The 51,101-nt window shown below is 26.1% G+C and carries 47 protein-coding genes, 2 pseudogenes and 1 riboswitch; of the genes and pseudogenes, 12 read left to right on the top strand and 37 right to left on the bottom strand.

All coding sequences use genetic code 11. The annotated features are described in order from the left end of the window. Window positions 1-50: 50 nt before the first annotated feature. From HMPREF0216_RS06575 to HMPREF0216_RS06535, 9 genes are all read right to left on the bottom strand, one after another. Window positions 51-290: a hypothetical protein gene (locus HMPREF0216_RS06575; RefSeq protein ID WP_005212751.1), complete on the bottom strand. Its 240-nt coding sequence runs from the start codon at window positions 288-290 to the stop codon at window positions 51-53. Between the two features lie 474 nt (window positions 291-764). After that, window positions 765-1,091 (bottom strand): hypothetical protein, encoded by a 327-nt coding sequence (locus HMPREF0216_RS06570; protein WP_005212747.1) that lies wholly within the window; start codon window positions 1,089-1,091, stop codon window positions 765-767. A 168-nt stretch (window positions 1,092-1,259) separates the two neighbouring features. Beyond that, window positions 1,260-2,012: a hypothetical protein gene (locus HMPREF0216_RS06565; protein WP_005212745.1), complete on the bottom strand. Its 753-nt coding sequence runs from the start codon at window positions 2,010-2,012 to the stop codon at window positions 1,260-1,262. Window positions 2,013-2,068: 56 nt separating this feature from the next. Then, on the bottom strand, window positions 2,069-2,383 hold the full coding sequence (locus tag HMPREF0216_RS06560) for a rhodanese-like domain-containing protein (RefSeq protein WP_040419197.1): 315 nt from the start codon (window positions 2,381-2,383) through the stop codon (window positions 2,069-2,071). A 131-nt stretch (window positions 2,384-2,514) separates the two neighbouring features. Continuing rightward, window positions 2,515-3,870: an MATE family efflux transporter gene (locus HMPREF0216_RS06555; protein ID WP_040419216.1), complete on the bottom strand. Its 1,356-nt coding sequence runs from the start codon at window positions 3,868-3,870 to the stop codon at window positions 2,515-2,517. A 198-nt stretch (window positions 3,871-4,068) separates the two neighbouring features. Then, window positions 4,069-5,502 (bottom strand): aminotransferase-like domain-containing protein, encoded by a 1,434-nt coding sequence (locus tag HMPREF0216_RS06550; RefSeq protein WP_394371328.1) that lies wholly within the window; start codon window positions 5,500-5,502, stop codon window positions 4,069-4,071. Between the two features lie 15 nt (window positions 5,503-5,517). Beyond that, a complete protein-coding gene (locus HMPREF0216_RS06545) occupies window positions 5,518-6,417 on the bottom strand; it encodes a D-alanine--D-alanine ligase (protein WP_005212739.1) in 900 nt (299 codons plus the stop codon). Window positions 6,418-6,525: 108 nt separating this feature from the next. Then, a complete protein-coding gene (locus tag HMPREF0216_RS06540; RefSeq protein WP_005212737.1) occupies window positions 6,526-7,692 on the bottom strand; it encodes a hypothetical protein in 1,167 nt (388 codons plus the stop codon). 377 nt (window positions 7,693-8,069) lie between these two features. Continuing rightward, window positions 8,070-8,300: a hypothetical protein gene (locus HMPREF0216_RS06535; protein ID WP_005212735.1), complete on the bottom strand. Its 231-nt coding sequence runs from the start codon at window positions 8,298-8,300 to the stop codon at window positions 8,070-8,072. Between the two features lie 296 nt (window positions 8,301-8,596). Here HMPREF0216_RS06535 and HMPREF0216_RS06530 point away from each other — a divergent pair, with 296 nt between their 5' ends. Both HMPREF0216_RS06530 and HMPREF0216_RS06525 read left to right on the top strand, forming a co-directional pair. After that, a complete protein-coding gene (locus HMPREF0216_RS06530) occupies window positions 8,597-9,343 on the top strand; it encodes an FAD-binding oxidoreductase (RefSeq protein WP_040419193.1) in 747 nt (248 codons plus the stop codon). 425 nt (window positions 9,344-9,768) lie between these two features. After that, a pseudogene (locus HMPREF0216_RS06525) lies at window positions 9,769-11,056 on the top strand (dicarboxylate/amino acid:cation symporter). Between the two features lie 196 nt (window positions 11,057-11,252). Here HMPREF0216_RS06525 and HMPREF0216_RS06520 read toward each other — a convergent pair. Continuing rightward, a complete protein-coding gene (locus HMPREF0216_RS06520; protein ID WP_005212729.1) occupies window positions 11,253-11,636 on the bottom strand; it encodes a VOC family protein in 384 nt (127 codons plus the stop codon). Between the two features lie 259 nt (window positions 11,637-11,895). Here HMPREF0216_RS06520 and HMPREF0216_RS17315 point away from each other — a divergent pair, with 259 nt between their 5' ends. After that, window positions 11,896-12,048 (top strand): hypothetical protein, encoded by a 153-nt coding sequence (locus HMPREF0216_RS17315; protein ID WP_005212727.1) that lies wholly within the window; start codon window positions 11,896-11,898, stop codon window positions 12,046-12,048. Window positions 12,049-12,179: 131 nt separating this feature from the next. On the opposite strand, the gene HMPREF0216_RS17060 is transcribed toward HMPREF0216_RS17315, so the two are convergent. The 3 genes from HMPREF0216_RS17060 to HMPREF0216_RS06510 all read right to left on the bottom strand — a co-directional run bounded on the left by HMPREF0216_RS17060 (window position 12,180) and on the right by HMPREF0216_RS06510 (window position 14,382). After that, window positions 12,180-12,335 carry a hypothetical protein gene (locus tag HMPREF0216_RS17060; RefSeq protein WP_005212726.1) on the bottom strand — a complete coding sequence of 52 codons (156 nt, stop codon included), beginning with the start codon at window positions 12,333-12,335 and terminating at the stop codon, window positions 12,180-12,182. A 95-nt stretch (window positions 12,336-12,430) separates the two neighbouring features. After that, entirely contained in the window at window positions 12,431-13,567 is a 1,137-nt protein-coding gene (locus HMPREF0216_RS06515; protein ID WP_005212724.1) for an NAD/NADP octopine/nopaline dehydrogenase family protein, read from the bottom strand. A gap of 131 nt (window positions 13,568-13,698) precedes the next feature. Further along, window positions 13,699-14,382, bottom strand: coding sequence for a YjjG family noncanonical pyrimidine nucleotidase (locus tag HMPREF0216_RS06510; RefSeq protein ID WP_005212722.1), 684 nt, complete (start codon window positions 14,380-14,382; stop codon window positions 13,699-13,701). Window positions 14,383-14,615: 233 nt separating this feature from the next. On the opposite strand from HMPREF0216_RS06510, the gene HMPREF0216_RS06505 reads away from it, so the two are divergent. Both HMPREF0216_RS06505 and HMPREF0216_RS06500 read left to right on the top strand, forming a co-directional pair. Further along, window positions 14,616-15,530, top strand: coding sequence for an ABC transporter ATP-binding protein (locus tag HMPREF0216_RS06505; RefSeq protein ID WP_005212719.1), 915 nt, complete (start codon window positions 14,616-14,618; stop codon window positions 15,528-15,530). Then, window positions 15,530-16,804 carry an ABC transporter permease gene (locus HMPREF0216_RS06500; protein WP_005212717.1) on the top strand — a complete coding sequence of 425 codons (1,275 nt, stop codon included), beginning with the start codon at window positions 15,530-15,532 and terminating at the stop codon, window positions 16,802-16,804. The genes HMPREF0216_RS06505 and HMPREF0216_RS06500 overlap by 1 nt, the downstream gene beginning before the upstream one ends. A 108-nt stretch (window positions 16,805-16,912) precedes the next feature. On the opposite strand, the gene HMPREF0216_RS06495 is transcribed toward HMPREF0216_RS06500, so the two are convergent. From HMPREF0216_RS06495 to HMPREF0216_RS06480, 4 genes are all read right to left on the bottom strand, one after another. Continuing rightward, entirely contained in the window at window positions 16,913-17,380 is a 468-nt protein-coding gene (locus HMPREF0216_RS06495) for a methylated-DNA--[protein]-cysteine S-methyltransferase (protein ID WP_005212715.1), read from the bottom strand. Between the two features lie 214 nt (window positions 17,381-17,594). After that, a complete protein-coding gene (locus HMPREF0216_RS06490) occupies window positions 17,595-20,339 on the bottom strand; it encodes a YhgE/Pip domain-containing protein (protein ID WP_005212712.1) in 2,745 nt (914 codons plus the stop codon). After that, complete coding sequence (locus HMPREF0216_RS06485; RefSeq protein WP_005212710.1) at window positions 20,332-22,419, bottom strand: efflux RND transporter permease subunit; 2,088 nt, start codon at window positions 22,417-22,419, stop codon at window positions 20,332-20,334. The genes HMPREF0216_RS06490 and HMPREF0216_RS06485 overlap by 8 nt, the downstream gene beginning before the upstream one ends. 343 nt (window positions 22,420-22,762) lie before the next feature. Next, window positions 22,763-23,542, bottom strand: a complete 780-nt coding sequence (locus HMPREF0216_RS06480; protein ID WP_040419191.1) for an endonuclease/exonuclease/phosphatase family protein — start codon at window positions 23,540-23,542, stop codon at window positions 22,763-22,765. 345 nt (window positions 23,543-23,887) lie between these two features. On the opposite strand from HMPREF0216_RS06480, the gene HMPREF0216_RS06475 reads away from it, so the two are divergent. Beyond that, a complete protein-coding gene (locus HMPREF0216_RS06475; RefSeq protein WP_005212706.1) occupies window positions 23,888-24,580 on the top strand; it encodes a tetratricopeptide repeat protein in 693 nt (230 codons plus the stop codon). Between the two features lie 79 nt (window positions 24,581-24,659). Here HMPREF0216_RS06475 and HMPREF0216_RS06470 read toward each other — a convergent pair whose 3' ends face one another. From HMPREF0216_RS06470 to HMPREF0216_RS06455, 4 genes are all read right to left on the bottom strand, one after another. Beyond that, window positions 24,660-24,815 (bottom strand): zinc-ribbon domain-containing protein, encoded by a 156-nt coding sequence (locus HMPREF0216_RS06470; protein WP_005212705.1) that lies wholly within the window; start codon window positions 24,813-24,815, stop codon window positions 24,660-24,662. A 145-nt stretch (window positions 24,816-24,960) separates the two neighbouring features. Beyond that, a complete protein-coding gene (locus HMPREF0216_RS06465) occupies window positions 24,961-26,139 on the bottom strand; it encodes an AI-2E family transporter (RefSeq protein ID WP_005212704.1) in 1,179 nt (392 codons plus the stop codon). A 95-nt stretch (window positions 26,140-26,234) separates the two neighbouring features. Next, the gene (locus HMPREF0216_RS06460) at window positions 26,235-26,918 is read right to left on the bottom strand and encodes an SGNH/GDSL hydrolase family protein (RefSeq protein ID WP_005212703.1); all 684 of its coding nucleotides are present in this window, start codon (window positions 26,916-26,918) and stop codon (window positions 26,235-26,237) included. A 140-nt stretch (window positions 26,919-27,058) separates the two neighbouring features. Further along, on the bottom strand, window positions 27,059-28,378 hold the full coding sequence (locus HMPREF0216_RS06455; RefSeq protein ID WP_005212702.1) for an APC family permease: 1,320 nt from the start codon (window positions 28,376-28,378) through the stop codon (window positions 27,059-27,061). A 76-nt stretch (window positions 28,379-28,454) separates the two neighbouring features. Further along, a riboswitch (Lysine riboswitch) is annotated at window positions 28,455-28,629 on the bottom strand. Between the two features lie 291 nt (window positions 28,630-28,920). On the opposite strand from HMPREF0216_RS06455, the gene HMPREF0216_RS06450 reads away from it, so the two are divergent. After that, window positions 28,921-30,432 carry a hypothetical protein gene (locus HMPREF0216_RS06450; protein WP_005212700.1) on the top strand — a complete coding sequence of 504 codons (1,512 nt, stop codon included), beginning with the start codon at window positions 28,921-28,923 and terminating at the stop codon, window positions 30,430-30,432. 208 nt (window positions 30,433-30,640) lie between these two features. Here the strand turns inward: HMPREF0216_RS06450 and HMPREF0216_RS06445 are convergent, their stop codons facing one another. Beyond that, window positions 30,641-31,516, bottom strand: coding sequence for a radical SAM/SPASM domain-containing protein (locus HMPREF0216_RS06445; protein WP_040419186.1), 876 nt, complete (start codon window positions 31,514-31,516; stop codon window positions 30,641-30,643). 246 nt (window positions 31,517-31,762) lie between these two features. Here HMPREF0216_RS06445 and HMPREF0216_RS06440 point away from each other — a divergent pair, with 246 nt between their 5' ends. Beyond that, a complete protein-coding gene (locus HMPREF0216_RS06440) occupies window positions 31,763-32,416 on the top strand; it encodes a hypothetical protein (protein WP_005212698.1) in 654 nt (217 codons plus the stop codon). Between the two features lie 158 nt (window positions 32,417-32,574). On the opposite strand, the gene HMPREF0216_RS06435 is transcribed toward HMPREF0216_RS06440, so the two are convergent. Then, a complete protein-coding gene (locus HMPREF0216_RS06435; RefSeq protein WP_040419183.1) occupies window positions 32,575-33,105 on the bottom strand; it encodes a thioredoxin family protein in 531 nt (176 codons plus the stop codon). A gap of 317 nt (window positions 33,106-33,422) precedes the next feature. On the opposite strand from HMPREF0216_RS06435, the gene gloA reads away from it, so the two are divergent. Next, window positions 33,423-33,803, top strand: coding sequence for a lactoylglutathione lyase (gloA, locus tag HMPREF0216_RS06430; RefSeq protein WP_005212696.1), 381 nt, complete (start codon window positions 33,423-33,425; stop codon window positions 33,801-33,803). Between the two features lie 44 nt (window positions 33,804-33,847). On the opposite strand, the gene HMPREF0216_RS06425 is transcribed toward gloA, so the two are convergent. The 9 genes and pseudogenes from HMPREF0216_RS06425 to HMPREF0216_RS06390 form a co-directional block, all read right to left on the bottom strand. Then, entirely contained in the window at window positions 33,848-36,217 is a 2,370-nt protein-coding gene (locus tag HMPREF0216_RS06425; RefSeq protein WP_005212695.1) for a sensor histidine kinase, read from the bottom strand. A 66-nt stretch (window positions 36,218-36,283) separates the two neighbouring features. Beyond that, entirely contained in the window at window positions 36,284-37,048 is a 765-nt protein-coding gene (locus tag HMPREF0216_RS17655) for a ligand-binding sensor domain-containing protein (protein WP_005212694.1), read from the bottom strand. A gap of 131 nt (window positions 37,049-37,179) precedes the next feature. Next, a complete protein-coding gene (locus HMPREF0216_RS06420; protein ID WP_040419180.1) occupies window positions 37,180-37,401 on the bottom strand; it encodes a hypothetical protein in 222 nt (73 codons plus the stop codon). Window positions 37,402-37,426: 25 nt separating this feature from the next. Continuing rightward, window positions 37,427-38,256, bottom strand: a pseudogene (locus HMPREF0216_RS06415) (AAC(3) family N-acetyltransferase). A gap of 251 nt (window positions 38,257-38,507) precedes the next feature. Further along, window positions 38,508-39,131, bottom strand: a complete 624-nt coding sequence (locus tag HMPREF0216_RS06410) for a cyclase family protein (protein ID WP_005212687.1) — start codon at window positions 39,129-39,131, stop codon at window positions 38,508-38,510. 121 nt (window positions 39,132-39,252) lie between these two features. Beyond that, entirely contained in the window at window positions 39,253-39,690 is a 438-nt protein-coding gene (gene dut / locus HMPREF0216_RS06405; RefSeq protein ID WP_005212685.1) for a dUTP diphosphatase, read from the bottom strand. A gap of 167 nt (window positions 39,691-39,857) precedes the next feature. Beyond that, window positions 39,858-40,457, bottom strand: a complete 600-nt coding sequence (locus HMPREF0216_RS16270) for a hypothetical protein (protein ID WP_005212682.1) — start codon at window positions 40,455-40,457, stop codon at window positions 39,858-39,860. Window positions 40,458-40,527: 70 nt separating this feature from the next. Further along, window positions 40,528-42,336, bottom strand: coding sequence for a bifunctional diguanylate cyclase/phosphodiesterase (locus HMPREF0216_RS06395; protein ID WP_005212681.1), 1,809 nt, complete (start codon window positions 42,334-42,336; stop codon window positions 40,528-40,530). 196 nt (window positions 42,337-42,532) lie between these two features. Beyond that, window positions 42,533-43,837, bottom strand: coding sequence for a uracil-xanthine permease family protein (locus HMPREF0216_RS06390; protein WP_005212680.1), 1,305 nt, complete (start codon window positions 43,835-43,837; stop codon window positions 42,533-42,535). A gap of 410 nt (window positions 43,838-44,247) precedes the next feature. Between HMPREF0216_RS06390 and HMPREF0216_RS06385 the strand changes: the two genes are divergently transcribed. Further along, window positions 44,248-44,970: a polysaccharide deacetylase family protein gene (locus HMPREF0216_RS06385; RefSeq protein WP_040419177.1), complete on the top strand. Its 723-nt coding sequence runs from the start codon at window positions 44,248-44,250 to the stop codon at window positions 44,968-44,970. A gap of 200 nt (window positions 44,971-45,170) precedes the next feature. Here the strand turns inward: HMPREF0216_RS06385 and HMPREF0216_RS06380 are convergent, their stop codons facing one another. From HMPREF0216_RS06380 to HMPREF0216_RS06360, 5 genes are all read right to left on the bottom strand, one after another. Next, the gene (locus HMPREF0216_RS06380; RefSeq protein WP_005212678.1) at window positions 45,171-46,508 is read right to left on the bottom strand and encodes an MATE family efflux transporter; all 1,338 of its coding nucleotides are present in this window, start codon (window positions 46,506-46,508) and stop codon (window positions 45,171-45,173) included. Window positions 46,509-46,887: 379 nt separating this feature from the next. After that, on the bottom strand, window positions 46,888-47,076 hold the full coding sequence (locus HMPREF0216_RS06375) for a DUF4250 domain-containing protein (protein ID WP_005212676.1): 189 nt from the start codon (window positions 47,074-47,076) through the stop codon (window positions 46,888-46,890). Between the two features lie 484 nt (window positions 47,077-47,560). Then, entirely contained in the window at window positions 47,561-48,433 is an 873-nt protein-coding gene (locus HMPREF0216_RS06370) for a tRNA 2-thiocytidine biosynthesis TtcA family protein (RefSeq protein ID WP_005212675.1), read from the bottom strand. A 185-nt stretch (window positions 48,434-48,618) separates the two neighbouring features. Further along, on the bottom strand, window positions 48,619-49,284 hold the full coding sequence (locus tag HMPREF0216_RS06365) for a hypothetical protein (RefSeq protein WP_005212674.1): 666 nt from the start codon (window positions 49,282-49,284) through the stop codon (window positions 48,619-48,621). A gap of 89 nt (window positions 49,285-49,373) precedes the next feature. After that, window positions 49,374-49,994, bottom strand: a complete 621-nt coding sequence (locus tag HMPREF0216_RS06360; protein ID WP_005212672.1) for a BRCT domain-containing protein — start codon at window positions 49,992-49,994, stop codon at window positions 49,374-49,376. 191 nt (window positions 49,995-50,185) lie between these two features. Between HMPREF0216_RS06360 and HMPREF0216_RS06355 the strand changes: the two genes are divergently transcribed. Together HMPREF0216_RS06355 and HMPREF0216_RS06350 are read left to right on the top strand one after the other, a co-directional pair. After that, entirely contained in the window at window positions 50,186-50,497 is a 312-nt protein-coding gene (locus tag HMPREF0216_RS06355; RefSeq protein WP_005212657.1) for a hypothetical protein, read from the top strand. A 199-nt stretch (window positions 50,498-50,696) separates the two neighbouring features. Next, window positions 50,697-51,020 carry a YmaF family protein gene (locus HMPREF0216_RS06350; RefSeq protein WP_040419203.1) on the top strand — a complete coding sequence of 108 codons (324 nt, stop codon included), beginning with the start codon at window positions 50,697-50,699 and terminating at the stop codon, window positions 51,018-51,020. Window positions 51,021-51,101 lie beyond the last annotated feature (81 nt).

Raw genomic sequence — 51,101 nt, 5'->3', positions numbered from 1 at the left:
CTACTGACACTTTGTCAGCAGTCTGAAAAAACTTAACCATAGGTTAAGTTTTATATTCCGTAATGAATTATATGCTTATTTTCCTTTATTGCACCATCAATTTTCTTAATTAATTCATCCAATTCATTAGATTTAAATTGTTTGTTTGCACTAATAATAATTTTTTTAAATTCTTTTAATGACCTTGGAGGTATGATTGTAGTTCCACAATAATCTAATCCTAATGCTGGATGTTTTTTTACATGAAAATACGTTTTTAAATTACCTAGTTCTTCTAAGTATCCTTTCATTACCTCATCTATTAATTCATCACTAATGGATATACAATTATACTTTTCTGGTTCATAATCACTATACCATTTGTTTTCTTCAAAATAATCTATTACTCCAAAGTCATGATTTGCTACTATCTATTCCTCCTTTAAATTCCATTCTAATTAATAGTACGTACTTCTAAAATAATACTATTATTATATATTTATTCTTACATTTAATTTTTATTAAATTCAAACTTCTATCTTCAAATTGATTAATTACAAGTTTTTTTACAAACTTTATATCAGTAAATTTCATTCCTAGAAACTATATTTACAATACACACAATAAAATATCTTTTTATATTTATGTCAAATTATTAATTTTTCACCTATCTTGCAATGTACAATAGATTGCCTAAATTTTATCTCTCTATCTTCTATTATAAATAGTTAAAACAAAAAAAGAATAACAGAAATTTAAATTGAGTAAATTTCTGTTATTCTTTTTTATTTTTTACTACAACAATTACATTCAAAACAATCTTGTAATAAATCACTTACAGCATTAGTTAATTGACAATTTGTGTTCATTAAATAACTGTTCATTGCTTGATTATTCCACCAATACATAAACAATACTATAAATATTAAATTCATATATTGCGATGTATAACACTGAAATAAGTTTAGAAGTTCACAATAGTAAAATGTATCGTCAACATCACTAACATTCCCAGTATCGCTTGTATTGTTACAGCAATATTCATTCAAATCATCTTCATCTAAGTTTCTAATAATATCATCTAAACTACATGATGTATTCCAATTACTCATTTTCTTATTCCTTATACAATAACTGTTATATTCCCATGATATGACATTTTTCTTTTTTTCGTTACATTTCCTTAAAAATAGATAGAGACTATTAAATCAACTGTTAATAGTCTCTATTTTTAAAGCTACTTTATTTCAATCTTAAAAGTATCTTCATTACCATCATTATTATTTTTTATTGCTTTTACCTGAATTCGAACTTGAACTTTTAGTTTTACTAGAACTTATTGATTTCTCAATTATAGTATAAAATATAGCATCTTCTATAGGAATATCTGAACTATCTATAATTTCAATAGTAGTATCATCAGTTAAACTAAAATGTTTACCATCAATTATATAATCCACATTTTTATTATTATCTAAAATATTATAATCCTTATTAAAAAATAGATTTTCCTCTATTCCCTTCCCTAACTTATTATAGTTTTCATCATAAAAATATAATATATGCTTTAACTTCCAAAAATCCTGCAACTTTTCTTCACCAATATATCCTGTTGTATTACCATTAGAATCCTCTACTTTACCTAATCTATTAATAGATATATTAAATAATTTTTCCTGTGTAAATCCTAATCTTTTTATTTGACTTTCCTCTTTAATAACAGCTCCATTAACATCCTTTAATTTTAAAGTGTCCCCAAAAACAGGAAATAACTTCCCTGTAACTTCTCCTATTAAAACTCCATCACTCAATATATAGTAATGCTTTCTAAATGAAAATAACCTTTTCTTCATTGTAATTTTCTTTGAATTATACAAAATTTCTTCTAATGTCTGTTCATAAGGATTAACTTTATCAGTAAATTCAGTTCTTAAAATTTTATTTTGTTGTATCCTACTTCCTAAAAAAACTAATAAAATTACTACTCCAACCATTATAATTATATTTCTAATAATCTTTTTTGCTTTTGTCATTGTATCCCCCTATGTCAAAGACAACTATTATATTTTAAAGACTTTTTACTTATCTTTTATTCTAGTTCACCATCAAACCCCAATATACCTTGCCCTAAATTATATAAATTACTAAATCCTTCTTCACTTAACATCTCGCAAGCAAGTGCACTTTTATGTCCTGCTTTACAATATACAAGTATAGGATCATCTTGATGCTCTTTTAAATCTTCAATTTCCCATTCTAATTCTTCAACAGGAATATTTATAGCATTATGTATTTTCCCTGTTTTATACTCACTAAACCTTCTTACATCTATAATTAATAGTTCTTTATTTTCCTTTATTAATTTTTTTGCTTGTTCACTATTTATACTTTTATATGAATTCATCATTCTACCTCTTTCTTCAATTTTCATTTGTATTAATTATAAATAAATCTCCCATTTAAGGTCAATTTATATTTTTTAATATATAAAAATACTTCAATATGTTTTTAATTCACATTGAAGTATTTATATATTTATGCTTCTGCTTTTTTAATATTTAACTCTTCTTTATCTTCATATACTAAGTGCTTCATTCTCTTAAAATAAGTAAATCCTAGTGGAATAACTGCTGCAAACCATGCCACTGGATCAGCTAAACATATTCCTGTAAACTCTAAATATCTTGGTAAAGTAAATGCAACTATAGCTCTAGCCACAAGTTCATATACTCCTGCCATCATTGGTACAAATGATTCGCCCATACCTTGAAGAGCATTTCGATAAATAAATATTAATCCAAGTGGTATAAAGAAAATCGCTGATATATTAAGTACCTCTTGAGCATATTTTAGTATTTCTGCATCTGGGTTACTTATAAACATCATAACAAAATATTTCCCTAGAAATATTAATACTGCCCCTGCGATAATACTTGTTATTATTGAAATCTTAGTACATGCTTTAACGCCATCTTTTATACGCTTATAATTTTTAGCTCCTAAGTTTTGTCCACAATAAGTAGCCATAGCAACACCAAATGTAATTGCTGGTTGCATTACAAGTTGAAGTGCCTTTGAAGCTGCTGTATACGCTGCAATAACTGTTGATCCAAATACATTTAATGCAGCTTGAACTGTCATAATTCCAATTGCAGTTATTGAAAATTGAAGTGCCATAGGAATTCCTACTTTTAAATGTTTATGATAATATCTCTTTTTAACTTTAAAATCTTCTTTTCTAAGTCTCAATATAGTAAATTTCTTATATGTATATATAAAACATAATATTGCGGAAACGCCTTGTGATATAATCGTTGCATATGCCGCTCCAGCTACGCCCATTTTAAAGTTAATTATAAATACTAGATCTAACACTATATTTAATACTGATGAAACAATTAAAAAGTATAGAGGTGTCTTACTATCACCTAAAGATCTTAATATACTTGCAATCATGTTATAAGCAACTGTAGCAATACATCCTGCATAAATAATTATGATATATGTAGTAGCATCTTTCATAATATTTTCAGGAGTATTCATTAATCTTAATAATGGCTTAGCTGAAATTACACTTACCAAAGTAACTACAATTACAGAAATAGCTGTTAATATGATAGCGCTTCCTACAGCTTTTTTAAGTCCCTTTTCATCCTTTGCTCCAAATCTTTGGGAAACTAAAACTGCAAATCCACTAGTTAAACCTGTTACAAATCCATTAACTAAAAACACCATTGATCCTGTAGAACCAACAGCTGCAAGTGCTTCTACTCCTACAAACCTACCAACTATTATTGTATCAACCATGCTATAAAATTGTTGAAATATGTTACCTATTAATAATGGTATTGAGAACATTAAAATTAATTTAACTGGATTACCTTTAGTCATATCATTAGTTTTATCATGTCCCACTATTTTTTCTACCCCCTATTTTCATTTCTCAATTTAATACAATATCATTTTTTAATTAATATTGCAAAGGAAATTAAATATTAATTTTAAAATAAAAAAGGGCTACATTTAAAACATAATGAGCCCCTAATATTCAAATTAAAAATTTTTAAAATAACCTTATTTTTAAATTACCTAATTTTTTAATTCTTCCCCTATTATTTTAATTCCTTTTTCTATTTCCTTTAATGATAATCTAGATAACCCTAATCTTAATGTATAATCTCCAGCATTATCCATAGAAAAAACATCTCCTGGAGTAAATATTACTCCTTTTTTATAGCATCGATTTAATAGTTCTCTTCCAGTTATTCCCTCTATTCCAATATAAATATGAAGCCCACCTTCTCCCCAAATAAATTTAGGATTAACATATTTATTTATACACTTTAATGCAAACTCATATCTTTCTTTATATGATTTTCTTACTTTTTTAATTTGTTTTTCAAAAGCACCTGAACGTAAATATTCATAAAGTATACCTTGATCTAAAAAAGAGGTGTGAATATTTTTACATCTCTTTACACTTTCTAATATATTTATAACTTCTTTATCTGCAAGCAACCATCCTACTCTTATTCCCGGAAATAATATTTTAGAAAAACTTCCTATATAAACAACACCGCTTCCACCTTTATCTAATGCTGCAATAGGACTAACGTGAGTACTATTGTATAAAAGTTCTTCATTGAACCCATCTTCTATTATAGGTACATTATATTTCTTAAATAAATTGTACACTTCAAAGCGTTTTTCACCTTTAAGCACAATTCCAGTTGGATTATGGTATGATGGTATTAAATATCCAAATTTAATCTTATTATCTTTAAGCTTTTCTTCAAGTTCAAGAATATCTATACCATCTTCATTCATTTTAACTCCAACAACTTCAATTCCATGCACCTTCATGATTTTAATCGAAGTATTATGAGTTGGATTTTCACAAATAATCTTATCTCCTGGACTTGTATATGCTTCACATAACATTTCAAGCCCTTCAGTAAATCCATTAGTTATAATTATATCTTTACCTTCTATATCAACACCTTTGCTTTTCATATACTCTAAAAGATATTCCATAAGAGGTTTATATCCTTTTGCATAACCATAATTCAAAAGCTTATGTCCTTCTATAGAAATTCTATTTAAAAATGCTTTTTTAAACTCTTCCATATCAAATAATTCCCCATCTGGAGATATACTTTTAAAAGATATTAAATTTTTTTCCCATGGTATCTCACTTTTAACTATATCAAGCTCCAATGCCAATTTACCATAATTATTTACCTTGTCATTCCAAGAAATCTGCCAGCCCTCTTCAGTTTTTGACTTACTAGGAGATATAAATGTTCCCTTGCCTTTAACAGTATATACTACTCCTTCATCTTCAAGATTTTCATAAGCTGTTATTATAGAATTACGACTTACACCTAATATTCTAGAAAGTTCTCTTGTTGCAGGTAGCTTTCCATTAGCCACAACCATATTATTATTTATCATATTTTTTATATAATTTTCAATTTGTAAATAGATAGGTTCATCTTCATTAAAATCTATACTAGAAAATATCAACCTTTTCAACTCCTAAACTAATGAATATTCAATTATTTTATCTAACAATTCACTAAAACTTAATCCCCTTGCATTTGCACTTTTAGGAATTAAACTTGATTTTGTCATTCCTGGAAGTGTATTTACTTCAAGCATATAAGGAATATTATTACTTACTATCATATCAACTCGTGCATAGCTCTTGCAACCTAAAACATTCCAAACATTTTTAGAAATTTCATCTACCTTCTTTTGAAGCTCTGCCTCTAAAAATATTATTTCTTCACTGGCTCCACTTTCATTATATTTAGAAGTATAATCAAAAAACTCTCCCTTATTTGCTTTTATAACTACCGTTGGAAAAACCTCACCATTTAAAATAAAAGAAGTTATCTCATAACCACTAATATACTTTTCTATAATTATTTCTTTATCATATTTTAACCCTTCTCTTACAGAATTCTCTACTTCTTCTTTATTTTTCACCAAAAATGTTGCAACACTAGAACCCCCATTATTAGGTTTTATAAATACTGGATATTTAAACTCATTTATCTTTTCATAATTAATGTCATCTATTGATTTCACTGTGAACCATGGAGCTGTAGGAACTCTTATAGTACTTACTATTCTTTTTGTTAGCGCTTTATTCATACAAATTGCACTACATAGCACACCACACCCACTATAAGGAATACCCATTGTTTCTAAAACTCCTTGTATAGTTCCATCCTCTCCAAACCTACCATGCAATGCTAAAAATGCAAAATCTATTTCCTTTACTTTTTCTATTACTTCGTCTTTTGAGTTTATTATTATAGGAATTATATCTTCATAATTTTCTTTATTTAAATTTTTTATTACCTGTTCTCCTGACTTTAAGCTTATTTCTCTTTCAGTTGATACCCCACCCATTATTACTCCTATTCTCATAAAAATCCACTCCTCTTTTTTACTATTTATTTTTATTGTATGGATTTAAATGAAAATAAAAAAGCACCACACCTTAAGTATTTTCTCAAGGTTGTGGTCTTATAATTATTATTTATTTAATTTTATCTTATAGAATTTTTCTATTCCCCCAATAAGTGAATTTTGAGTATATACTATAACTTCTTTTTCATCTTTTCCTATAACAACTGTTGGGGGTTCACCTATATACTCCTCTTCAATGTTTAATTCACATAATGTTAAAGGCTTTTCTATTCCCATACCATTAATTTTAGCTACTTTTATATATGCCATTTTATTAGTATATTCACAATAATAAATCTTATCTTTACTTGGAAATAAGCCTATATAACTAATATTAAGTGAATCTTCTTCTTCAGACTCATAAGATATATATTCAAATAACTGACTTTTTTCTTCAGTATTAACATTATATATATCAACACTAGTTCCTTCTCCTAAAGCTCCTAATAATATAACTCTTTCTTCATCTATTGGTAAAACAAACCCAAAATCACCTATTTCTCTTTCTTTTTCTATACTACCGTTATCCAAATTAGCAATTAATAAGGTTGTTGGTAATGTCGCACTATCTATATTTGGTAAAGCTGATAATATAGCCTTATCTCCTAATAAATTTATTCCGCTAATAGCCTTATATTCTTCTGGAACTTCTATACTACCTTCAGTTTCATTAGTAAGATTGTGCCATATAATATTTGTAACCACTCCTTCATCATTAATAACTTGTTCAAATAGTATATTTTCTGCTAAGGTATATTTATTACTTCCATTTCCTATAAGTGTACGCTCAATTTCATATCCTTCTTCACTAAGATAATTTCTTATTATAACTTTATCTTCATTTTCACTTATACTTTCTACATAAAACTGAATACTTGAATTTCCTAAATCCTCATATCTTTTGCTAATTAAATATTCAAGGTTAGCAGTATTTTCTTCTACATTAACTAAACCATAAAGAGCTAGATTTTTATCTATATTAGGTTCTATTTGTTCTACTACTAAATCTCCATTTTCATCTATTTTTAATGAATATTGATTATCAACTAAAGCAGTTTCAAAAACAATTTCTGTTGTTTCTTCAATTTTTAAATCACTTTTACTACTTACATTTTCTTTTGATATTACTAAGTTTTTATTTTCTTCAATAACGCTTGTACTACATCCTACCATTGTTACTGATACACTAATAAATACCGCACTTATTAATGCAATGATTTTTTTTCTATTCATTTTTTCATCCCCTCGTCATAAATACCCTGCTTAATTTATTTTTACCATTTGCACTTTATTTTTGTCATAATTATTTATAGTTTTTTATACATTATCTTAATTAACTTATAATCTAATGTATAATTTTACAATAAGTACATATTTATAGTATATTATTATTTCATAGTAATAATCAATACGTTTACTTATATTAAATTAATAATTCACATTTACTTCAGATATAAAATAAATTTTATTATACTTTATTAAAATAATACTACTACAAAATAAAACGTCTAATAAGAATAATAAAATCTCATTAGACATTTTTTGCTTATTAAAATTTGAAAATAATCACTACCTTATTCTCTTAATAAACCATTTTATTTTTTACCTAATTACTTATTATCAGTATCTCCATCCTCCCCTACTACATCAGATAGATCAATATAAGAATTATTTTCAATAATATTGAATTCATCCTCAACAAATTCATCATTTGAAAAATCATCATCTATTTTAAAGTTTTCTAAATCTCTACTTATATTAATTTCATCGTTATTGATTCTATTGCTTGATAAATTTTCATAATTTTTTAGTTCTAACTTATCCAATATATCTTTACTCATAATATTCCTCCTAAACTTAAAATATTTAAAGTTATTAATATTTATTATTCCTTTAGCATTTATATTTAATCACTAATTTAAAATAAAAAATTTTATTTACTATCTTAAATGTAAATTAAAAACTTGATATATTATCTCTATAATCGAAATATATTTTATTATACTTTATATAATATTAATGATAGCTACTATACGTAAATAATTTTGGAAATCTCTTCATATAAATATTGACTTTCTTTTATTATTAGTAGATAATTATTATTAGTTAATAAACAAATAGTTTTATGGAGGTTTTTATGAATAATAATTTAAATAATTCTTGGAAAGGTTTTAGAGAGTTAGTACTAGTAGATAAAGTAGACGTATGTCCTAGTATAATTTCTTTTTATTTTAAAGCAAAAGATGGAGGCAAGCTTGTAAAGCATAAAGCTGGTCAATTTTTACCTTTTAAAATTAAAACAGATGATCCAAAATATAAAGATGTAATTAGAACCTATAGTCTATCAATGTTTCCTAATGAAGATATTTATAGAATAAGTGTTAAAAAAGTTGATGGTGGCTTAATTAGTACTTACTTACACGAAAATCTTAATATCGGAGACTCTATCGAAGCAATGATCCCTACAGGGTTATTTACTATTAATAATAAAAATAATGATATAGTTTTAATTTCAGGTGGTATAGGTATTACACCTTTATTATCAATGCTTTATGAAGAATCGTCTATAAGAAATAATATTCACTTTATTCAAGCTGTACAAAATTCTAGCCTACATCCATTTAAAGAGGATATAGAATCTATTGCTAAAATTAGAGGAGTTGAAAATACTGTTTTTTATTCTAATCCTTTAGATACTGATAAGGAAGGCATTGACTATAACTTTACTGGTTATGTAAATAAAGATTTCTTTGAAAAAAATATCAATTTAAACTCAGATTTTTATCTTTGTGGACCACCTCCATTTATGAAAGCTCTTGAAAATACTTTACTTGAACTAGGTGTAGATAAAAGTAAAATTAATTATGAATTATTTAGTAACTAGCTTTTCTTTCTCATATAAAAAATAATAACAAATAAATTCATTTATAAACACAAACGGCAAATAAAGATAATTATAATATTATTTTACTTTTATTTGCCGTTTTGCATTTCTTTATACGCCTTCAAAGATCATGTCTTATTTTTATTCATTAAAATATTCTCATATAGTAATTTCTATTAATAATTATATTTCTTTATATTTTCAAATTTAACTTTTATAAAAATGAAAGTTTTTTTATTTTTTATTCATAATAATTCTTTTTATTTTTTTACTTTTAAAACGCTTTCACTCTTCTCCTTTGAAAATAAGCACTTCCATTAGATAGCCCTATTGTATTTTTTTATATACTATGGTAAAATATAAAATTAAATGCAAGTTTTATTTTTTTTAATGCATTTTTCAAACAATAAAAAGGGGGCATTATTATGAAAAAAAAATTAGGTTTAACAACAAAAATCTTTATTGGATTACTACTTGGGGCAATTTGTGGTATTATCCTTTATAGATTTGTTCCATCTGGATTCTTTAGAGATGATTTCTTAATTAATGGTGTATTTAAAGTTATAGGTAAAGGTTTCTTACGAGCTATGCAAATGCTTGTTGTTCCATTAGTATTTTGTTCACTTGTTTGCGGTAGTATGGCAATTGGTGATACGAAAAAACTGGGTAGGGTTGGAGTTAAAACAATGATTTTTTATCTTATAACTACAGCTATAGCCATAACTTTAGCAATTCTAATTGGTAAAATTATAAATCCTGGAATCGGCCTAGATATGAGTAGTATTCAAATTGCAGAAACTACAGTAAGTGAGTCTAAAGCATTAAGCGATGTGCTTTTAGATATAATTCCAACCAATCCAATATCTGCTTTAGCAAATGGAAATATGCTTCAAATAATTGTTTTTGCTATATTAATTGGAGTAATTTTAGCAATGCTTAAAGAAAAGGGAACTGTTGTTGCTACATTTCTTTAGTCAATTTAATGAAATTAAGATGAAAACGACAATGATAGTTATGAAGGTAGCTCCAATTGGTGTATTTTGCTTAATAGCAACTACATTTTCAACTATAGGTTGGAGTGCTTTTACTCCAATGCTTAAATACATTTTTGCAGTAATGTTAGCATTAGTAATTCAATGTTTAGTAACATATATGGCAATGCTTAAAGGATTTACTAACCTTAGTCCAATAAAATTCTTAAAGAAGTTTATACCAGTTATGAGCTTTGCATTTTCAACTGCATCATCAAATGCAACAATCCCATTAAGTATAGAAACTCTTGATGATGAAATTGGTGTTTCAGAAAAAATATCATCTTTTACAATTCCATTAGGAGCAACAATAAATATGGATGGTACTGCAATAATGCAAGGAGTAGCTGTTGTATTTATTTCACAAGCCTTTGGAATAGAACTTGGGTTAAATGCTTATCTTACAGTTATATTAACAGCAACATTGGCGTCTATTGGAACTGCTGGGGTTCCTGGTGTTGGACTTATAACATTATCTATGGTTCTTAACTCTGTAGGATTACCAATTGAAGGTATTGGTATAATTATGGGTATTGATAGAATACTTGATATGACTAGAACTGCAGTAAATGTTACAGGCGATGCTATTTGTACTACTATCGTTGCAAAGCAAGAAGGCGAATTTGACGAAAAAGTTTTCTACTCTGATGAAAGCATAATAGATAACGTAGTTTCATCATAATTAAAAATATTACAGAACTTATCTTAAAATATATAGTTCTAAAAATAAAAACTACTTTTATAATAAAATTAAATACGATATAGTAGAAAATATAAATACCCAATATGAATAATTAATTCTTATTGGGTATTATTTATTTGAAAACTCAAAAATAATTTCTTAATTCTAGATTTTATACTTCATTTTCAATATTTTATTAGTATTTATCTTCTCTAACTAAATATTTATTTCCATCCATATCTTTAAATGAAAACATACTTCCATACGGCATTTTCATTATATCTTCAACTTCAACTTTATTTTCTTGCATCTCCTTATAGGTTGATTCTATATCACTAGTGCTCAGTATTACGTTAGGGTGATCTACACTAGCATTTGGATTTTGCATCTTCATCATATTTTTATCATATAAAACAAAAGTAGTAAATTCATCGTCACTTGGTCCAACTTCTATCCACTTCATATTAGGACCCATTGCTTGCTCAAATTTAACAATAAAATTTAATTTTTTAGTCCAAAATTCTTTAGCTTCTTCTTGATTATTAACATAAATCGTTATTTTACCTATTTTATTTATCATTTGTCTTCCTCCTAAATTATTTACAATAATATAAATATTGCTTTATTTAGCCTATATCGAACTTAGGTTCTTATTATATATTGTTTTTCTATTTTTTCATAGTATATTTTTTTACTTTTTTCATATTATTCATTTAAAATATGGTATAATCTATTTTTATATAAACTTATATAAAAGATTAAATAGTTAAATATATATATCATTAACATAAATATAATATTATTTATATTTTAAAATTACTAAATATGAGGTGCTTAAAATGAATAAAAATATTGAGATTATGAAAAAACTTATTGAAGAAAAAAAAAGTAAAGGTACTAATTCTAACAAAGGAATAAAACCTCAAAAAAGTATTGGTAAAGTTTCAAAGGGCGCTAGAACTGGTAACGGTGGTGGATTATTCGATAAATAATTTTTATATTAATAGGCAGTAATATTATTATTTTAAATTTATTACTGCCTATTTCACTAATTTTTTTAATCTCTATTAAATTATAATTTATTGTACTAACATACTTAAAATATTTTTAGTAATTTTAATATCTATTCGTTTAAATCTGGAAATTTAAACATTCCACCAACAGCTAACTTTGACCTTGGCTTTCTATCATGTCTTAGCTTTCTTTCTTCCTCTTCACAGGGAATAACCCCATCAATAATCCCATTACTATAACTAATATTACCTTCATCTTTACTCATAATAATAACACCTCTCTTTTTGCTTTACTCTTATTATTCCAAGATATTATTTTATTTATAAGTATTAAATGACAAATAAGTTCTCCTATAACTTTTTACAACCCTTTATAGTAATTAATCAACTGTACTTTTGTAGTAATTCCTCTATTTTGAGGTATTGTAAGCTCCTCTACATCTTTACCATTCAGTTTTCCATCAACTAAATATTCTTTTCCTAGAAATTTTTGTCCCCAGGTTGCAATCTTATCTATCTCAGGTGTTTTCACATTTAAAATTTCTGCAAAAGATTTTAATATGCATAATCCAAACTGTATATCTTCAACAAAATATCTTGAATTTTTATCTGGGACATATCCACCTTCTACTTTTACCATTGGAGAATCTATTCCTTGGAATCCTGGTGCAGTATTTATTTTTTTACATAATTGCTCTGGTGTTTCTATATTATATCTAGTTTTAATTTTTTCAATGTCACTTGCATCAAAGTCATTATTTTCATTAAAAGCATTAAATATTAACTCTAACTCTTCATCTAGTTTTAAAAGCTGTAATGATGCCATAGTTCCCCATTCTTCATAGAAATATGGATTCCTATCATAAACTTTTTCTCCTTCAATATAATCATGAAATAATTCATATAATCTTGAAGGATGCATAGTTGGGTTTGATGGAGATAAAGTTATTGCTAGGTAATTACTTAATGGAATACATGGAATATCTATAAAGCTAGTCATATCTTTTGAAACTTTTTCTGAATATTTATCTGGAATTACCCTTATCTTCATAAACTCATTCTTTTGTTTAAGAAGAACCGATTCTCCATACTTCTCCAATCTAATTATTGAAGGAACTCTCTGACTTCCAAAGAATATACACTCTTTTTTAAGTAATTCATCTATTAAATATTCTTTTCCTCCAAATCCAGGAATAGCTCCAACAACTGCTCCTTTCTTTAAAAATGGAATTATAGTATTTATCGTTTTCTCCATCATAAATGAAGGATATGTTATTAAAATATAATCTGCTTCCTTTACAGCTTCTTCATAACTTGCAGTAACACAATGAACTTTTACATCATGTGTTATATTTTTTTCTTCTTCAATTAAAGCAATAGTTTCCTTAAAAACTTCAGGCTTTGAAGTATGTAAATAAACTTTATTATTTTTATTCATTGAAATATATGCCGCTAAATACGTTCCAATATTTCCTGCCCCTATAATACAAATATTCATATCTGCCTCCTAAATTTATCTTAATGCTTATTTATTAAATAATTTTCTATCATACGTTAAAATTATTAACTTTGTATTTATATTTTAATATTTTTTATTTATTAAAGCTTTGAACCTTTTTTTTATTTTTGTTATAAAATATTTTTAAGCTCTAATATATTGTTAATAACATATGTTATATCCATATCTTTTGGTTTTTCTTTATTATTAACATTAAACCAGCATGTATCTATTTCTGCATTTATTCCACCTTGAATATCTGAAGTTAAACTATCTCCAATCATTAACACCTTACTTTTATCCTTGAAGTTTAATTTTTCTAATGTATAATCAAATATTTTCGCCATTGGTTTTGCAATTTTTATCTCATCAGATATTATTATCTCTTGGAAATAATGTTCTATCTTTGATTCTCTTATTCTCTTATTTTGAACATCTAAAAGTCCATTAGTTATTATAGCTAATCTATATTTATCTTTTAAATAATCTAAAATTTCAAATGCTTCATTATAAATAAAGCTCGCTTCCGATAAATGATTCATATATGCTTTGCTAAATTTTTCAGCATCTTTATCTACACTTAACCTTTTAAATAATCTATTAAATCTTTCAACTTTAAGCTTATCTGAAGTTATAGTTCCTTTCTCAAATTCTTTCCATATTGCTGTATTAATTTCACTATATATTTTCATACACTCTTCTTTATCGTAATTTATTTTAAAATCACTTAAAGACTCCATAAAAGCATATCTTTCTGATTTTTTAAAATCAAATAAAGTTTCATCTGCATCAAATAAAATTAATTCATATTTCATTTACTTCACCCTCCCTTTTAGTGTTCATTTTATATTTTACACTATAAAAGAAATTATATATTAAAACTTTAGTATATTAATAGTACTTTTAACAATTTATTGTTTTTTTATTAACCAAATATTGCATTTCTATATAATTTACTTTATAATAAGTTATAAATTACCGTTTATTATTTTTGTTTTTAACTTTTTTCACGGTAATAATATCTATATTTGTTAGGGGGATTTATTTTATGAAGCTAGAAGTAAAAAATCTACGTAAAAGCTTCTCTGGAAATGAAGTTCTACACGGAATTTCTTTTTCTGTAGAAAGTGGAAAAGCCTTAGGCTTATTAGGTAGAAATGGGGCTGGTAAAACTACTACTATACGTATATTAATGAATGTTTTTAATGGAGATAGTGGTGAAATACTAATTGATGGTAATCCATTTAAGCCTATAAATCATCAAATAGGTTATTTACCTGAAGAACGAGGGTTATATCCTAAAAAGAAAGTAAGTGAACAAATCTTATATCTTGCTAGTTTAAGAGGTATTAGTAAAAAAGAAGCGAAAGAAAACTTGAAAAAATGGCTTAAAAGATTAGGTATTGACGAATATGAAAATCGAAAACTTGATACACTTTCTAAAGGTAATCAACAAAAAGTCCAATTAGCTCAAACTTTAGTCTGCAATCCTGAAATAATAATTTTAGATGAACCTTTTAGTGGTTTAGATCCTGTAAATTCTCAAATTCTAAAAGATGTTGTTAATGAATTAATTGCTGATAACAAATTAGTAATATTCTCAAGCCACCAAATGAGTTATGTAGAAGAGTTTTGTGAAGATATAGCTATTATAAATAAAGGAAATATCACTTTATCAGGTAATTTAAAAGACATAAAAAAGGAATTTGGGAAAAATAGACTTATATTAAGTGCAAATAATTATTCACTAAAAGAACTTAATGATATTTGTATAAACAATTTTTCTGATTTTGTGAAAGTTTATGAAGTAAAAAAAGATTTTTTAATATTAGAACTATGTGAAAATTGCTCAAAAAATGATTTTTTAAGTGCAATCATAAATTCTGATATTGATATAGAAAATTTTGGAGTTTATGAACCTACATTAACAGATATATTTGTATTAAAGGCAGGTGATGAATAATGAAACAATTTTTAGCCGTATTAAGCTTTGAACTAACTAATTACTTTAAATCTAAAGGATATTTAATTACAACAATTCTTGTTTCAGCATTACTTATAATCGGATTATCAATCCCATCATTTTTTGATATGTCTAATATTATTCCTGGTTTAAGTAATAATAGCAATATAAGTGATACTATAGATACTAACGATATTTCTGAAAAAGAAGATAAAGAAACTTTTATTATTATAGATAATGAAAATATATTTGAAGATTTATCTATACTTGAACTTTCTTTTCCTAATTCTTCTTGGAATAAGGTTGATACAACTGAAGAGTGTGAAAATCTAATAAAAAATGGTGATGCTAAAGCTGGATTTATTGTTTATAGCTTAAGCAAATACACATATTTAGTTAATAATTCTAACTTTGCTGACCACAATCAGATGGTTTTTGAAAATATATTAACAACCTTAAATCAAAAATCTTATGCAGATACTAACAACTTAAATTTTGATGAATTACAATCAATAATTAATTCACCTGTAGAATCAGATGTAACAGTATTAGGCGAAGATAAAGCTAGTAACTTTTTCTATGTTTATATACTTATTTTTGCATTATATATGTTAATTTTATTATATGGTCAACTTATTGCTGTTTCTGTAACATCTGAAAAAAGCAATCGTGCTATTGAAGTATTAATAACAAGTGCTAGTAGCAATAGTCTTATTTTCGGTAAAGTACTAGCAGCTAGCATTTCCATATTTATTCAAGTTGGAATTATTCTTACCTCTGGATTAGTTACTTATTCTATAAACAGAAATGCTTGGAATGGTTTATTGGATAGTGTATTTAACATTCCTAGTAACCTTTTAATTACTTTTGCTTTATTTGGAGGAATCGGTTTCCTATTCTATGCATTTATATTCGGTGCTTTAGGAGCTCTTGTTTCTAAAACTGAAGAAATTAGTTCAAGTATTGGTCCTATTACTATGATTTTTGTTGTTGTATTCTTTATCAGTATGTTTGGTTTAAGTAATAGTGATAGCCCTCTTATCAAAATAGCATCATTTATACCTTTTAGTTCATGTATGACAATGCTAATAAGAGTAGCTATGGGGACTGTAGCTAATATTGAAATAATTATTTCCTTTATAATACTAGCTATATCCACCATATTAATCGCTTTAGGTGCAGCTAAAATTTACAGACTTGGTACTTTAATGTATGGGAATCCTATAAAATTAACTAATGCTTTAAAGTTAATGAAAAAGAATAAAAAAGTATAATATTTATTTTAAAAATATAACTATATGAAAATTAATATATAAACATTTTATAAATGGCAAATATGAGATTAAATTGTTATAATATATCCTCTATTTTGCCATTTATAATTAATTTTCACATTCCAAACTTAAAAGAAACTCTTTTTTATCTATTCCTCCAGCATAACCTACCATTTTTCCATTTGATCCAACAATTCTATGACATGGAACTATGATAGCTATAGGATTTTTATTGTTTGCATTTCCTACAGCTCTGCATCCTTTAGGATTATTAATTCTTTCAGCTATTTCCTTATAAGAAGCAGTTTGACCATACGGGATTTTTTGTAGTTCTTTCCATACCTTTTTTTGAAATTCTGTTGCTTTTAAAAATTTAAGCTTTATATCAAAGCACTTTGTTATACCATTAAAATATTCTTGTAGCTGCTTCTTACAGATAATTATGCTATCATTTACCTCTTCTACGTCTGTATTTAAAGTACTATTTTTATCAATAAAATAGACTGCTGTAATATATTCATCATCTGCTTCAATTTTTATAGTTCCTATAGGCGAATTAAAATATCCAAAATTCATTTTTCTCTCTCCTTATTCTTATGTAGTCTTTCTTTATAAAAAATAAAAAGGGATCTTATAATATTCTTAAATTTATTGTATTTAAATTTAACTAAATAATAACTTTAAAATTTCAGTTAAAATCTACTATTTCACTTAAGTTATATCATAAACTCCCTTTTTAATATGCTATTTTCTCTTATCTATTCTAAGCTATTTAATTTATTATATATCCTTATTCTAAATTAAACCATTCCTTTATTTTATTAAATATTGATTTACTTTCCTTTTTAACCCCTGAAACTTCTGTTTCTTTTTCATCTTTTGATTTGATTTCTTCTTTTGTGCTCTTAATAGCATCGCTTCTCATTATAAATTTGACAGTACCTGTCATATTATCTGATAATCCTGAATATACACCATACTCTTTTGCCATTTCTACTAATTCATCTTTAACTTCCACTAATCCATCAATATCATCTATAGCTTTATTTCCTTCTTCATTTAATTTATCTAAACCTTCTTCCTTAAGTTTTGTAACTCCATCATATAGCTCATTTGTTCCATTTTCTAACTGCTCTGTTCCTTCCAATATTTTAGCTGAATTTTCACTTAAAGTACTTGCTCCATCTGCTAATTCATTTCCACCATTGGCAAGTTCTTCAACACCACTACTTAATGTTTCTCCACCACTTACTAAAGCTAAAGTTCCTTCATATAATTTGCTCACAGCTGAATCTATTTTCTTTGAGTTTGTATTTAATTCATTTGCTCCATTTACTAATGTATTACTTCCCTGTGCTAATACGCTTGTTCCTTCACTTAAATCACTTGTTCCTTTTGATAATTTTGTACTTCCTTCATATAATAACCCTACTGCTGAATTTATTTTCTTTGAATTTTCATTTAACTCATTTGCTCCATTTAATAATGTACTGCTTCCATTTGCTAAACTATCAATGCCAGTAGTTAATTGCTTTGCTCCATTTACAAGTTCTGTACTTCCTCCATATAATGCATTTATTGCATCACCTATTTGAATTGACCCATTAGATAAGTCTGATCCTGCAGATATTAAAGCATCAACGTTTCCTAATAACTCCTTTGATCCTGATGATGTACTTGTTAAGCCTTGTTGTAATAAAGCTGCTCCATTAGCTGCTGAGTTCACTGAATCTGATAAGCTACTAATTCCACCTTGTTGTGCTGATGAAATATCTTTGATACTTTGGCTTAGATTATAAATTTCTGTAGATTGAGCTTTACTTGTTTCATCATCACTAGCTGCTAATATACCAGCTATTACATCAAGATTACTAGCAATTGACTCTAGATTAACTGCCGAATTTAAAAGTTCATTAACAGCTCCACTACCATTAGCTAACTCATTATTTAACTCAGTTGCTCCAGCTAATGCAGAATCTATTCCTCCATCTAAATTAGCATATCCTGCCCTAATGTTTTCAGTATTACTTATAAATGCTTGAACTCCTGATGTAAATTGAGCTTGGGAATTACTTAAAGCTTGAAGTCCACTATTTAAAGTATTTGCACCTTCACTTAAGCTAGGAGCACTATTTTTTAAAGTATTTATTCCATCATTTAAAGTACTAGCTCCATTAGTTAATGACGATACTCCTTCATCAAAAGCAGTATAATTTTCTTTTACTTTTTCTAATCCATTATTTAATTCATTTGCTCCATTTATCAAATTAGGTGCATTACTACTTAAAATACTTATACCACTATTTAAACTAGTTGCTCCATCTGCTAATGAAGATATTCCTTCATCAAAAACAGTATAATTTTCTTTTACTTGTCCCAATCCAGTATTTAATTCATTTGCTCCACTTGCTAGTTCTGGAACACTATTATTTAATTTATTTATTCCATTATTTAACGTATTTGCTCCACCAGCTAAAGATGATACTCCTTTGTCAAAAATAGCATAATTATCTTTTATTTGACCTGCTCCACTATTTAATTGATTTGCACCATTCATTAATGTAGGTACATTATCCCTTAAAGTATTTATACCATCTCTTAACGTATTTGCTCCACTACTTAAGCTATTAACTCCATCATCAAACTTTATATAATTTGTAGCTAATTCAGTTTGTCCATCTAATAATTCTTTACTACCACTTAATAATTCTTCTCCTCCACTTTGTAATTCGTTTAATGATTTTTTTAAATCACTTATTTTATCTGTACCCTTTAATTCTTCAAGTTCTTCATTAGCTGTAGTTGCAATCATAATTATAGCAGGAACTTCAAAACTTGTTGTGTCTCCCGTAATTTCAATTGTATCTTCTAAATTGATACTGCTATCACTTAATAACTCTCCTAAAACATCATCTAAATTTAAAGATTCCTTAAGTCCTGGAAGTGCTATAAAAGTTATAAGTGAGTTATTTCCATCATTTAAAACTTTACCAGAGCTTACCTTTATATTTTTAAAATTATCATTTGATAGTGTTAATTCTATTGCACTTAAAAATGGTACATATAACTTTCTAGACTTTCCATTAATATTTTTCACTTTACTTTCATTATTTTTAACAGTTAAAGTAATTTTAAAACTTCCTTCTTCTCCAATTACATCCCTAGGATTTACCTTTTTTCCATTAAACTCATAATTTACTGATAAGCTTAATGGTAAGTCCTTATTACTTGTTCCTTCATAATAAAGATTTTCTGAACTTATATTCCAAGTTAATTCATTACCTGATATTGAAGGCTCTTCATCACCTTTTACATTCTTTATATCCTTCAAATTAGAATTATCTTTAAACTCACCTAATACCTTATCACCACTAATCCAATCACTTACTATCTGTTCAGTAGGATTGCCATTTTCGTCTAATATAACATAAACTGTTTCATCCTTTTTAATATCTTGTCCAAATGCTACTGTAGATGTTGTAGTTGTAATTAACGCAACTAAGCATATAAGCTTTTTTGATAATGCTTTATTCATTATTATTTCCCCCTTCACCACATTCAACAAATGTTTTACTAGTTTTAACTACTAATCTTCCAAAAATTAGCAATATACCTGGTAACACAAATAAAATTACAAACATACTTATAATTGCACCTCTTGCCATAAGAGTACATAATGAACTTATCATTTCCATATCCGATACTATTCCAACACCTGCAGTTGCAGCAAAAAATGTCAATGCACTTGTAACTATAGATCTTGATGAACTTTTAAGTGCTATTCTCATTGCTTCTATCTTATCAGATGTCTTTGCTAATTCTTCTTTAAATCTTGATGTCAATAAAATTGCGTAGTCAACTGTTGCTCCTAATTGAATAGTTCCAATTACTATGGAAGATATAAATGGAATACTAGTTCCCATATAAAATGGAATTCCAAGATTTATATAAATTGCAAGCTCTATAGCTAAAACTAATAATATTGGTACTATTGGTGATTTAAAGATGATTAATATTATTAAAAATATCGCTAATATTGAAGCTACACTTACCCTTTTAAAATCATTATCAGCTATATCAATTAAATCATTAGTTAAAGGTGCTTCTCCTCCAACTAAACCTTCCGAATCATACTTTTTCACTATTGAATTTATTTCATCTAATTGTTTGGCAACTTCATCTGATGCTGCTTTATATTTTGAATTAAGCATTATTTCTTCATATCCACCACTTTTTATCTTTTCTAATAAACTACTTGGTATAAAGCTTTGAGGTATTCTTGAACCTAATATATCTTCAAGACCAATTACAGATGTTACACCATCAATTTCTTTTAATTCATCAATCATCTCATTGACTTTATAGCTTTCTAACTCATCACTAACTAATATAATATTGGTAGACATCATATCATAATCGGTTTTAAGCTTTTCACTAGATACTATTGAAGGTAAATCTTTAGGTAGTGATTCATCTAAATTGTAATAAACTTCTGTCTTGTTATATCCAATAATAGCCGGTATTAATGCTAACATGGCTATTAATACAAAAATCTTATGATGTTTTATTATAAAATCTGAACTTTTTTCAAACTTAGGTAATAATGTTTTGTGATTAAATTTATGAATTACTTTATCAAATGTTAATATCAAAGCTGGTAGTACTGTTATTGTACAAATTACTCCTAAAACTACTCCTTTAGCCATTACAAGTCCTATATCTTTTCCTAAAGCTAAATCCATAATACATAAAGCTAAAAATCCAGCAATTGTTGTAAGTGAACTTCCTGAAATAGACTCTATTGTTTTTTCTATAGCTGTAGCCATGGCATCTGTCTTATTATTTACTACTTCCCTCTCTTCATCATATCTATGAAGCAAGAAGATTGAATAATCCATTGTAACCCCTAATTGCAGAACTGCAGATAATGCTTTTGTTATATAAGAAATATCTCCAAAAATAATATTGGTTCCCATATTGTAAATAATAGCTATACCTATACTTGCAAGGAATATTAATGGTATTATAAATGATTCCATTGTTAGGCTTAAGACTATAACTGATAAAATAACTGCTATTAAAACATAAATAGGAGTTTCCTTATCAGCTAAATCTTTTGTATCTTTAATTACTCCTGCAATCCCACTCAAAAATGCTTGTTTTCCTGCTACCTTCCTAATTTCAGAAATTGCCTCTTCAGTCTGAATATCTGCATCACTTTCCTTTAACTTAATTATCATTAATGTTGAATTATCTGAATAAAGCATATCTCGTATACTTTCTGGTAATATTTGATCTGGAACTGATATATCAAGTACATCATTAGTCCATATAACTTCATTTACTCCCTCAATCTCTTCTACTTTTTCCTTTAATTTAGCTACATCTTTACTTTCCATATTTTCTACAATCAACATAGCTAAAGATCCACAATCAAATTGATCTTTTAAAATTGCTTGTGCTTGCCTTGTTTCTAAATCATTAGGCAAATAGCTCAATATATCATAATTTACTTTTGTATTAAAATAACCAATTACTGATGGTATTAATAATATAAATGCTATAATTAATATTACTATTCTACTTTGAGCTATTTTTTGTGATATACCCCTCATTTTTATTTCCCCCCTCTTTCAACTCCTTCAATATTAATATTTTTATATTTTTTTTACAAAGTCCGTTTTAAGGCTTTTTTTGTTTTTTAATTTATAAATTTATCTTATAATCAAATTAGAGTATACTAACTCTAACAAAGTTTATTATCCTTTATTTATCTTTAATGTTTAAATTTTACATCAAGGAACTAGCTATTTTCCTAAACAACTTTTTTCTTTATATTTTTATGTTTAAAAAAAATTCACATTTTATTAAATAAATATAATAAAAAAAGTAATGTTAATGTAATAATTTGAACACACCTTTTACATTAACATCACTATATTAAAATATTATTTAACGTTATTTTTTTATTCTTATATCTGCAATTAACGGATAATGATCTGATGGGTACTTTCCATTTATATTGTCTTTCACTATATCTACATCAACAATTTCTAATTCTTCACTTACAAATATATAATCTATATGAAGCCCATTTTCTTTACCTTTAAAACTACTCATAGTAGATTTTTCATAAAGCTCTTTTTTTATTTCTTGAACTGCTACAAATCTACTTGTGCTATATTCTCCTGCAGCAAACTTTTTTATTACTTTACTATTAGGAGTTGCATTAAAATCTCCCATTACAATTACAGGTAAATTTTCTACTTTACGATTTTTCTCAATAAATTGCCCAAGTTTTTTTAATCCAAAATCTCTAGCTTGTGGCAATAAACAATCTAAGTGTGTATTATAGACTCTAACTCTTCTATTATCTTCTAATTGTATAACTGCTGTTGTACATATTCTAGGATATAAAGAGTACCAAAGTTGACTTCCCACTTTATCGGGGCTTTTAGATAACCAGAAAGTTTTATGTTCTTCTATATCATGTTTTTTGGATATAAATAAATTATTTCTTTCAGAAAAAAACCTCTTACTTCTTGCACTTCCAATAATATAATAATCCTTTACATTTCCAGTTATATCTTCAAACATTTTATTTGTTACTTCTTGTACTCCAATAATATCACATTGATACTTCTTTATAATATCATACACTAATTCTCTTCTATTATCCCATCTATTTTTGAAGTCTAAAATAAAATCACTTCTTAAATTAAAAGACATAACTCTCATTGTCATTCTCCTCATGTACTAAATTTACTTTTTATTAATTATACTCCTTTTAAAAATAAGTTTAAACTACCAATTTATTATTAATTACTTGTCTATTTAATGTTATATTGTATAATAATAGTATATTTATCTACAATATGTTATTTATTACATTTATATTTTTAATTTATTTTAAAAAGGTATGGGAGGGAAACTTATGAAAAAAACTTTTTAGACAAAAAAACTTTATTTCTATGTGTTATAGTTATTATTTCTTTATTATCATCAATATTTGTTAATTTCAAAATTCGAATAACAACATTACTTACTTTATTATTCATATTCATTTTAGCAACAAATCTCTATATGATTAAAGTGTATAAGGGTGCAAAAGCTTATAAATCTGAAAATTATAGTAAAGCGTTAGATTATTATAGAAGTGCTATTATTTCACCATGGTGTAGCGTAAATATAATAATAGATTATTTAGTTTGTGAGCTTAAATATGGAAAAGCATCCATTGCAAATGAATATATAGAAGAAATTTTTACAAAAAGAAATTTTAAACCTAATGATTTATTAAATTTAAAAATTACAGAATCAATAGTTTTATGGAAAAATAATAATAGGCAAGAATCTATTTCCTTATTAAGAAATCTTTTAGAGAAAAATAAAAACGCCTTTCTTTATGAAACATTAACATCAATTTTAATATGTAATGGAAATATTCAAGAAGCAAAAAGTGTATTATCCACTGCTTTAGCTTTTAATAAGGATAGTAACATTTTGAAATCTAATAATGGAGAAATTAAATTTAAAGAAGGTAATTATGATGAAGCTTCTAAAATCTTTTATAATCTTATTAATGAAGATATAAAATTTGTTGAACCTTTTTATTACTTAGGTTTAATCGAAACGAAAAATAATAACTTTGATAAAGCTAAAGAACTTTTAGAAAAAGCTCAGAATTTAAACCAATCTCTTATAACTTTAGTAAAGTTCGAAGATATAGAGCAAGCCTATAATAGAGTTATATTTAAATCTTTAACTAAAGTATAATATTGTCTTAAATATATTATTAATAAAATTAAAAGAGTTATAGATAAACTCTATAACTCTTAAGAAACATACCTTATAATTATCTTCTATTATTTTGTTGTTTCTTAGCTTTTCTACAAGCTGGGCATCTAGTTGGTTCATTTTCGAAACCTTTTTCCTTGTAGAATTCTTGTTCTCCTTCTGTGAAAACAAATTCTGTTCCACAATCTCTACATGTTAATGTTTTTTCTGACATTGCAATTCCTCCATATCCGATGAAAGGTTACCCAAAATAATAAACAAAGATAACTTAAAATACTTAGTTCTTATTTTATTCCTTTCGTGCTTTACATATAGTATTATTAGCACTATTTAAAATAATATACATGTTTTTATACTTTTTATTTAATAAATTTTTTACCATACTCTTCAGTTTCTATAGGTAATCCCTTCTTAGCAAGTTTATCTTCTATTAACTCTTTTATTATTGAATAGAATATTGCAAATAACGGAACACCTATAACCATTCCAGCAAAGCCCATAAATTTAGTTGCAACAAGTAGTGAGAATAATATCCAAAATGCTGATATTCCAATAGAATCTCCAAGAATCTTAGGTCCTATTATATTACCATCTATTTGTTGTATAACTACTATTATTAAAATGAACCATAAAGCTTGTATTGGAGAAACAAATAAAATTATAATAGCTGCAGGAATTCCTCCGATAAATGGTCCAAAGAAAGGAATTATATTAGTAACACCAACAATTACAGAAATAAGTAATATATATGGCATTTTAAATATAGTTAATATTACAAATGTTAATATTCCTATTATAAATGAGTCTAATATCTTACCACCTAAAAATCTACTAAATGTTCTATTACTTTGAGTAGCAAGTCTTAATATAAATTTTGCCTTACTTTCAGAGAATATTGCACATGTAATTTTTCTTCCTAAAGCCATAAATTTTTCTTTATCTATTAAAATATATATTGAAACTATTATTCCTATTATTATATTTAAAATACTTGAAGTTATAGTAACAACTAAATTTCCTATTACAGGAACCATATTAGTTACTATTGTTATAATATAACTTACCATTTCATCAAACTTATTTGATAAAAGATTTAAATACTCAGGTTGCAAATTTAAATTTTGCATAAGATCGTTAACAAAGTTGCTTGCATCATTAACATATTGAGGTATATTATTTGCAAGACCTACTATACTTTCTACTAATTGTGGTAAAACAAATTGTATGAATAGGTATGTTATTATTCCTGCTGTAATATATGTAAATACTAATGCTATACCTCTTTTTGCCTTTTCTTTAACATTTTTAAAATATTCATGAGATAAAACCTTCTCCTCATAAAATTTCAAAATAAAATTTAAAATATACGCTAATGTGCCACCTATAATAAATGGTTGCAATGTTCCTATCATGCTACTTATGCTTGCTTTTATTTCACTTATTTGTGACATACCTAAATACAGCAGTATACTTGCACAAATAACAAAAAATGCATAAATTGCTATAGTAGCATATCTATTATTCCAATCTATTTTCATTTTTCTCCTCCATTTACTTTATATTTTTCAAAATATAGTTCATAAACTAATATTTCTTATTTTATCATATTTTTATAACTCTATTTGTTAAAATTTCAAAAATAATTTCTAATTATATTCTTAAATATTAATTTGTGGATAGTATCTGTTGGATGTAACCCATCTCCATTTTCTAAATTCATTAATTCTTCTATAGTTTGTCCTCTATTTTTTAAATACATATTAATGTACTCATAATTATCTATGCACTTTATTCCTTTATATTTACTTACTTCTCTAATAACATTTACAACTTCATTCATTTTATATAAACGATTATCATAATTGTCATCTTGGGCTGTAACTGGATTTGGTGTCATTAATATTATTTTTTTATCTTTTTCTAATAGATTTTCAACAATGCTTATTAGATTGCTATGTAATATTTTCATTCCATTGTTTACCTTTCTATCATTAGCTCCAATCATTAAAATTATTATATTGTCATTTATATCATATAACTTATTTAAATTATCTTTTACTTGACTAGAATTTATTCCACTACATCCATTGTTTATTACTTTACTATATTTAAATCTTTCATTAATATATTTTTTAAAAAGTGATGCCCAGCATTTTTCTCCTAATTGTCTTTTGTAGCAAATACCATCTATATTTATAATTACTTCTCCATTCCTATTATCATCTAAACTCCCTGCTCCTGCTGTAATACTATCTCCTATTAACCTTATAACTATATTATTTTCCATATCTCCCCTTTTTATATCATCATAAAACATAATTTAATTCTTCTCCTACTTTTTATATTTCCATATATTTCTCTTGTATTATAGTATATCTTAATAATTTTTAATATAAAAAAATGGCAAATAACATTAATTATGTTATTTGCCATTTTTACCTATAAATTTATTTTATATTAATCTATCTTATTTTTATGATGATTATATATATATACTGGAATTCCTATTAACATTAATATAAAGCCCCACATTACAGTTTCTGCTCCTGAACCGTATATAGTCCATATTAAATATATAAATGCTAATAGTGGTAATATTGATTTTTTAATAAATAACTTAAAGTTAAATTCTTTTTCTTCTTTAAATGTAAGCATTATTTCTGCAGAAACACTTAAAAGATAAACTGGTAAATATGATAACGTTGCAAGGATAGTTATAAATGTAAATGCATCTACCATCCCTTTTTGGAAATTCATAATCAATAAAATATTAACTAATATAGAACCAAATATTAATGAATTTACAGGAGTGCCTGTTTTTTCACTAATCTTTCCAAAAAACTTAGGGAATACTCCATCTTCACCTGCTGCATAAGCAACTCTAGCTGTTGATAAAAGCCATCCTACTACTGTTCCTAAAATACAAATAACTACTGCAATTGTTAATATCTTTCCAATATTACTTCCTAAAGCATTAGTAAGTATATCAGTAAGTGGTGCTGTACTTTGAGCTAGTGAAACATTATCCATTGCCCCCATACTTGCTATACTTATTGCTAAGTATATAATAGCCGCAATAATCAATCCGTAAATTGTGCTTTTTCTTACATTCTTTTCGGGATCTTTAAGTTCTCCAGCTGTAACTGTTGCACTTTCAAGTCCTATAAATGCCCATAAAGTTGATGTGGCTGCAAGTGGAACTGTACTTAATCCCTTTCCTTCTGGATACATAGGAAATATATTTGCTGAATCAAAATTTAAAAATGCGACTATAACAAATAATGCAAAAAATACTATTTTAAATACTGTTGTAAAAGCCTGAATTTTACCTGCTTTCTTTACTCCTGCTACATTTATAAATGTAAATATCCATAAAATTGAACTTGAGAATATTATTGATACTATTGGATTATTTAGTTGTGGAAATACTGCTGATGCATAACTTGTAACTGCAACTATTATTGCTGCATTTCCAATCCATGAACCATTCCAATAAAGCCACGCACTTAAAAATCCTGCAAAATCCCCAAATGCCTCTTTAGTGTAACAATACGCTCCACCTGTTGATGGATATTTAGTACCCATATTTGCAAATGATATTGCAATAAAAATTGAACCTATTGTAGTTAAAATCCATGCTATTATTGTAGCTCCTGGTCCTGACACTTGAGCAAGTGTTGATGGTAGCATAAATACACCAGAACCAATCATGTTACCGCAAACAAGCATAGTAGCCATGAAAAGGCTAATTTCTCGTTTTAAACTTTTGTTTTCCATTTTTTCCTCCTTAGTTTGGGGTAAAAAAATAAGCCCAAAAGGCTAATCTTTGAGCTTGTACTTACACATAAACAAACACAAAGATAGCTCTCCACAATTATTATTGTGACAGTTTTGCATATATTTTATGCAACCCCAGCATATAGATTTAAAGCATCCTCTATATACTTCGGCAATACTACCTTTTATATTAATTCATCGTGCTTAACTCCATAATATTACTCTTTAATATTGCAACCTCTATCTTTACCCGAATATTTAATTACACTATCAAGTTAAATTTATAATTATTAAAATTTATACTTAATTTCTGTGTTTTTATACATAAATATTCTAACAAATTTTTCTTTAAAGTCAACAATTATAGTAGCTTTTAATATAAATACTTTTTAACATAATATCTAAATAATCTATTTTCATCTACAAAATATCTTATTTTTACTATTATATTTAACATATTGTAACTCCTTAACATATCATACATATAATATATCATAAGTCAACATCCTTTATATATTAAATAACAAAGGAGGAGCCTTTTGATGTATAACTTTAAAAATACTACTCTTACTAATGGTTTTGACAGAAGCAATTTAAATAATGCACAACAAAATAATTATGCATGGTCTATAAGTGAGTTAGACAAATATATTTATATTGGTACTGGACGTAATATCCCATATAATATTTTAAAATCAATTAACTCTTCTATAATTCCTCCTAACTCTATTACTCCTAATCCAGTAGATAATTTACCGGAAATCTGGAGATATCGTAAAAATTGCTCTTTACCTTTGGAAAAAGTATATACTGCCCCTGACTTTACCAATATATCTGGCTTTAGATATATGATTACTCACAAGCCTTTTAATAGAGACACTTTTCTTTATGCAGCTAGTTATGGCGGACCTAATGTTATAGTATTTAAATCTACCAATGGTGTAAACTGGTTTCCATTAACTGATACAGTTCTTAAAGGTACTTCTTCAAGAGCTATGTTAACCCATCTTGGCAAGCTTTATATAGCTACTATTGATGAGGCTAATCCAAGCCCTTATCCTCAACTTTATAGAAGTGTTGATCCTCAATATTATTCATGGGAACCTGTTATAGATAATACAGCACCTAATTTTAATCCTTCTTTAAATCCTTCTGGCTCAATTAGTAATATGGCTATATTCAATAATAAAATTTATGTTGCTACTAGTAGCTCTGACGGTGCTGCTGTTTGGAGAACAAATGGTCCTGAACCAAAATTAAATGACTGGACATTAATAGTAGATAAAGGATTTGGAGATGCAGCTAACAAGTATATCTTAAGTATTGGTGTTTATAAAAATTATCTTTATGTAAGTGGAACTAAACAATTACCACTTGCTTGGTTAATTCCACTTGGTTGTGATATTATAAGAATTTCAAAAACTGATAGATGGGATTTAGTTGTCGGTGGTCCAGCTTTGATTCCTTCTATACCAACAAAAGGTGTTAGAAATAAAAGCTTATCTGGATTATACTCTGGATTTAATAATCCATTTAATGTGTATGCATGGCAAATAAAGCAATATAATGATAAATTATTAATTTCAACCTTTGATGATTCTATAAACATGGAGGTTATTTTAGATACTCTTCTCTACAATAAAATAGAAATTCAAAATTTAATTGGCAAGCTTGCAACTAATACTATTATAAAAATATATAAAAATATTGTTGAATTATTAAATGAATCAAAATATCCATTCGGATTTGATCTTTATGAGTCAACTGATGGTATACACTTTACTCCAGTGTTATTAAACGGATTCTGTAATAAATATAATTATGGAGGTCGTTTATTATATGTAAATTCATCAAATGATCTTTATATCGGAACAGCTAATCCATTCCAAGGTTGTGAAGTTTGGAAGGCTAAGTATGAAGCATGTAGTAATCACTGTCATTCATATCATCATAATTATAGCTATCTTTTTTATATTAGAAAGGAACTAGCTGAAAATTATAACCTTCTAAAAACTTATATGCCAACTATCTTAAAATTTATTAGTAAAAATTAATATTATGACTATGCTGAATTACTAAATTTTATATTAATATATCCTTGTAAAATTATAGTTTTATATTCATCTTAAATATTATTATGTAGAAACATTAAATTTTATTTAGACTAAATCAAAATATTTATAAACTCCTAATTTTGAAATAAGTTTTCGGAATCTATTATTCCTAATTTTGATTTAGCCTCTTTTTCATTATTAATAATTTTTATTTTTTAAATCTAGTTGCATAACCACACTTCTTACATAATTCTTCAACAGCTCTTCTTCTTGAAAAACCATCATAAATATCTCTTGCCCTTTTATCTTCTACTATATCTTTCAGCGACTTTTCAAAAATATTGCCTAAATTTATATTTCCCTCGCTATCTAAACAACATGGAACTACTGTTCCATCTACTAATATTCCAATTTGATTTCTAAGACCATGGCAAAATACTTCTTCTCCTAGACTATCTATTTGAATATCTGGCCATTCAAACTTTTCTGCCATATTTAAATAAACCTTATCTTTTAGTTTAATTCTATTAGTCTCCTGTAATTTTTCACCTATTGAAAAATCTAACTCTAAGTTTTCTTCTAGCATTTTTAGAATATCACTATTAAGGCCATTGGCTCCTTTTAAATCATTGTTATCCATATTCCACAATCTTATGGCACAAATTATATCACTATTAGATCTAGCTTTTGTAATAAAATCTGTAACATTATTTATATAATCCTCAAGCTCAACAGTTTTTTCATTAGCTTCAAAACTATGAAGCGAAATATTAATTTGTCTTAATGCTTTTGAATTTATAAGCTTATCCTCTACTTTTTTTAATAATGTTCCATTTGTAGTTAAATTCACTTTTAAATGATTTTTATAACTTTCCTCTAAAAAATAATCTATATTTTCATTAAGTAAGGGCTCTCCCATTAAGTGAAAATATATGTGATCTGTAAATGGTTTTACTTCCTTTAAAATATGTAAAAATTCTTCTTTTCCCATAAACTTATATTTTCTATTTGTCTTTGGACAAAAATTGCAGCTTAAATTACATACATTTGTTATTTCTATATATACCTTTTTAAATCTTGTCATTTCCGCATTCTCCTTTTTATATGAACAACCTATACTTAATTTTATTTATCTATATTTTATTGTAATATAATATTTCATATGCTATAGATTCTTATATCATTATATCAACTTTTTTTTAAATAGATATACCATTTAATAAAGACTACTAAGCTTTTCCCTAAAGAAGATATGGTTATTATTTTTTTGCATAAAATACTATACTTTGTTATACTCTTCTAAACAATAAAAATAATGAGGTGTATTTAAATGAATACTATTTATAAAAATGTAGGTAATACATATGAAATTAAAGAAAATGTTGTTAATATGGTAATACTAAAAAAAGATGGTACCAAGCTTATAACAAAGTTTGATGTTTCTTACTTAGATACTATTACTAATATGGGAACTTGGTTTGCTGAATGGAATAAGGATTATAATAGTTATATTGCACAAAACATTAGCTCCACTAAAAAAAATAAAAAATCTAAACCATTAAAACAAAGTCTTCAGAGTGTAATTTTAAATGTTAATCCCAAGGCTCCAATAAAATATAAAAATGGTGATACTTTAGATAATAGAAAATGTAATTTGGAAATAGTAGAAAGAAATACTACAAATGAGTATGAAGAACAAGAAAATGATACTATTGCTATTATACTTAAGGATAAGCTTGGCAAAAAAGAAGGGGTAGCCTTAATATCAAAAGAGGACCTAAATTGTGTAATTAATGATCACTATAGTTGGGTACTTTATAAAACTCACGGTAAAGTTTCAGTAGTTGCTAATACTCCAAATGGTAGATTATATCTTCATGATTTACTTATGTCTCCAGCTGAAAATGAAAAAACAGAACATATAAATCATAATCCACTTGATAATAGACGTAATAACTTAAAATTAACTATTATCGAAGAGTAATAGTTAATTTTATTATAATAAAAATGGCAATTAAAAATTATTTTTCTAATTATAGTAATATTTACTCTGTTTTATTTATTAATTTTGCTTGCCATTTTTACTTTTTTTAATTCGATTTTATACCATGTTATAATATAATTTAAAACATGCATTATATACTAATTATCTAATCTATTAAAGCTTATATACTCATATTCATCTCCAGTTAAAAATTTTATTAAATCCTCTTGAATTAAAGAATTATATTTTCCATTTCTCATTTCATCAATTACTTCCTGACTTTTTTCTTTTGAATTTGAAATTAAAATTTCCTTTACTCCCTTGGGAAACTCTATAAACTTTCTAATTACTTGTCCATTATTATCTAAAATCATCATTGTAGGTACCTTAAGTTCTCCTGAAAGCTGTTCTAAAAGTTCTCTATTTTCTTTTCTTAATAAAAACTTTATTTTTATATTTTCATTTAATTCTGCAAGTTTCAATAAAAACGGTAAAATAGTTGCTGAATCTTTACATCTAGTTGCAGTTATTACAAGTACATTTTTTTCATCATCTATATTTTTTATTATTTCTTTTCCGTCCTCTAATAATATCCCTTGATTATATAATTTATTTATAAATTGCAACTCCTCTTCTTTTGCTTTAATTAAATATTCACTATACTCCATTAAATCAATATTATGTAACATAAACTCCTCCCATAAATTCATCTAAACCACTCTCTTTCCCAACTATATTTATTATATAAAATATTTTTAAAAATTTTATATTGTGTTGCTATAACCTTTTATTATTTTAAATATTCATCTCATATATATTTTACTATATATTATATTTATACTTATTATATCATTAAATAGAAAAATATTACTAAATATAACTACTATTTAACTATAGTCAAAATAAGTTTATTTATATTTTAAATTTATTCATATCTTTCCATATTATTGTATTAATTTTATGTATCTGATATAATTTATCTAACAAATTATATTGGAGGTATATTATGTCAGTTACAATGTTACATACTTGTATAAGAGTTATGGATTTAGAAAAATCATTAAAATTTTATAAAGATGCCTTAGGATTAGTTGAAACAAGAAGAAAGGATTTTCCAGAGCATAAATTTACTTTAGTTTATTTATCAAATACTCCTAATGGATATGAAATTGAACTTACTTATAACTATAATCCTGAAGTTCCTTATGAGCTTGGTAATGGCTTTAGCCATATTGCTATAGGACATACTGATATTGAAAGTTTAAGAGAAAAACATATAGAAATGGGATACGAAGTTACAGATCTTAAAGGTCTTCCTGGGGAACCTCCTAAATATTACTTCGTTACAGATCCAGATGGTTACAAAGTAGAAGTAATTAGATCATAAAATTTTAGGCTAAACAAAAAAATGTTTAGCCTAAAATTTTATTTTTATATATTATTATTTTGTTTAGTTGGTAGTATTATAATAAATTTACTTCCCTTTCCTACTTGACTTTCAACATATATTTTCCCTTGATGAAGATCTATTATTTTTTTAGTTATTGTTAGTCCTAATCCACTTCCCTTTTTAATCTCTGAATTTGGATCTACAATTTGATTAAATCTATTAAATATAACTTCATAATTCTCCTTATCAATTCCAATACCATTATCTGAAATTTCAATTTTTACTTCATCATCTAAATCTTTAATTTCTACTTTGATATATCCACCATAATTAGTAAACTTATATGCATTATTTACTATATTTACTATACATCTTTCAATTTCATTTTCATCAGCTTCTATTATTTTTTCTTCTATATCTGGATCTATAATAAGTGTAATACCTTTACTTTCTATGTATTGCCTTAAAGAAAGAGCTGCTTCTTCAACAACATAGACTATATTTATTTCTTTTATATTCATTTTATAACTTCCATGCTCTATCTTTGATGTATCTATTAAGTCATTTATTATCTTTAATAACCTTTTTGTGTTATTTCTTATAATAAGCATATACTTCTCTATATTATCTTTATCTAAACCTTTTTTACCTTTATTAAGCTCTCTAATTAGTTGTTCTGTTGAATAAATAACATTAAGTGGAGTTCTAAGCTCGTGAGATAAATTAATTAAATAATTGTTTTTTCTTCGTTCCAGCTTAATTACCTTATCAAATAATTCAGTATTTCGTTCCATTTCTTCATTTAATTCTTTTGTTCTTAAATTAACCATTCTATCTAATTTTCTCATTTTATTTTTATTATGTATAACTAATAACAGTATTGCTATTATGTAAACTAAAAATGCAATATTACTAAACCACACTGGAGGTTTTATAGTGAAATTAACCACCGCTTCATCAATAAAAGTTCCATTATTACTTCTAGCTTTAACTCTAAAAGTATATTTGCCTGAAGAAAGATTGCTCAAAGTTATAGAATTACTATTCATAAGCTGCCACTCATCTGATCCACCTTCAAGTAAATAATAATATTGTATGTTTTTTGTATTTTTATAGATTGGCACAAAAACTTCTATGTATATATTATTTTCAAAATACTGTAACTTCTTAGATTCTAGTTCTCCAACTTCATTACCATTTATTTCAAACCTATCAAATACTACTTTTTCTTTATACTCATCTTTTGTTATACTTTCTGGATTTATTATATTAAATCCATTTATCCCTCCAAATAGAAATTCTCCATTTTTATTTTTAAAATATGAATTTCCATTAAATTCATTACTTTGTAATCCATCAGTTAAATCAAAATTTATTATAGTATCAGTTTTTAAATTTAATTTAGAAATTCCCATATTACTACTAAACCAAGGATTACCATAAGAATCTATTAATATACCATATATAGTATTATTTGCAATTCCATCTTTTGTAGTATAGCTTATAAAACTTTCATCTTCTTTATTAAATTTGTTAAGTCCAAAACTTGTCCCTATCCATATTTCACCTGATTGTCCCTCTACTATACATCTTATAGAATCATTGCTTATAGAGTTCTCATCACCTTCTTTATTTTTATATACAGTGATTTTATTTAATTTAGGGTTTATTCTCAATAATCCACCTTTTACAAAGCTTCCTATCCAATACTCTCCATCTTTATCCTTATAAATTTCACCTATATATCTATCTTTAGGTAAATATTTATCTAATAAGTATGTTAAGTCAATTATCTCACTTGTCTCTAAATTTAGTATAACTAGTCCATTAGTTGTTCCTATCCATAAACACCCCAACTCATCATATAATAATGATCTTACTATATTATTTGCTATTCCATCATCTTCATTATAATTTCTTATAGTTTTTTCTTTCTTGTTTATTATACTAACCCCATTAGCTGTTGCTATAAATATAGATTCTTCATTTCCGGTTATATCTAATATATCATCACTTTCAATAATCTCTTCATCATCTGTAATAATATGTATAACTTCATCTGTCTTTCTATCAAATATATTTACTCCATTATTTCTAGTTCCTATCCATATTAACTCATCTTTATCTTCATATAACGCTGAAATCATATTATCATTAATAGTTCTTTCATCAAAAGGATCATTTTTAAAATGCTGAATTGCTATTTTAGGATTAAAAAGACTAATACCCGCATAAGTTCCTAACCATATTAATCCTGTTCTATCCTCAATCATAGAGTATATATTATTATCTACTAATGAATTTCTATCATAAATTTTATTTCTATATGTTATAAATGTGTTATTTTTCTCATCATATTTTGATAATCCACCTTCAGTTGCAATCCAAAAGACTCCTGAAGAATCTCTCAAGAAATTCTTTATATAATTTCCACCTATTTCTTCTTCATTATTTTTCTCATTATAGTATCTTGTAAATTATTCTGTTTTTATATCTATCTTATAGGCGCCTTTCCCATAGGTTCCTGCCCAAATATAACCGTCCTTATCATAATAAACCTTGTATACTTCATATTTCTCTATTTCATCACTGGATAAAATTTGCTTTATTTCTAAAGAATTCATGTTTAGTTTATATAGGCCTTCTTTACACCCTGCCCATATATTCCCTTTATCATCTTCTGTAATTGAATTAATATATTGTGTAGCTAGAATACCTTGATTAGGCATTTTTTCAAAGCTATCTGTTTTCTTATTATAAATATTCAACCCTTCTGCTGTTGCTACCAGTATATTATTTTCTTTTGTTATAAGAATACTAGTTGTGTTTGAATTAGTTAAATTCCCTTTATCTATTCCTTCTATATAATTAGTAATTGAATATCCATCATTTAAGATTTTACTTAAACCATTAGCTGTTGCAACCCATATATTTCCCTCTGCATCTTCTTTTATGTCTAATATATAATTATTCACTATACTATTTTTCTCATTCTCTTCCACACTATAAACTTTAAACTTATATCCATTAAACCTATTTAAGCCATCATTAGTTCCAATCCATATATACCCCTTACTATCTTGAAACAATGCCTCTACAGTTCCCTGTGTTAATCCATCCTCTATAGTAATATTTTTAAAATTTATTGGTTCCTTTGCCTCTACTTTAATACTATAATTTGATATTAATAACCCAATTATAAATATTACAATATATATTCTCTTAATTATCTTTTGTAACATAAATTTTCCCTCTATACCTTATTTTTTCATTATTAAATACAATAAAAAAACTGTATTTTGTATTTCTCTACAAAATTCAGCTTTATTTTCTATTTAATTCTATCACTTTAATTATAATATTACAATATTAGCTATTTCTTCTTTTTATGTAGTTTTTTATTAATATTAAAATCATTAATTATAGTAATTATGGCAATTATACTTAAAATCATAGCAATTATAATTAAAATTAATTTTATTCCACCAACTTTATAAAATTCAGGTACTAATAAAATAAAAAAAACACTATATATGCTTAATATAATTAATAAAATTATTCTTATGATTTTATTTTCATCACTTCTATTATTCATAACTTCCCCCAAAGTTATTTATTACTTAATTAATATTTATTTTATATTTGCAAAATCTATTCCTTAAAATCCAATCTCTTGCAAAATCTACACCTAATTTCATATTAAAAAATCTACATTGAGCATTTCCAATTTGCATCTTATTAATATTATATCTAATTTCGAACTCTTCACCTATTAAATCAAAATCATCTGAATCATATTCATAATCATAAAAATATTTAAAGACCCTTTCACCATTTTCCATAATAGAAGTACCTACCTTATTTTTAGGCATATTATCAATTAATGATTCTGCAAGATGGAAGCTTGTGCAATTATTATATCCAACTCCAAGTAAAAGCACTTTTGCATTTAAATTATATAGCTTGCCTAAAGGTGAGTTTATTCCAAACTGTGGTGTTAATGGATGACTTTCTGTAATCCTTTTAGCTAAAACTCCATTTGCAACAAAAGAAACTTGAGGGTGTTCTGATCTTTCTGTTGACTTTAATGCTCTAAACATTCTACAACCTTCCCCATAGACCTACTTGGAGTCATTTCTTTATTAAATGCTGGCATGTTCTTATATATTGTGTCAATCCATTCTTTAGGTACAGGCGGATTGCACCAATTTATAGGATCACTCAAATCTCCACTTTGTGATGGCATTACTATTGTTCCATTTTTTCCAACAACATTAAACAAGCTTTCTACAATTGCTTGTGCGCCCCCACAAACCCATCCAAAACTAGATAGTGATGAATGTACAATTATTACATCCCCTTCTTTAACCCCTATCTTTCTTAATCCTTCGCTTATAGATTTAACCGTATTTGGTATTTTAGTTTGCTTAATTATTTCTGATTCTCTCATTATTTTCCCTCTTATAATATAGATTACTATTAAATTATTTTTTTCGCTTTACACATTGTTATATTTTACCATAATAATTTACTTTCTTCTACTTTTAAGTAAAAATAAATTATATAAATCAGAAAATCCATTCTTATATTTTCAATAAAAAATACCTAATAGGACTCTATTTCCCTATTAGGCATCTATATTTTTATTAAATTTTTATACGTATATCTCTTTTAACTTTAAATTATAATTTTTATAGAATTTTAATAACCTTGATACAAAGCAATTGCTCTTACTAAACTACCCTCTCCTTGAATTTTTAGAGGTTGAGCAAAGATTTGAATACCTTCATTATATAATAGCTCTTTCAAATTCGTTAAATTTTCCAATATAAAAATATCATTTTCAAGTAATTTTTTATGAACATTATAAGGATTTTTATCAGGTGATGGTGCATCAATCCCTAGTATTTTTATCTTCTTTTTAACTAATAAATCTGCTAACTCCTCACTAACTACCGGATGATCTGTATAATAGTTTTCTGTGCCATAAATTTTATCATGACCTGTAAATAAAAGTACTATATCATTCTCTTTAATAGACCTATAGTATTCATCTTTAACTTCAATTATACTTTCTCCTCTTACATCTAAAAGTATAGCATTACCTACAAATCTTTCTATAGGATAATCTGATATATATTTATCTGTTTGTAAAATATGCTTTGGTGCATCAATGTGAGTCCCTGCGTGCATTCCAGTAAATAAAGAATATCCATTATAACCATCTTCTTCATACTTATTTACTTGTTCTAAATTGACTTCAACATCGCCTGGATAAATTGGCATTTCATTTTTTATTTCATGTGATAAATCAATATATTTCATATGTTCCCCACTCTTTCCATAAATAGTGCATTTAACCCCTTCTATATTGTTTATTTTACCACAAATTACATTTAATTACAATAAGTTCATTAACATATTTTTGCCTTTTATTTTCTAAAAATTAAACACCCGTTGATCCAAACCCTCCTGTTCCTCTCTCTGTATCATCAAGTTCAGATACCTCTTCTACATTAACTCTCCAAACTGGCTTAATAACCATTTGACATATTTTCATTCCCTTTTCAACTTTAAATGTTTCTTGACCATGATTTATAACAATAACCCCTATTTCACCTCTATATCCTTCATCTATAGTTCCAGGACTATTTACTAAAGAAATACCATTTTTTATTGCTAATCCACTTCTTGGTCTCATTTGAGCTTCTGTTCCCTTTGGTAATTGAATTTTTATTCCTGTTTTAATTAAAGCTCTTTCCCCAGGTTCTAGTGTCTTTTCTTCAACAGAATATACATCTAATCCAGCATCTCCTTCATGGGCATAATTAGGTATTATTGCATCCTCATGTATTTTAACTATTTTTAAATCATATGTATTCATAAAATACCTCCATTTTTATTATTTTCAACTTTACTATTTTAGCATATATTTCTTAAATACGTATCTATGTCCATTAAATAAATTTGAAGTTAAATAAAAAAAATTATGATATAACATTTTAGGTATTAATAGGTTATATCATAATTTTTTATTATTTATCCCATATTTTATTTATTTGAAAAACCTTTTATTTTATTTATAACAGTTATATTTTCTTCTGTTAAATCTTCATTAATAGTTACTTCATTCCATTCTATATATGTTGGCTTTTCAAAATATTTTCTATCAACAATAGCTATTACTCTATAACTTCCTTTTGATAAGTTATCAAATATAACAATACCATTTGTATCAGTCAATTTAGAATGTATAAGTTTAGGGGATATTCCATTTAAAGCGTATAAATTTATTCTTGCTGATGATATCACAGTTCCATTTTCTCCACCAAGCCTTGAAGTTACAATAATTTTACCATTAATTTTTTTATTTTCTTTATTTTTACCCTTTATATTAGTTTTGTTTTTTTCAACCTTAACAATATCATCAGAACTTCCATCTACAAATGTTCCACCTTCAATAACGACATTATACTTATTATCTTCATGTATAGAATCATTATTCTCCTCTTTGACTTCTTTAAAGTCTTTAACTTCTATAATACTACAATCATTTCCTAATACACCATTACCTATAATAGAATCATTATCTACTGTATCATACTCTAACTCTGTTTTATCATCAAATTGATCATCTATTCTAATACGCATAAAAAACCTCCAAAAATCATATATTTACATAATATGATTCAAGCGGTTTTTTGTGATAATTTTTTTATAATTATATCATTTCTTTTATAAATTCAAATTTTTCTGGCTTACTAAAATAATATCCTTGTGCTATATCACATTTCATTTTTTCTAAATATCCTAGTTGAGCCTTAGTTTCTACCCCTTCTGCAACAACTTTTAAATTTAGATTATGTGATAATTTAATTATACTTTCTGCAATACACTCACTTTTTTCATCTACACCAATACCATCTACAAAGCTTTTATCTATTTTTAAAACATCTATTGGTAACCTTTTTAAATAACTTAAAGATGAATATCCTGTTCCAAAATCATCTAATGCTATAGTTACCCCTAACTTTTTCAATTCTAATAATAGTTCTATATTACGAGCTACAGATTGCATTATAACACCTTCAGTTATTTCAAACTGAATATATTCTGGTGATATATCATACTTTTCTAGTGACTCTTTAATAAAATCAATAAATCCATTTTCTCTTAATTGAATATCTGATATATTTATTGCAATATTAAACTTTTTATCTGTTAATTCTTTTAATTCCTTACATTTTTTAAAGCTTTCTTCAATAATATATTTCCCTAAATCTATTATAAGCCCTGAAGACTCTGCTATTGGAATAAATTCTGCAGGTGATACAAATCCTAAATCCTCACTTATCCATCTTACTAAAGCTTCAAACCCTTGTACATTTTCACCATCTATTGTTACTTTGGGTTGAAACACCATAAATATCTCTTTTTTTTCTAAGGCTATTCTAAGTGATTTTTCTATATCATATTGTCTCTTCAACATTTTTGATATTTCTTCATCAAAAAATTTATATCTATTTTTTCCCTCTTCTTTTGCACTATGCATAGCCATGTCTGCTGTTTTTAGCAATGTATTTAAATTTTCTGAATCGTTTGGATAAACACTTACCCCCATACTAATTGAACTATAAATTATTTTATCATTTATAGCAAATGGCTTTCTTATATTATTTAAAATATTTTCTAAAAATATCTTTATCTCTAATTCATCAACTACATCTGAAACAGCAATAACAAATTCATCTCCACCAAACCTTGCAAAAGCACATCTTTCGTCTAAGGCTTCATAAACTCTTTCACAAATTTTCATTAATATATTATCACCAATTTCATGTCCATATGTATCATTAATATTCTTAAAGTTATCAATATCAAAAAAAGCTAATGCAAGCTTTGTTTGCTCTTTCTTATTGGTTTCTATTAGTTCACCAAATTTTTCACTAAACATTCTTCTATTTGGTACACCTGTTATATTATCATAATAATTCATAAAATGAATCTTTAACTCATTTTGCTTCTCTTTTGTTATATCTTTAATAATTCCAGCCAAATGATATATATCATCTCTAATTATTCCCCTACCGCTATATCTTAAATATAATTTTTCTCCTTTTGTATTAATAACTGAATATTCAATATTAGCATTACCACAAACCTTATTTAAACATATATCATTAAAATAATTTTTTACCCTATTATTATCATCTTCGTGAATATAGCTATACCATTCATCTAAAGTTAATTCATTCTTTTCAATTCCTAATCTATTTCTAATTTTATTAGAAATGTGGATAGTATTATTTTTTTCATTCCATTCCCATACACTACCGTTCATAGCTTCTATGGAAGATATATATCTATCTTCATTATATTTATGTTCTTTATTAATTTTTAAGTATTCATCATAGTTTTCTTTTGAAAATAAAATAAATATAACAAAATATATAGCTATCATAATTTTTAGTACTATTAATTTATTTAAAAATAAAATTATAAGTAAATTAACAACAATAAAAATATTCATGGATGTTCTTAATTTTTTTAATCGTTCTTCTGATTATTTATCCACTAAATATTTCCTCCAAAATTCCCTATATAATATATTAATTGTATCATAATCTTGAAAAATTAAACATATTTTTATGAAAATTTTACTATATTAATAAATAAAAAAAATCATACTATTTGACAAAATTAAATAGTATGATTCTATCATATTCTTATTTTCTTATATTTTTTATTAGATTTTCAAACCACCCTAATACTATGTTAAGAGTTACACCTATAAGTGCTGCTAAACTTAATCCTGAAATACTAACTGTCTCTGTTATTTTTATTCCTATTGGATTGTTAAAAAAATTGCCTGATAATCCTATAAATAATATTGTTGCTATTACTAATGTATTTACTATATTAAACTTAACCTTTTCTCTTTTGATAGTTTGAAACCCTACTAATGCTATCATTGAGAATAATATTAAACTTATTCCACCCATAACACATTGTGGTATAGTTCTAATTGTAGCACCAAATTTTGCAATAAAACTTAATATAATCGCAAATACAGCTGTAATTCTTAATATTGCTGGATTATAATTTTTAGTCATTGCTAAAACACCTGTGTTTTCACCATATGTTGTATTGGCTGGTCCACCTACAAATCCTGCTATTAATGTAGCTAGTCCATCTCCTAATAATGTTCTATTTAAACCTGGATCCTCAATAAAGTTCTTACCTACTACTTCACCATTTGTTGTAATATCTCCAACATGTTCCATAAATACTGCCAATACTACAGGTGCTATTATCATAATTGCTCCCATATCAAATTTTGGAAGTGTGAAGTGTGGTATTGCAACTAAACTTGCACTTTGTATTTCAGATATTGAAACTAATCCACTTGCTAAACTTATTAAATATCCAACAACTACTGCTATAAGTATTGAAACTTGTGATAAAAATCCCTTACCAAACTTCTTTATCACTAATGCAATTGTTAAGGTTATTAAAGCTATACCTACATTTAATATAGCACCTTCTGTTCCTGCAAATAATGCGTTAACTCCTGCCATATCTAATGCTGTTGGAATTAAATTTAATCCTATAACTATTATCATTGGTCCAACAACTTGTGCTGGTAATACCTTTTTTATTTTGTCTAATCCAATCTTTTTAATTAAAAATGATACTGCAACATAAATGACACCTACTACCATTATTCCACCCTGTGCATATCTTAAATCTCCATACTGAGTAGCAACTGCAGTTATAACAGGAATAAATGCAAATGATGAACCTAAGAATACTGGCACCTTACCTTTAGTACATAAATGGAATATTAATGTACCCGCACCTGCTGAAAATAAAGCTACTGATGGGTCTAATCCTGTAAGGATTGGAACTAATACTGTTGCACCAAACATAGCAATCAAATGTTGAAGTGCTAAAACTCCCTTTAAAATCCCTGATTTAATTGCTCTTGTTGAAGTTTTTTCTTGAGATAAACTTCCTGTAAATTGTGTCATAATACATCCTCCTAAATTTTTATTAAGGAGAAACTTAACTTTCTCCCTTTTCAGCCTCTCTGGACTGTTATTAAAGGTAAATAAAAAAGCCTCTTACACTCGGTAAGAGACTATAAACTTCTTATAATCTTTAATGATAATATATACTAACTATATTCTATATTAATATCATCATTATTTTACTTACCGAACTCTCTGATTCGATTTAAAGCTCTTAGCTATTATATATCAATAATAGTACAATTTCAATACGTAATTTTTTAAAGTTTAAAAAATTATATTTTACATCTCATATATATTAAAAATTTACATTGTCATTTTATGTATTAATATTAATTTTAATATATGTACATACTATATTTAGTGTTCAAAGCTACTATAATTTTTAAGAAAGGAGAGAACTTGTTAATATGAACAAAATTTTTTCAAGATTCTTCTTATTTTTTATGTGTATATTTTTACTTTCTCCTAGCGGTACAAAGGTTAGATGCTCTACCTTTAATGATAATGCTACTCCAGAAAAAGTTGTTTATTTAACTTTTGATGATGGACCTGGTGGTGATACTACATCAAAAACTTTAGATATTTTAAAATCAGAAGGAGTTCCTGCAACATTTTTTATTATAGGTCAACAAATTAAAGGACAAGAAGATATTATCTTAAGAATGAAAAATGAAGGTCATGCTATTGGACTTCATAGTTTTACTCATGAAAGATCCAAACTTTATGGTTCTAGTTCTGATTTTATTTGTGAAATGAAAAAGACTCAACAGGCTCTTTATGATGTTACTGGCGAAAATTACTATATATTAAGATTTCCTTTTGGATCTAATAATAGTACCTATAGATTAACTCAAGAAATGGTAGATACTGTTCATGCTAATAATTTTAAAATATATGATTGGACACAAGATACTTTAGATGGAGCTAATCCCCCTTCCTCACCAGATATAATTTTAAATAGAGCTATTTCAACACAAGATAATGTTGTTGTATTAATGCATAATGCTCCTGCCAATAAAAATACTGCCTCTGCACTTTTAAGTATAATTAAATATTATAAAAGCCAAGGCTATACCTTCAAAAAAATAACAATTGATACTCCTGAGATTTATAAAGTTACAAGAAAATAAACTTTATTATTTTATAATCTGTAAGTATTAAATTATATTTACAAATTATAATTACAAACATAAAATTTAATAAAAATCTTTTATAAAGTAATAAAATTTACTCTATAGAATATTAGATTATCTATTCTATAGAGTACATTTTTATTTAAATATAAGTAGTTAAAATTTTGTATTTTTTCTTTTTTAAGCTATAGATTTGTTTATTTTTTTATGAACATAAAATAAAATAATATTACTAAAATTATTCCTTTAATAATGCTGCTTCCACTAATACTCCACCAAACTCCATTAATTCCAAGCAGTTCAGGTTTAAATAAAATTATAGCCACTGGTACTCTAAGACCTGTAAATATAATACTTATAAGCGAAGGAGTCATTGTTTTTCCAATACCATAAAAGGCTCCTGCTGTAGTTATTTCTAAACACATAAAAAGTTGTGAATATCCAAGTATCCTTAAGTAATCTGCTCCTTGAATAATTGCCTCACTTTCATTTATAAACAATCTAAAAAGCTGTTCTCCAGCAAAAACTAGTAAAACTGTTGCAAAAACTCCTACTAAACAAGAAATAAATAATGTGCTTACATACCCTTTCAAAACTCTATCATTTCTCTTTGCTCCATAGTTTTGTCCAACAAAAGCAGTTAAAGCACTTGAAAATCCTCCTGCTGTCATCCATGAAATAGACTCTATTTGTGAACCAACTTTTTGAACTGCAATAGATACTGGTCCTGCCATAGCTACTACTCTTCCAATTAGCATTGAGAAAAATGTAAAAAGACAATTTTGGATAGCTGTAGGCCCACCATATTTACATACTCTCTTAATAATTTTTCTATTTATGTACTTTCTATTGTTAAAACTAATATTATAACCATGCTTAATAAAAGTATATATAAATATTAAACTTACTATTAATTGTGAAAATACCGTAGCAAGCGCAGCTCCAACAACTCCTAATGGTTTAATATTAAACATCCCAAATATTAAAATCGGATCCAAAACTATATTCATTACAAGCCCTATGGTATTCACAATAAACGGAGTTTTACTATTTCCTGATGCAGTAAAAATCCCTGTTAATTGCGGATTTATAAATGCACAAATCATACCAAGTGCAATTACTATAAAATATTCTTTAGACATTCTTATTATTGTTTCATCTCCCAAGTTAAAAAAGCCAATCAATCCATCTCTAAACACTATTAATAGTATTCCATATATAATTGCCATAGTTATACATAAAAACAAACTACTATATACATATTCATTTCTTTCTTTACTATTATTTTTGCCTATAGCTTGTGAAACACCAACTTCTGCCCCCGTCTTACTTATGGTTACTAACGAATTTCCAAACCAAGAAAAAAATCCTGCTGTTCCTACTGCTGCAACTGCAGCACTTCCAGCCCTCCCGATCCAAATCATATCAACTAGGCTATATGCCATTTGAATAAAAGCTGTTCCTAATATAGGTAATGATAATGTTACTAACGTTTTTAAAATATTCCCTGAAACTAAATCAACCTTTTTCTTCATTTTACCTCCCCTTTTCTTATCACTTAGCGCACTTTACTTACTTTTTAGTAGTGTTTTAAAATTATTAAATTGCTTTTTTTATATCACTTATTATAAAAACATATGATTATATATATTCTTAAGTATAAACAGCAAAAAATATGATATTACAAAAGTAATATCATTCTTTCAAAAAATTATTTATATCCACAATCTCTTACTAATTTTCTAAGTTGTCCTTAGTATTTTTCTTATCCTTTATTAAAGTTGTAACTAATGCCGCTGAAGCTGTCGCTAATATTATTAATTTTCCTACTTTTATTTTTTTCATCACTCTACCTCTTACCTTATTCATAAATATTTCTAATCTAAAATATATAAATTAATTTATTTTTATATATTATTTAAATTGATTTAATTCATTATTGTATTTATAACCTGCACATAATAATTTACTTTCAATCTCATCTCTATTTATTCCTAAATCATCACAATATGCATTTAAACTTCCGTAAAAATCCCTTAACTTCATATTTACCATACTAACTAATATATGTGGGTCCATTTTTAACAATGTTTCCTTATCCATTTTATCCTCCTATTATTTTTTACTTTTATAGTTATTTATCCATTATATATTTCCTCTAACACTTTGCCATTTATAATCTATATTTAAAGGATTATATATCTTCATATTAACTTATTCTAAATTTTATTTAAAATATTTATTTCTCTTTATTAAACCTGAAATAAAATTTTAAATTTAGTTTTACTAAAATTTTCTTATAATTATATTTTATATAAAATTAAGCTAAAGTACATACATTTTTGCACTTTAGCTTAATTTTTTCATAATATTTTAATCAAATTTTATTATTTATCTTTTCCTATATTGTTTACCTCTGGTACTCTTGCAGCTGCTGGTTTTTTAGGACCTTTAAAATGATCATTTTCCCAAGTTGCTCTTTGGCCTTTTTTTGCCATAATATCACCTCCACTAATCTACATCATTAGTATTGGTTATATCTCCGTATTTATACTGTCCCTTTTTAGGTAAAATTTCTAAAAATATATTATTTTTTTATTTCATTTTCAGGGTCTAAGAATGAATATTTCTTTCCGTCTTTTTCCCACCCAAGTATTGAGTTCATATTTACATTGGTAGCTGATTTAAATATTGATTTATCAACATCATTAAATGTCTTTTTAAGTTCAGCAATCATAGCCTTAATTTCATGTCTTTTATTTCCGATTTTCTCTGCTGCAACCATACATGCACAGTTAAGAGGCCACAATCCTGTATATTTTATAAATCTTTTAATAGCTTCCTCTTCAATGTAATAAAGTGGTCTTATAAGTTCTATTCCCTCAAAGTTATCTGCTTGTAATTTAGGTAACATTGTTTTAAAGTTTCCTGCATAAAGTACGTTTAACATTGTAGTTTCAATAACATCATTATAATGATGCCCAAGTGCAAGTTTATTACACCCAAGTTCTCTTGCCTTATTATATAAAGAGCCTCTTCTCATTCTTGCACAAAGATAACAAGGATATTCCTTTGCTTTTTCATCTATTATTTCAAATATTTTTGATTCATAAATATGTACTGGTATATTTAAATGCTCACAGTTTTCTATAAGTAATTCTTTTATTTGTGGATGATATCCAGGATCCATAGCAATAAATTCAACATCAAAATTTACTTGTCCATGCTTTTTTAATTCTTGAAATAATTTAGCCATAAGCAATGAATCTTTCCCACCTGATATAGCTACAGCTATTTTATCTCCTTCTTCAATAAGAGCATAATCCTTTACTGCTTTTATAAATTTTGACCAAATTGGCTTTCTATATCTTTTAACTATACTTCTTTCTATTTCTTCAAGAGTCTTTTTGGCTTCTTCCGGTACTATTCTTTCACAACCATGTCCTGCTATACTACTCATTATTATCACCTCTTATTTTTACTAACAAAATTAATTTTACTTAAATTATAATATAAAAGCAACCTTTAAATAAGTTAAGAGCCTTTAGTTATTAGTTTTAACTAATGAAGAAACCTATTTAATATTTTATAAAAAATATTAGTTAAAAGCTATACTTAATTTCAATTTATAAAATAGCTATATTTTTATCTATATACTATTTCTGAAAGCTTAGGCGTATGTTCAAATTCTACACTTCCACCTTTATACGTAAAATTTATACCATCAATCCATTCACCTTCATAATTCCTTTGTAATAAAGTTTCTATCAAAGTATATTCAGTAACCCTTCCACCTGCAGATCCTTGAAAACATTGAAACCAACTATCTCCTTCATAATCTTGAAATAAAGTAGCTTTTTCTGCATTTTTTCCCACCTCTTCAAAATTAAATACAGCTATACTCTTTTCTTCAATATCCTTTATCTCTATAAGCTCAAGAGGTAAACTATTAAATAAATCATTACTTACCTCATTTGCCAACTCTACTAACTTTTCTTCTACACTTAATTTTTTTTCTAATTCTATATTTTTTAAAATAACTTTTTCATCAGTATTTACATCTATAGTATATATAGAAAAAATTTCATACTCTTTATTAGAATCTTTATTTTCTGTTTTCTCTATATTAATCTCTTTATCTTCCTCAGTTATAATATTTTTATTACTATCATCTTCATTTATATTTTGATTAGTATCCTCTATAATATTTTGATTATTACTTTTTTTATTTTCTGTACATCCATAAATACTTATAACACTTGCTGTTATTATAATCCCTAATGTTATGTTTTTAAATTGGTTTCCTCTCATATACTCCTCCAATACTTTTAACTTATATAAAACTCAAACACACCATATAATAATACTAAACCATATTTTATTTATATATAATCTCTAGACTACGCCATAATTAATTTATTAAAATTTCCTACTGTAAATAACTTTATATTTAACATTTCTGCTCTTTTTATTAAATAATCAAAATCTGAATGTGGTTGATATACTACCAAATCCACAATTTCCTCATCTAATGTTTCTAAAAGATTTCCTCCATACTTTTTAACATTTAGTATAGTCTTTTGCTTTAATATTTCATTTTTAATAAATACTGCTATATTTTTGTTTTCAATATTAATTCTTTCCTCATTTTTATTGTCTAAACCAATATTTAAAATATTAGTTTCATTAATTAAATTAAAATCTAATATATCTTCATTATTATTTACTAGTTTACTTTCCTGAATTTTTCCTTCTAAAATATCTTTAAAGTCATCTGTAGTAATTATTTCACATCCCAAAATTTTAGCTTTTCTAAGCTTACTTCCCGGCTTTTCACCAACGATTAAAATATCACACTTTTTAGTTACAACACTATCTACATTAGCACCTGCTTGCCTTGCAAGCCTCATCAGTTCCCCTCTAACTAAAAATCCTCTTCCTGTAAAAACAATGTTTTTTCCTTGTAAAATCTCTCTAGCAACTTTAAAATTTAATCTTTTATAATCTATTTTACTGTTCATCTTTTATCATTCCTTAATGCAATTCATTTTCTAATAAAACTCTCAATATTTATTTATACAATATCTCATTAAATTATCATTATATTATATCATTTATATAATATTAAAAGAATATATCATAATTTTAAAATTTTTTCGTATACATATTATTAAGTTTTTATATTATTATAAATATATTTTAGGAGGTACTTATGATTATATACAGTACTGCTGGTAATTTGGAAATTAATGATACTTTTCTTACGTTTAAAGATAAAATGATTTTTAAAGATTCTATTAATCTTATAGAAACCGGAAAATATGTTAAGGATAATTTAGATATCATAATTAATACTAAAGGTCAAAATAAGAATTCTTCATCAAATTATGTTGTTATATATTACGAAAAAAAAGATGGAATAATAGACTCTATTGCCATTCCTTATAATTCTGAAGAAGACGCTAAACTTACAAGTAATACTTTAAATTCTTGGCTAGATTATGGAACAAATCCTGAGTATTAGTTCTTCTATTGTTATGCTTCAAAGAAAAAAACTATATTAATTATTTATTAAAAATATATCAAAAGTTATGTCAAATCTCACCTTACTTTCATAACATATATTATATAAATAAATAAGGAGTAGTATTGTTATGAAAAATAGATATGATAATTATGGAAATCTTTTTGATGAATATGAAGAAAATTCAAATACAACTATTATGAAGCACGTTCATGAATTCCTTGGCTCAACAATGTTTGCAGAAGAATGTGATGATAAACACAATCATCGTTTTGCTGGAGTTACAGGCGAGGCTATAAGGTACGGTAACTCTCATGTTCATAAATTAGCTACTAATACTGATTTTGTAGACCATCATCATAGAATTTATGCTGTTACTGGTCCTGCAATATATGTAGGAAAAGGCAAGCATGTTCATCTAGTTACTGGATATACCACAACAGTAGATGGACACCATCATAGATTTATCTTTGCAACTTTAATCGAAGCTCCTACTGAAAAAGAAAATGATTATGATTGTTAATCACAATTAAAAATAGAGTATATATATATTTGTTTATTATACAAATATATATCAGTTTGTTGAAAAACCCCCTGTTTAAAA

It is taken from the genome of Clostridium celatum DSM 1785, from assembly GCF_000320405.1.
GTDB classification, from domain to species: Bacteria; Bacillota; Clostridia; order Clostridiales; family Clostridiaceae; genus Clostridium; species Clostridium celatum.
Note: the sequence above shows the minus strand (reverse complement) of the source record. Positions and strands in the feature narration are given on the sequence as shown.

Bases quoted from the DNA above. Each gene is read 5' to 3' on its own strand.
- HMPREF0216_RS06575 (WP_005212751.1), bottom strand. From the start codon at position 290: ATGAAAGGATACTTAGAAGAACTAGGTAATTTAAAAACGTATTTTCAT.
- HMPREF0216_RS06570 (WP_005212747.1), bottom strand. From the start codon at position 1,091: ATGAGTAATTGGAATACATCATGTAGTTTAGATGATATTATTAGAAAC.
- HMPREF0216_RS06565 (WP_005212745.1), bottom strand. From the start codon at position 2,012: ATGACAAAAGCAAAAAAGATTATTAGAAATATAATTATAATGGTTGGA.
- HMPREF0216_RS06560 (WP_040419197.1), bottom strand. From the start codon at position 2,383: ATGAATTCATATAAAAGTATAAATAGTGAACAAGCAAAAAAATTAATA.
- HMPREF0216_RS06555 (WP_040419216.1), bottom strand. From the start codon at position 3,870: ATGACTAAAGGTAATCCAGTTAAATTAATTTTAATGTTCTCAATACCA.
- HMPREF0216_RS06545 (WP_005212739.1), bottom strand. From the start codon at position 6,417: ATGAGAATAGGAGTAATAATGGGTGGGGTATCAACTGAAAGAGAAATA.
- HMPREF0216_RS06540 (WP_005212737.1), bottom strand. From the start codon at position 7,692: ATGAATAGAAAAAAAATCATTGCATTAATAAGTGCGGTATTTATTAGT.
- HMPREF0216_RS06535 (WP_005212735.1), bottom strand. From the start codon at position 8,300: ATGAGTAAAGATATATTGGATAAGTTAGAACTAAAAAATTATGAAAAT.
- HMPREF0216_RS06530 (WP_040419193.1), top strand. From the start codon at position 8,597: ATGAATAATAATTTAAATAATTCTTGGAAAGGTTTTAGAGAGTTAGTA.
- HMPREF0216_RS06520 (WP_005212729.1), bottom strand. From the start codon at position 11,636: ATGATAAATAAAATAGGTAAAATAACGATTTATGTTAATAATCAAGAA.
- HMPREF0216_RS17315 (WP_005212727.1), top strand. From the start codon at position 11,896: ATGAATAAAAATATTGAGATTATGAAAAAACTTATTGAAGAAAAAAAA.
- HMPREF0216_RS17060 (WP_005212726.1), bottom strand. From the start codon at position 12,335: ATGAGTAAAGATGAAGGTAATATTAGTTATAGTAATGGGATTATTGAT.
- HMPREF0216_RS06515 (WP_005212724.1), bottom strand. From the start codon at position 13,567: ATGAATATTTGTATTATAGGGGCAGGAAATATTGGAACGTATTTAGCG.
- HMPREF0216_RS06510 (WP_005212722.1), bottom strand. From the start codon at position 14,382: ATGAAATATGAATTAATTTTATTTGATGCAGATGAAACTTTATTTGAT.
- HMPREF0216_RS06505 (WP_005212719.1), top strand. From the start codon at position 14,616: ATGAAGCTAGAAGTAAAAAATCTACGTAAAAGCTTCTCTGGAAATGAA.
- HMPREF0216_RS06500 (WP_005212717.1), top strand. From the start codon at position 15,530: ATGAAACAATTTTTAGCCGTATTAAGCTTTGAACTAACTAATTACTTT.
- HMPREF0216_RS06495 (WP_005212715.1), bottom strand. From the start codon at position 17,380: ATGAATTTTGGATATTTTAATTCGCCTATAGGAACTATAAAAATTGAA.
- HMPREF0216_RS06490 (WP_005212712.1), bottom strand. From the start codon at position 20,339: ATGAATAAAGCATTATCAAAAAAGCTTATATGCTTAGTTGCGTTAATT.
- HMPREF0216_RS06485 (WP_005212710.1), bottom strand. From the start codon at position 22,419: ATGAGGGGTATATCACAAAAAATAGCTCAAAGTAGAATAGTAATATTA.
- HMPREF0216_RS06480 (WP_040419191.1), bottom strand. From the start codon at position 23,542: ATGAGAGTTATGTCTTTTAATTTAAGAAGTGATTTTATTTTAGACTTC.
- HMPREF0216_RS06475 (WP_005212706.1), top strand. From the start codon at position 23,888: ATGATTAAAGTGTATAAGGGTGCAAAAGCTTATAAATCTGAAAATTAT.
- HMPREF0216_RS06470 (WP_005212705.1), bottom strand. From the start codon at position 24,815: ATGTCAGAAAAAACATTAACATGTAGAGATTGTGGAACAGAATTTGTT.
- HMPREF0216_RS06465 (WP_005212704.1), bottom strand. From the start codon at position 26,139: ATGAAAATAGATTGGAATAATAGATATGCTACTATAGCAATTTATGCA.
- HMPREF0216_RS06460 (WP_005212703.1), bottom strand. From the start codon at position 26,918: ATGTTTTATGATGATATAAAAAGGGGAGATATGGAAAATAATATAGTT.
- HMPREF0216_RS06455 (WP_005212702.1), bottom strand. From the start codon at position 28,378: ATGGAAAACAAAAGTTTAAAACGAGAAATTAGCCTTTTCATGGCTACT.
- HMPREF0216_RS06450 (WP_005212700.1), top strand. From the start codon at position 28,921: ATGTATAACTTTAAAAATACTACTCTTACTAATGGTTTTGACAGAAGC.
- HMPREF0216_RS06445 (WP_040419186.1), bottom strand. From the start codon at position 31,516: ATGACAAGATTTAAAAAGGTATATATAGAAATAACAAATGTATGTAAT.
- HMPREF0216_RS06440 (WP_005212698.1), top strand. From the start codon at position 31,763: ATGAATACTATTTATAAAAATGTAGGTAATACATATGAAATTAAAGAA.
- HMPREF0216_RS06435 (WP_040419183.1), bottom strand. From the start codon at position 33,105: ATGTTACATAATATTGATTTAATGGAGTATAGTGAATATTTAATTAAA.
- gloA (WP_005212696.1), top strand. From the start codon at position 33,423: ATGTCAGTTACAATGTTACATACTTGTATAAGAGTTATGGATTTAGAA.
- HMPREF0216_RS17655 (WP_005212694.1), bottom strand. From the start codon at position 37,048: ATGTTACAAAAGATAATTAAGAGAATATATATTGTAATATTTATAATT.
- HMPREF0216_RS06420 (WP_040419180.1), bottom strand. From the start codon at position 37,401: ATGAATAATAGAAGTGATGAAAATAAAATCATAAGAATAATTTTATTA.
- HMPREF0216_RS06410 (WP_005212687.1), bottom strand. From the start codon at position 39,131: ATGAAATATATTGATTTATCACATGAAATAAAAAATGAAATGCCAATT.
- dut (WP_005212685.1), bottom strand. From the start codon at position 39,690: ATGAATACATATGATTTAAAAATAGTTAAAATACATGAGGATGCAATA.
- HMPREF0216_RS16270 (WP_005212682.1), bottom strand. From the start codon at position 40,457: ATGCGTATTAGAATAGATGATCAATTTGATGATAAAACAGAGTTAGAG.
- HMPREF0216_RS06395 (WP_005212681.1), bottom strand. From the start codon at position 42,336: ATGAATATTTTTATTGTTGTTAATTTACTTATAATTTTATTTTTAAAT.
- HMPREF0216_RS06390 (WP_005212680.1), bottom strand. From the start codon at position 43,837: ATGACACAATTTACAGGAAGTTTATCTCAAGAAAAAACTTCAACAAGA.
- HMPREF0216_RS06385 (WP_040419177.1), top strand. From the start codon at position 44,248: ATGAACAAAATTTTTTCAAGATTCTTCTTATTTTTTATGTGTATATTT.
- HMPREF0216_RS06380 (WP_005212678.1), bottom strand. From the start codon at position 46,508: ATGAAGAAAAAGGTTGATTTAGTTTCAGGGAATATTTTAAAAACGTTA.
- HMPREF0216_RS06375 (WP_005212676.1), bottom strand. From the start codon at position 47,076: ATGGATAAGGAAACATTGTTAAAAATGGACCCACATATATTAGTTAGT.
- HMPREF0216_RS06370 (WP_005212675.1), bottom strand. From the start codon at position 48,433: ATGAGTAGTATAGCAGGACATGGTTGTGAAAGAATAGTACCGGAAGAA.
- HMPREF0216_RS06365 (WP_005212674.1), bottom strand. From the start codon at position 49,284: ATGAGAGGAAACCAATTTAAAAACATAACATTAGGGATTATAATAACA.
- HMPREF0216_RS06360 (WP_005212672.1), bottom strand. From the start codon at position 49,994: ATGAACAGTAAAATAGATTATAAAAGATTAAATTTTAAAGTTGCTAGA.
- HMPREF0216_RS06355 (WP_005212657.1), top strand. From the start codon at position 50,186: ATGATTATATACAGTACTGCTGGTAATTTGGAAATTAATGATACTTTT.
- HMPREF0216_RS06350 (WP_040419203.1), top strand. From the start codon at position 50,697: ATGAAGCACGTTCATGAATTCCTTGGCTCAACAATGTTTGCAGAAGAA.